Consider the following 56,563-nt stretch of genomic DNA (forward strand, 5'->3'; position numbering starts at 1 on the left):
TGTCGGCGCTCTGTCGGGCCCCTGTCGTATTGTCCCATTGGCGGCTTCTTCATCATGAGCCGTATCAACCTCTGATGGAGCCTAACAATGAACACCAACACTTCTGGCAAACCTCGAATGCTGAACCTTGAGTAGTTCGCCGCTCCCATCCGCAAAATGCGTGAGGTCTTCCAGTGGTCACAAGAAAACAGTGGCCGAGTTCGCAGGCCTGAATTTGCGGACTGTGCAACGCGTTGAAAATGCCAAGCCCGCTAGCTTCGATACCCGCCGCGCGCTGGTAAGGGCGTTCGTGATAGAAGACATCGCCGCGTTCAACAAGCCCTTCACCACCCCCACGGCTATCCAACAGACGATGTGCGACTCATGACAAAAGCCGCAGACGATGCGAGAAATGTGGCCTCTATCGTGAAAGAAATGCTGGGCTAATTGATGAGCCGGGCCTCAAGGCCCGAAGGTGCGATCTCTCCATTGACGTTACTTCATACCCCAGCTTCGCTACTGGCAAGCGATGACTGGAAACCGAAATGAATTGAACACAACCTCCCCTCTCACCGCCCGCGAGGTCTGCCAGGTGCTGATGAACGTCACGCTCGGCAAACGCATCATGATGCGAAGCTCAATCCAGTCATGGAATGAGATCTACCATGGCCTCATGCCTGTGGAGATTGATGGCTGGCAGCTCACGCTTTTCAATAACTGTGACACCCTGGATTACTGCGAGTACGGCAGGTCGCCTGATGGCCGAGTCGGGACACTTGAGCTGTGGCAGCGCGAAGGATCTGATCCTGTCGACCTATTGAGTGCCTGGGAGCTTGAACAGCTCGAGCGTTTGCTCGCCGCGCTCTGAGCCTGTATGCGAAAGCACGTAACCTTTAAGCCCAAAGGGGCGTAGCCATCGACGCCTCAGCTTCCGAGCAGCCAGAGCTCAGGTTTGGGCGTTATAGACATCAGGGCATTAGATGAGCTGATCCTATGTTAGAGAAAATGCAAGCCACTATTAACATAGTCCCATTCAATGAACGTTTTCTCGCATACTATTTTTCAGTATACTCTCTTCCCATATACCTCAACCCTACCCAAAGCAGCCACCATGAAAGTAGGAATCGACTTAAAAGATCCACGGATGAAATTCGCCCGCGCCATACTACAAATGCAAGCGGAGAAGGCACTTTCCACACCCCAGAGGATTGAGTCAGCGGTACTACCTATCTACCACACCAAAAAACTCTCACCTAAATTAGAGCAAATTGGATCTGGAGTGGCCCTTCAAATTAGCGGGGAGTATTTTGTCTTAAGTGCTTCGCATGTGTTTGACGCTATCGGCCATTATGCTTTATGCATTGGTACCGGTAGAGGCGAGCTTCTCACACAATTTTTGGGCGACAGATTCAGCAGCCGAAGAGGCCCATCAGGAACACACGCAGATGATCCTATAGATGCGTCCGTATACCACGTCCAATCAATTGTACCGGACTCTTTCAAAGATGTCGCACTAACTTTAGCTGATTTAGACTTCAGTCATACAGATGAACTTGGTTGCATTCATATGGCTGCCGGCTTTCGCGCAAAAATATCAAACACAATTGGCAATCAAGCGAACTCGAAAAGAGAATGCTTTCTTTCTCGTGAATTAGACGAAGCAGGATATCAAGCTTTAAATCTAAGTCGTGAAACTCATATTGCTATAGCTTATGAGAACCAAATAATCAAAGATGAACGTTGGCAGACCAGCCCCACTCCAAAAGGCATAAGTGGCGGAGCCATGATAAGAGTAACAGAAGTTCCAATGGTTATTGGGCCAGATTATGTACCTAGCAACATTCCTCCAAAGCAAGTTTTGAGAGGGATCACTATCGAGCAGCGGCGAGAGCGCCACCGCAGGCCCGGAGCAATAATCGCAACGCGGGTAGGGGTTCATGTCGGACTTATAAATCGGTTCCTTCCAGGACTAATCACCTCAGCACAGTGAGCGCACCGGGGGCCAGGTCAAGGTCGGGCGGCCTGCATGCTCCACCTCCTGTCCACGCGCACAGCGCGCATTTTCGAAGCGCTTTTAGCTCGCTGGGGGCCTTGATCCTGCTTTGTATCTGTAAGCGTCCGCCTACTCACCTTGCGTAAGTCAGGCCGGCATTCACTGATGCGACAACAGTTGCCCAATCTCGCCCGCCCGCTGTGTCGGCAACCGCATCAGCACATCTTTGAGATAGCCTCTACGCCAGAATAGAAGAAGCACGACCTTCAGCAATTCCTTCAGAACGTAGCTGTGCGGACGTGTCGATGTACCTTGGACAGATCAAAGCTAGGACATCCATGTCATGAGCATTCAAGCAAAGCTTCATCACCTTCAAACCATCCAAAACTTGCTCGCGCCATACCGCCATCTCTATTGCGTAGACCTCGAGGCAACCTGTGATCAAGTTGGCGAGCCGGAATCGCCAAGGCCGCTTGCAGTCGTTCCTGATCAGATGGAAACGATTGAGATCGGCCTGGTGTTAATTGATCTGGAAACGCTTGAGCTCGTCGACGAGTTTCAGCGGTTCATCCGCCCTCGGATCAATCCCATCCTCACCGACTTCTGCAAAGCGCTGACATCCATTCAACAAGTGGACGTGGACAGTGCAGGCACCTATGCGGAGGTTAGCCAGGAGCTGGGAGGATTCATTGCCCGATATCCAGATGCTGCTTGGGCATCGTGGGGTGACTACGATGCACGGCAGCTAGAGCGCGATGCTGCATTAGCTGCGTGCCCTTCCCTGCTCTCTGGTCTGCAGCATTTCAACGTCAGGAAATGGCATAAAGGCCTATACGATGATCAGCCGAAAAGTCTCAAGCTAACGGTTGAGTCGTTAGGCCTAGTTTGGCAAGGCACTTATCATAGGGGTATCGACGATGCGAGGAATGTGGCCTCGATAGTCAAGGAAATACTGGGTTAATGATGAGCCGGGCCTTAGGGCCCGAAAATGCGATTGCCCCACCACACGTGCAACAGACCGAACTGATCGCCGATTGACGATTTGCGCTCTCCGGCGGTAGTGATCTCAAGAGATGATCGACGTTTCAGTTAACCTATCACCCTACTAGCTGCAGGTCGCCAGATCGACAATCTGCAGGTGGAAATCGACGATGCCAAGTTTTTGGGCGTAATGCCAATGCGCTAAGCCTTCGCCAGGTTTTTATGAAATCTACTTAAGAGCAAAATCCTCCTCACTGCTGTATTCGTACCTCAAGAAGAAGTTAATGCAATTTCATCTACAAGTAGCTGCAAATGATGTACATCTTCTAATGATGGTCTCGGCCCGCTGGTTGAATGCACAATGCTGTTACGCATATAAAACAACTTTTCCAACTTGGTGAGATCCTTACGATCAACCAACCCGAGGATGACGGCATCCCTAATCTGCGACATGGGAGACTTGACGACTTTAGCCGCCACTGGCTTGCTTCCCTCAGTCAGCTCTTCAACACTGGCCTCCCTAATAACCCCCTCAAGCGCTGCCCATGCTAAAACGAATGCGGCCTCGCTTAGCTCTGGGAGTTGAAGAGCAGGATGCCGCGATTTACTTAGGAGTTCCTGCCATCGCTCACTAACTGGGGGTACAGGCACAGAGGATTTATTTCTTGGATTAGTAAGAACGAAGAGAAACTGCCATTTAGGCCGGCTATTCACCAATTCCGAAATCCGGGAAATATACTTGTCGTGACGCACCGTCTTAGAAGTCTTTACTTCTATGACGAGATTTTCTTTATCTGAAGTCGCTATAAGGTCGGGCATGTACCCCTCACCTCGCAGAAACAATGGCAGATCATTGTCTGATTGCGGATACACAATTGTGTAACCCTTCTTTGTGTATTCGTTAGCAAGTTCGCGAACACGTTGCAATTCGCGATTAGCCTGTTCAATATTCATGTGTCGAGTACTCCATCATGAGGACATTCCTCAACTCGTATGTGAAGAAATTCCTGTCCATCTGAGAAAGCCTTAAGTAGAACTCCAGATGCTCCTTTGATCTGGTATGAACCATTCAATGGACGCTTACGGGACTTCGTTTCTTGACACTGTGCGTCATCCACATAAACCAGGCCATTCAAAGCATCTTGCAGAGGTTTGATTATGTTATCAACGTCAGGAGTGTCACCCTCATAGTAATACGTGGTGGAAAAACGAACGGGCACATCCACAGCGTCTTCCCCCACCTCCCAGAGTTCGGTAGCTGCTCGCCGCACTTCGGCTTTCCAGTCTTGAAGCCGTTGCCGGTTCTTCGTCTGATGGGAGACAGGTGGCCCCTTGATAGTAAATTCGAAAGGGAGCATGAAGCGGGTTCCTAAGCGTAGGCCTGGATATCTGGCACAGGGTAAACTGATCCACCCGATTTGGCGGATGCGGGTTGGAAATATAGACCATGGCGTCATATCGCGCTTAGGATAGCAATCGACGATCTCGAAGGTCGGCGGTGACCTCAGTTCTGCGCGTCATCCCCAGCCCAATACCTTTTAGCATCACCTTTGCGTCTTCCTCTATCGCCGCTAGCGCATCGATATCGCTCTGCACCCTCATGTCGGCCTTCTGCCATTGTGAGGTCAGAGATACATAACCCGATTTTCCAAAATCACGCCAGCTGGCACATCCGCCGCTTAGTAAAGTGCGATACAGAGCTGCGGCGACACTACTGGCCTACTTGGAGCCATGGCGACAGCGATTAAGGGTGGCGCCAGTGGCTTCACGCGGTGCGAAAGGGCAACCTTTAGCCGAGCGCTAGCGCCCGAAGTGGCGATACCTTCATTAATAGCCATGCATCTGCGAGCATGTGGGTAAACATGCACTCCCCTCTAACAATCACCGCGCGTCATTTTGAATTAGTGATGACGACGGAGGCAGTCACGTTTCGAAGCTCCGTTCCACCGAAAATTCTCCATTGAATCCACTGCAACGGGCAATTCTTGCTCACCTCGCATCCACGCCATTTGTTTACGCATATTGACAGGTAGAATCCCGATTTTTTGGGTTGGAGTATCCGTATGACTGACGCTGATCGCGACAAGGTTGAAGACAAAGAAAAAACTGAACACCTCTACCAAACTGCAGAACAATACTACGCAATGGTAAAGGCTCACCGTAGGCAGCAACGCGCTATCAGGTTTCGTCAGATGAACCCTTTGGCATGGTATTTTGACGAACTCCCTGCTCAGGACATGTACAAAAGCTCACTCGCAAATCAGCGGTCAACTCGACAAGAGGTCAGGTACCATTGGCTGAGACAGCGAACAGGTTGGATATTCTGGTCTCAGCTGAAAACCACCACTGCAGTGAGATTTGCTGCTTTCGGAGGTTTGATGAGCGCCTTCTACCAAGCTGCTCCCGGGTTACACGGTGACGCAGGAGACGCCGCTGCTCCGCTGCGGTGGCTTTTGCTGGCAGGAATGACTTATTTGTTAGCCGTACTCTGGTACGAGATCTGGTGTCCTCTCCTGTTGAAACAGGCGATTTCCTCAAAGCCAGGTCTTCTCGAGCATCAATCGAGCGCCTGGCTTCGTACCTTGGTCGAAGACGAACTACGACGATGGTGGAGCAAGCGCGATTGGTGGCCACATCCTGACCTGCTTGATACACGAAAGTCAGAAGATGAGACGGCCCTCGTCATCATGTCGGGATATGGAGTACCTGCGTTCGCAGGGTTCGACTGTTATGCCTGCGCTCATATTGAGCGTGCACTATTCGAATACCGAAATTTACGGAAGGTCACTATCTGGCGAGCGGGTGATCATCCATCTGAATACGAAGAGTTCACGCCGATGTATGGCCACGAGGGAAGCCGACCTTGGATGAGTCGCTTGACGATTCGCTCTTTAAACGAGTACGACGCTGAACATAATCCCAAGTTGAAAGCGGGTGATCTCGTCGTGGAGTGGCACAGATGCTCACTCAACATTTCTTCCAACCTTCCTAGCCGTAGATCCGTAAATATTCGCTACGAAGCTGAAGGATTGGATGAGCTGTTCTCGGATCATGCAGGGGCTCTAGCGATGGCTCAAACCATCGCATTTTGGCAGAACACGATGCATCCGATTCGTCGACTGATCCTGATCGTGCTGTACCTCATGAGTGGCGTCTTTTTCACATCGTTTGTAGTGCTTCAGCTACAGATCCTTCTTCCCAAAATGTTTTGATTTGCCCTCAGCTGTAGGGAGTGATTTAGCTTGCTTGTTTCCCCACATGCGGCCCCACCCTCGCCAGCTACAGACGACTGGATCCTTTGGAGGGCGCTCATTGTTGTATCCGAGCGCCCTCGTCATTTCCGAAGCGGATCCCCCTACCACGAAGATATTTCCCCAGAAATGATAGCGCTCATCGCCCTCAAGCTTGAGGGAAAATACAGGGAACATTGTCGAGAAACGATCAACGAATGTTTTCGAGACACTTGAAAGTCCCTTATGGCTTATCACCAAATACATGGCATTTTTTGTCCGACTGGCCACAAGGTGATCACCGTGGGGTGTAGTCTTTGATGTCCAGGCTACCGTCCTAGGCCGTGAATGAAACAAGGGAGATCCGCAAAATGCGTTATGCAAATTCAGTGATGACGACTTACTACGATGGCCTCGCAGGGTGTGAAGAGGAGCCTTGCGTGGTGATCATTCGGGATAAAGAAATAGTGGTCGAATACCTACGTAAGGGCCGTCCGTCAACGTATCGGGGTGAGCTAGAGGGTGAACAATACCATCTACATTACTTTCCCCAGGTCGAAGGTTTCGTCGGAGAAGCCTACCTCAGTCGATCCGAGGGGAATTTGCTGGATGGCACATGGAACGAAATTGAAAACGGCTCAGGAGGAGGAGGCACTTGGGACATCGAATTGAACGAGTGAGCTGTAAGAGATCGATAATCACCTCCCTGATGATTGTGGCTATGCAGTGTTCCGGGTTATAGGCGATTCGTTATTGTCAGTGAGCAATTAAATCGACATAGGTGGTGCGGTTAATCTCAACAACCTACGAGCAAGGTCTCATATCCATGAGCATAGAAGCAAAGCTCCTTCACCTTCAGGCCATCCAAAACCTCCTTGCGCCATACCGCTATCTGTATTGCGTAGACCTTGAGGCAACCTGTGATGACGTTGGTGAGTCGGAATCAGCAAGACTGCTCGTACTCGCCGCTCATCAGATGGAAACGATCGAAATTGGCCTAGTGGTAATAGATCTGGAGACGCTTGAGATTGTCGATGAGTTCCAGCGTTTCGTTCGACCGCAGATCGATCCTATCCTGACTGACTTCTGCAAAAAGCTGGCGTCCATACACCAAGCGGATGTGGACGGTGCAGGAACCTAAGTGAAGATTGGCCAGGAGTAAGGAACGGTTATTGCGCGCTATCCAAACGCTGCTTAGGCATCGTGGGGTCACTAATGATGCAAGGCAGCTAGCGCGAGACGCGGGGCTCGCTTCGTGCCCTGACCTACTAGAAGGCTCGCCCCATTTCAATGTCAGGAAATGGCATGCAGCCTTGTATGACAATCGACCGATCACTTAAGCAAACGGTAGAGTCGTTGGGCTTGGTTTGGCAGGGTACCTATCATCGAGGGATCGATGATGCAAGAAATGTTGCCGTCCTCGTAAAGGAAATGCTCGGTTGATTAGGTCAGCCGGGGCTAGTGGCCCCAAGAAACGACTAAAAAGATCCGTTATAGAGATCAATAGCCTCGGCCAGCGTCTTGGTTAAAGAGATTTCTGAATCAATAGTTGAGAAACGCATGCGCGCCCCGCTTCCCCATCACCAACAGGACACCTAAGTTAGGGGAGATCTTTCACCCTGGTGTAGGTCTTCCCACTAATGATGCTCCGGATCTGGTCGACTTTCGCTCCAGTTCTCTCTGCTATTTCTTCCAAAGCATGACTGGTGGCTAAGTCACGTATAGCCGTGATCTGAGAGACCGAGAGGCGGTCTGAGCGGCTACATATCTGGGCGGCAGCCCACGCCTCATCTTGCCACCTTTCGATGAGAGTTATGGGAGGAAGGCTTTCTCCTTGATGATCACTCAACCACGCATCTAGGAAACCGTCTCTTTCATCCGGCGCAGCGACCACTCCCTTACTAAGTATCGAGTGTTCCCTGAGGTATCGAAGGCCCGCCCTACCGCCAGGGATCATGTTGAGGCGTCGCTCATCGTCCCAATGGCCATCAATCAAAAATTTTTCGGTGTTGTAGAGTTTATCGAGGTCGTCAGTGATCGCCATCACCTTGTGATGGATGTAGGTAATTCTGCCCGCCTCTCTCTCTTCTCTGAATTTGCGATGAAAATGCAAATTACTGTCCTTTTCCACTGCTCGAAGATGTTCAGCCCACCTCGTCTGCCATCGCCGCTTTGTGATCCCAACGTAGAAGAAACCATCATCGGGATAAGAGTTACCCATTCCGAAGATATGCTGATAAAGCGCATACGCCTTATCAGGCCATCGCTCCGGCGACAGTAGGTAATGTGCGGGGATGGTAAACACGATGCTTGGAGTCTTGACCCCGAGGATATGTCCCCCGAACTGTAATCTCCTGGCGGCAATGAGGAGCGCCTCATCGGTCACTACATCCAGCCGGATCAATGGCCCTATTGCAACTTCGTTCTCAGCGAGTGGACGCCCCGACGCAAACTCCCTTGCACCTACGAATCTATGCCCAACCCGTACCGGACTCAGGGGGACAATAAAAATCGGCTGATTCCCAAGGGCAACGAGGTGCACCACCGGAATAATTTGGCCGGGAAGAAGCCTTATTGCTTGCCCAGGCTTTCGGGCGACGCTCAACCAGTGCTGCCCATAATCGGTCTCGCACCAGCGCGACAACTCCTGCTCCACTTCTCTTAATCGACGATGCATCGACTTGGGAGCTAGATGCTCCCACCAGAGGCGATTCAATCTGACCATCGAGCTATGATCCTCTGAGTTGTCAACTGGTCGTTCACCCCCAATGCGGCGAGTCCCTAAACTCCGCCGCCTTTGACGCATTGCAAGTAGGTCAGCCCAGCATGTTCTCTTCACCGTCGATCTGACTAGCCTCCGCCTGATTGGCTTCGATGGCTTTGACCGCGGCAGCTCCTCCTCGCTTGCTGAGGTCTATGCCGATGACCTTGATATCTTCAATGTTAAGAAACCTTGAAGCGATGACCAGCCAGTGGTCTTGCAGTGCGATGACTAGATCATTAAACCCGACCCGGCCTTTGGTGGGCGTCATCCACGTTTCCTGACCACCATGGTTTACCAGCAAGAAGATGCCGCAGCTTGAGCTAATATCGCGGAGGTAATCCCCGCAGAGTTGGTTCTCGAGCCGTTCGAAATGCTCGGGGCCGCTCCAGTTCTGTGAAAGCTTAAGCTCGACAGGCACGGGCGCATAGGATTGACTGTTTTGGAATCGATAATCAGGCCTTTTGTCATCGGCAAGCTGCTCTTCCTGCGGAATAACGTACCGACCTGCCGCGCGATCTCTCAACCATTTACCGATGAATTTACGAATGGAAGTCTCCTGATTAGTCAGGAGCAATATTTCTGCATAGCTGGAGTCGCTATCTTCTAAGTCGTGCTTTAAGTCTAACAGGCGATCGGCAGCGAGATTCCAGAGCTCACGATGGGTGGACGGTGTGCTTTCTAGCGACTCATGGAATTCCACGACCTTCGCTGGTTCCCAAGCTGGCGTCTGAGAATCAGCCGTAGCTTTCTGTTGAGCGTAAAAGGCGCTCCAGGGCCGTAACGGCTCTGCAGGGTGGGCCTGCGCGATATCCTGCAATGCTAGAAATGCTTCTTTTCCGGGCGCTTCCCGGATAAATGCTAAAAAACCATCACGGGCACGTTGGGCGTCGTCCCTAAGTCCGGGCGAATAGGCACCTTTTCCTGCACGATCAATATCCTCCGCAATACGTATATAGGTGTGCATCATCAGATACAGCGCCTTCGCATGCTCAACGGTTTTGTAATTCTGCCGACAGCGACTGGCAGTGCGGCTTCCAACAATGGCAAGCGCGCAGAGGCAAATTTGGCTTTTTCTTCATCAGACGACAGAGAGTCGAGAAAAGATGCCAGTGCCGGGATAGCAATCACCGGCTCAACTCCAACCCACGCAGCGTACCATGTCGGTGCGAGTTCTAGATTGACCTCCTCTACGGCTTGCGTGCTGGCGAGTCTGGCCAACGCTTCATCATCGACCGAAGACTCCTGCACAATGCTAAGTAAGGACTGTAGCGACTCCAGGTCGCCGATCGGCTGTAAGAGCCTAGCCATGAGCGGAACAGCTAACTCACTGAACAGCCAACCACCTCCCCAGCGTACCCTCTGTAACATGCGACCACCGCCTGCTTCCGGACGCGACGCGTCCAGCTCGTAATCAATTTCACGCATTACTATCTTTTGGATAAGGCTCGGATATAGCCCCATAAGTGCAGGGAACCACTCAGGAAAACCGTTAAGTTCAAGCAGCCCATAACGAATCGCGTACTCAGCATTCTCGGTGGACATTTTTGCGAAACTGGATGCCTCCTCTTTGGCTTCGATCGCGAGGCCCGTTAATCCAAAAATGACTTGGTAGGGAGTCGAATTGGCAGCTGCGCCCTCGGATGGGAGCGTTGGACGATAGCTCCGCCAGAAATCAATGGCGCCGACACGAAATGCTTGAGCGACAGGCATCCCGAACTCAGTTATGAGCGACTGCCAATTTCCGCTGCTCCACTTGTTTGAAGACGATGAGCCATCCCGCATTTGCTCCATCAAATACGCTTGGCTTCGAGTCATCACGCCTGGCTCACGGCTGTTTATCAGTTCCACTTCAGCGGCGAGCCCTTCACGCCAAGAGCGAAGACGTTCTGCGTCTTCGGCAGTGCGTTGAGCATCCTGCTTCTTCCACTCAGCCTGTTTTATCTCCCATTCATCAATTTCTTGCTCTGGTGGATTCAATAAAACTTCGACTCGCTCGCAAAGCTCGTCACTTCCTATAACAGCTTGCCTAAGTTGGATTGCCCATAAAGACGGTTTGTCATGCTCCATATAGATGTTGGAGGCCATGCTGAGCGCCATCAAACGATCATGCATATTTGTGATGTTCACGACTTGGTCGCAAGCAACGCTGAAATTCTTCTTATTAAGCGACCAGAATGGCCGGAAGCCACGCAACTGCCAGACGTTAGTGACGGGTTCCCCGCGATGGACTCGGCCCACACGAGCCAGTGCAACGTCGTACCAGAACAGGTTGTAATCAAGCTCCGGCCAAGACGGCACCATCTCCCTAAGTTTTTCGCCGAGCTCTCGAACATCACGCTCTTCATAAACCTGCGCTTGGGCGAGCTTGCTCAAGACCGCAAGAGACGATTCATCAAGCGCAAATGGGTGCCGTGCTTGAATCAAACGCAGCACAGCTAAGCCGGCAATTTCCGCAAGCCAGCTGTACCTTTTAGAGACAGTGCTGAAGCCTTGCTCTGTCATCGGAGGCTTGTCTAAAAGCATACCTAGACCAGCTATAAGGGCTGGCAGGTCAGCCAACTGGCAGTCCGCCGTCAAGGATGAAAGCTTCACTGCCAGGGCGTCCCTGCCGCTATAACGCTGCTTCTTAGACGTTCTTTCAATTCCCTGCAGAAGCCAAGGTAGCCACTGGTTACCGAGCACAAATCCGTCAAGCAGTTCAGCTAGCCATTCCCGATTAACTTTGGAAGTTCCTGCTAAGAGTCCTAGGCGCACTTCAGCGACATCCTGAGCCGTCCCTAAGTCGATAATCGCTCGGATTGCTGCAAGGCGTACATGTTTGTGAAGAGAATAGAGGGCAAATTGCTTCGTTTCTGCAAGAGCACCGACCACCTCGCCTTGCCATACCATTCGTAAAAGAAACCATGCGATGTCATCGTTGCTGCGGTAAAGCGTCAGTAGTTCTTTAATGTCTTCGGTAAGATCATGGTGCGCAAACCGCTGCACTGCCGAATAGTCGGTCACCGTCCAGCTGTGAGCCGGTAGTGCTAAGTGCTCGCATGCTTTACGCAGTACTCTTCGGCGCGTACTCAGGGGAAGCTGCCCAGGATCCCCTCCCTCAAAAAACACCTCTGGAGCGATCTCTTCCAGTCGCGTACGGATTGGTTCATCCAAAAGTGCAAGCCAAGGGAGAACCGGACGCATCGAAGGATTGATTACCTCCAGCCCGTATTGTGTGCGGAAGAACAGATTCTCAATCTTCACCCGGGAAGCTGCACCGCGTATCAGCTCGTTTAGCCACTCTGCAGTTAAGTATTCCCGAACGGTACGATGGTGAAAACGAACTGTTCCATAAATGCCCGGTTCGAAAATAGGCCGGCTGAGTAGAGCTCCCGCTTCAGCATCGTTCCAGTCCCTAAGCACACCGCGAATCGGAATTCCCTTTCTATGGGCGTCACCATCAGGGACACAGATCACAGAAATCTGTCCCAACGTCGCAGCGGCAGCTATGAGGCGTGCTCCGTCACGCAGTTTCTCTGGAGCTATAGGCCTGAACTCTGCGCGATTTTGGTCACGCTCCTCAAGACGGCGATCAATGCTGCTTTTCATCAGCTCCAAGCGTGTGCCTATCCTCTTGTGCTGATGCCAAAAGTCGACGAGTTCCAAAAAATCCAAGGGCCGCGTGGTCAATGACCAAGCCTCTCTACGTTCAACCTCGGCAAGAAACGCCTTGAAGTCTTGGACGCCGGTGGCAGCTAGGAAGCGATCAATCTGGTCGCCATGGATATCGTCTAATGTCACTACGAGAAACGACTCATCTGGCTCTGGTTCGGCATCGGCTGTTTGTAATGCGTATTCAAGCCCACCAGTTGGCGTGAGCTTTGTTTGCCTTGCTAGGGATTCGAACTCAAAAGCTCTCTTGCAAATAGCTAGATCCGTGCTCGCTCGCCAAGCCGTGCTACGTCCAGTGATAACTATGTGCGCATGCGCACCAGCTCGTCGAATTACACGACCAAGCTTTTGGATAGCGCGCTCAAAATCTCTTGGATCCTTTAGTCGAGCCTCGTCTACTGAATCCAAAAGTAGCCAGCCTTCGGAGCCTGAATCAAGCCAACTTTCAAATGCATCGAGTAACTCCTCCTCTATCGCCTCTTCCAACCCAAGGCTTACGTTTTCAATCCGTAGAAAAAATGCGTTTTTTCCTTCACTTCGAAGCTGTCGAGTGACATTACGGATTTCAGCCGTTTTGCCGGAGCCCGCCTCGGACAGAAGTATTACTCGATGATGGGCGAGCAAGTCTGGCCAGCGAAGATCCCCGTGACTGCTATGCCTACCGCTCAGATCTGAGTCGTCGGACAAAACGTCGTTGACAGGAATTACGGAAAAAGTGCGGTCAAGGTCAACGAAGGAGGCCGAGTGCTTGGTCATAGAGAGTCTCAACGCAATCAGGAGCAGCCCCGACAGTGGGCTGCACACGCAGCGTCATCGTAACCGAAATACCACCCCCATCGGCGCTGCCTGTGGGGGCGACTCAGGCAACTCTTTACTTCCAGCGTGTTCTCTTCAAATAATCCTCCCTGTGGCTCACCCTTACCATATCGGCTGCAAGGAAATTTGACCTCGCCAGCCTTAAACATCGGCAACGATTTTGCGTATAACGGAACATAATAATGAAAATGTTTACCGCGTCGCTCTATCGCTCCTGAGTACCATCTTCGGAATAGGTTCTAACGTTAATCCATGCGCGCTCTTGACTGTAGTAAAACTCGTCTCCAACTGAAAATACCCATTATGCATGGGATATGACCAGCCCCTACTGGAGGCAGTTTTTACTGCCGTTACAACTGCTCGAAACGGAAAACGCTATTTTTTTTGAGGAAGTAGACCTCGCAATATCATTATGGCATCATTCGACTCATTCGCGATAGATAATCATTTGTATACCTAAGACAACCAAAAAAAACCTCATACCCACCTCCAACAAAAAAACCCATATGGAGAAGAAAATTGGATTCAGAATCAAATGTTCAGCCAATTAAATCGAAGGAGACGACTACTAAAGAGGAGGCTTATCTTCGCGAACAAAAACTTGCGATAGAAAGCATCAAAGTTGGCAAAGAGTGTCCGACCGGCTGCATGGTAAAAAAAATATATGCGCGGGGCGACGAACATGTAATTTACGAAATCGACTCCGAGAACTCAATTGAGTCAATTCGAGTATACATACATACGAAAATAGAAGAGGACATTACTCCCCTTTCTAATTTTCAGAAAGTAAAAGATCGTTTTGATAAAACAAAGTCATCTATCTTCAAATACAGCGCAAACTCCTCATACAAGCAACGCGCCGCCTCCGCACTTGTTACCGCTATCATGGGGGATGTTGAAGAGGCTAACAAGATTTTTGACAATATCGAAAGTGATGCAAAGGCGGATTTTCAACAGAGAGTTTACGGTAGAATATTTTACTTGCTGGGAGCTATGATTCTAGGAGCGCTAATTTGTATAGCCGCCCTGCTAGCGCATGTATGGCGGGGAGAAGTGTTTTTCACCAGCAATAGTATTCTATTGCATTTCTTGTATGCAGCAGCCTATGCATCTGCAGGTGGTTTTTTCTCTGTCTCGCTCAAAGCGAAGGACATTTGGGCACAACAAGCAATCAATAATTGGATGTACGCCATATATGGGGCTGAACGTCTCATTATTTCAGCCATCGCAGGCGTAATAACCTACACCACCATTAAATCAGGCTTGATTTTTTCATTCATTGAAACAAGTGATTCCGCAGCATATCTAATGCTTTCCATTTGTTTTCTGTCCGGATTTAGCGAATCTCTAATACCCAATTACATGGGAAAACTAGAAAAAGAAGCCTGAATTATTCATGCGGGTGACATATCGTACCAGCCACCCTACGTAAAGCAGAATGGCTTGTATCACCCGCAACTTACCACGACCACCTATGATGCTTACCTTAGCTTCGTCGATATCATTGTTTGTCCAATATTGGGCTTTAACGTATCGATCCACAATACATCGATTGTCAGAAGGCGGCCTACCTAAGCACGGGAATAAGGAGTATTATTATTCTCGGTACTTCGAAGAGATCACTAACATTACCCAATCGGCGCTGATCTCCAACGAGCTACTTCATAATATATATTCTTAGGCCGACGTAGCTGTTTTAAACTGCGATACCCTAGCAGCGAGAGCGCGATGCAGGATTCTCTGCGCGCCCTTCCCTGCTCTCTGGTCTGCAGCATTTCAACGTCAGGAAATGGCGTAAAGGCCTATACAATGATCAGCCGAAAATTCTGAAGCTGACGGTCGAGTCGTTGGGCCTCGTTTGGCAAGGCACTTATCATCGGGGTATCGACGATGCGAGGAATGTGGCCTCGATCGTGAAGGAAATGCTGGGCTAGAAACGAGCCGGGCCTTGGGCCCGAAGATGCGACTGCCCTTCTCAGGCGCAGCAGTCAGAACGAATAATTCACTGATGATCTGCGCAGCTAAGCAGTAGCCATCTCACCCAATGATCGGCGTCTCAATGAATCGATCAGCCGACTCCATGTGGGTGGCTAGGTCGACGATCTGTCGAAGAACAATCACCACCTCAAGCTTGTGTGCATCGTCGGGCAGCCCTATCCGTTTTAGCATCGCCTTTGCGTCTTCCTCAATCGCCGCTAGCGCATCGATATCATTCTGTAACCTCATGTCGGCCTCCTGCCAATGTGAGTTCAAAATAGATAGCCCACCTCTTCGCATCACGCCAGCCGAGACATGCGCCGCTTCCGAGCTCCCCTCCCCGCGTCGCCCCGCCCCGCCCGCTCCGCCCGCTCCGCCCGCTCCGCCCGCGAGGTCTGCCAGGCCCAGATCTTCGCGTCGAGAAGTAGTTAGGTAGCCCTCACGATATTTTCACATGCTTCGGCGTACGGTGAAGTCAGCTCCTTACGATTCACAGCCCGCGCTCCCCATCGCGGGCTTTTTTTTGCCCGCAATATTGCGGCGAGTCACCTGAAGCAAACCTGACTTACGCAACGTGAGCTTGGTGGAGGCTCATATTGGTCAGGTAGTACGTAGCTCAGGTGGGAGAGGTCTACGAGAGCGCAAAGACCGATTGGGGCGCTACGCCAACAACAGTCATCTCATCGTTTGTTTCAGGCTCATCCGCGATTATTGTCTGAATGCATAACAGTCTTTCCCAAATTCGCGTCTATTTCCCCATGGCCCGGCGGGAATAAAGTTTGTTCTGTCAGCGCAGCAAACCACTTACAGCCAGCAGTTGCACAACTGGCGAGTACGTCGATTGAATGGTCAGCAAACAATAGTTTTCGCTCAGAGAGATCACTAACTCCGTGCGTCTCTTCGACCAAGTTTCGATTGCCCATACAGAAATTTAACTATTAAAGGAAAGCTCCCATGAAAGCTCCAGTAGCAACGATCGCACTTTTTGGCTTTAGCGCTATGGTTATGGCGCAGGAAGGCCCTGCTTCAGTGCAAGTCCAACAAGTTCCTGTTGAGCAGTACAGCTACTCCACGCATCTCGACGTTGCCAAGGTAATCTCTCAAACTGAAGTCGCCGATGTGTGCGGTGTGGTACCGATGCGCATGACATATGAAGACTCACAAGGCAAACAGCATATTTTGGCATACGAAGTGATGGGCAGTGGCTGCAGCAATGGCTAATTGATTAGAACTTTAAATAACTGCGTCTCAGTTTTTACACTGAGGCGCAAAACAAATTAAATACTTCTAACTTTTGGTTTTCGTCTGCGAGGCGATTCATGCCTAGCATTATGTAACTTTGCCCCACTGCAACAACAATACCTCTTCAAGCCTTAATTGGCTTTCTTCAAGCAATGAGTTCCTGAGCGGTATTCATCAGCTCGGTACCTACCCGATTTTTTAACGTATCGATGAAGCGAGCGATTTTTGCATCAATGAACTGGCGTGATGTGTAGACGGCGTAAACGTTGCGTTCGTAGGTATGATACTCGGGCAAAACACGCACTAGCCTGCCTGAACGCAAATCCTCAATGGCTGAAAAACCGGCCAGTAAACCTATGCCTGCTCCCTCTCGAATGGCGACCGCCATTGCGTCCATATCATTGACCCTGAAACTCGGGCCTTTGGGGGCAAATGTGGCATCCCCGGTCTTGCTCTTCAATTGCCATTCATCCCGCACGTAATCGACGGTGCCCAACAGCAAACAATGATGATCGTTGAGATCCTCTGGCGTCGCAGGGGCAGCGTGTCGCTCCAGATACTCTGGAGACGCAACCAGCACACAATGGCTTACTCCGATTTTTTGGCTGACGTACGCTGAGTCAGGCAGCGTTCGAGCAATTAGTATCGAAACGTCCAGTTGGTCTTCTAGAAGGTTAGGCATTCGCTGAGAAAGCATTAAATCCACGGTAACATCGGTGAATTCTCTGCGGTACTCCAGCACGGCAGAGGTGACCAGTTGCCGCGCAAGCCCCGGCACACAATGCACACGCAATGTTCCCCTAGGTTTCAACGCCGCGTTACTCGCCTCCGCCTCTGCATTTTCAAGGTCTTCCAGAATTTTGGTACAGCGCTCATAGAAGCGCCGGCCAGCGTCTGTCACCGAAAGCCGGCGGGTCGATCGCTGCAACAGGCGAGTGTCGAGCACGTTTTCAAGCGCGGAAACCGCACGCGAGACGTTGCCAACCGTAGAGTCCAGATGGTTTGCCACAGCAGTGAAACTGCCCATCTCAACAACTTTGACGTACACGGACATGTTCGTAAGCTTATCCATCCAACTCTACCTATCGATCTAATTCCAAGCGTTCTTCACTTCAGAAGTACGCAACCCTAGAACCATTGAAACCTTGAGCCTCGAGCCGGACTGCCTTCACCGCGTAACGTGGGCGGTGATTGCAGATGCTACACGCTCCTGGCTGCGCTCGATATTACCTCCAGACACAACAATGATTCCCTCCTTGCCGGCTAAATCAAACGGCTCGTACTCCATAGACTTGGTTGCACAGGGCGCCTGAACAAGCACTGCAGGCTGACAACCCAGGCGCCGAGTTTTGTACGAACTATTGATAGACCAACCGAAGGGCAAACCCATGAACACGTCTTACGACCCGCTTTATCTTTTTATCGGTGGTGAATGGATCAGTGCCGAAGGGCGCGCAACCGCCGCTGTCGTTAACCCGGCAACCGCAGGTGAGATAGGGCGCGTTCCACTCGCCACAGCAAGCGACCTTGATCACGCACTCGAAGTGGCAAAACTGAGCTTTGAACAATGGCGCCATACCGTCCCTGACCAGCGCGCAAAGATTCTCAAACGGGCCGCCGATCTCATCCTGGAACGGGCCCCACATATTGCCGAGCAAATGACACTTGAAGAAGGCAAACCGCTTGGGGAAAGCCTGGATGAAGTAACGCGTGCGGCTGAATACTTCGAGTGGTTTGCCGAAAGCGCCCGCCGTATTGATGGCCGTGTAGTCCCGGCCAACCGTCCCGGTGTGCTGCAAATGGTAAAACGCCAAGCCATCGGCCCCGTTGCTGCATTCACGCCTTGGAATTTTCCGGCTATTACCCCAGCTCGGAAACTCTCGGCGGCACTGGCCGCAGGTTGCAGTGTCATCCTCAAACCCGGTGAAGAAAGCCCGTCCACAGCGCTGGCCCTGGCACGAGCTCTAGATGACGCAGGATTGCCTAAAGGAGTGCTGCAGGTAGTGTTTGGCGTGCCGGATCAAGTGTCCAGCCACCTGATCGCTTCCTCCATCATCCGCAAGGTGACCTTCACAGGTTCTGTACCCATCGGTCGGCTGCTTTCAGCCCGCGCTGCCGAGGGCGTCAAGCCGATCACCCTTGAATTGGGAGGCCATGGGCCGGTGTTGGTATTCGATGACGCAGACATCGAAAAAGCAGCCGTCGAAGGTGTTGCCAATCGGTTTCGCGGGACTGGTCAAGTCTGCATCTCGTCAACGCGGTTTCTTATCCAGCGTGGCGCCTATCAAAGATTTGTAGATCACTTTGTGACGGCCACCCTCGCGTTGAAAATCGGTGATGGCCGGACGCCTGGCACCCAGGTCGGGCCGCTAGCCAATCCAAGGCAGCTCGCCAAGATGGAAGAGCTGGTGGCTGACGCCGTTGCCAAAGGTGCACGCGTATTGGCCGGTGGTAAGCGCCTGGAATGCAGCGGCTACTTTTTTGAGCCCACCGTGTTGGCGGATGTACCTATGAACGCCCGAGTCATGCATGAAGAACCATTCGGGCCAATCGCCGTGATGATGCCATTCGATCACTTGGCTGATGGTTTGAAGGAGGCTAATCGCCTGCCATACGGGCTTTCAGCCTATGCGTTCACTTCTAGCGCTCGGACTGCCATAGATGTCGCTGACGGGTTAGAGGCCGGGATGATCGGTATCAACCAATACCGCATCGTCGCCACAGAACTTCCTTTCGGCGGCATGAAAGAAAGTGGCCATGGATCGGAAGGTGGCATTGAAGGCATCGAGCATTACCTCACCAACAAATTCATCAGCCAGGTTTAAGGAAGCATCATCATGTCCAATATCAATTTCAGCAGCCCTCGTGAAGCAGCCCGGGCGTTTACACCAAAGCTTTCGCAATTCGTTGATTCGACGCTGTACCCGCAGATATGGAGCGATCCGGCATTGTCACCACGCGACCGGAGCTTGATCACAGTGGCCGCATTGATTGCCGGTGGTCACTCTGAAGAGTTGCCTGCGCATCTGCGAAGGGCTTTGAACAATGGGGTCACCCATGACGAAATCGCCGCCGCGATAACTCACCTGGCTTTCTACGTAGGCTTTCCAGGCGCCATTACCGCATCTGCTATCGCCAATGCCACCTTCACCGAACCGGAGAAAAACTGATCATGAAAGCAATCAGCATTAAAGAGTTCGGCGCGGCGGACGTACTTGAGCTAGCAGATGCTCCCAATCCTGAAGTACGCCCGACTGACTTGCTGGTAAGGGTTTATGCCGCTGGTGTGAACCGTGCAGATCTGACTCACCGAACCGGCGGCTATGGTCATCCTAATTTTGGTGATTCACTGATCATCGGGCTGGAGATCGCAGGTGAGGTAATCGCCAAGGGTGATCTGGTCTCGGGCTTCGAAGTCGGTGATAGAGTGATGGGCGTCGTTGGAGGTGGGGCCTATGCCGAGCTTGCACGCATCGACTACCGCATGGCCATGCTGATACCTGCGCAGTTGGACTATGTCCACGCAGCGGCTATTCCCGAGGTCTTCGTCACCGCCCATGAAGCAATGATGCACCTGGCTCGGCTTAAGTCTGGCGACTCGGTATTAATCCATGCCGCTGCGGGTGGGGTGGGGTCTGCCGCTGTCCAACTTGCATACGCCACCGGAGCCACGGTGTATGCGACAACCGAAGGCAGCAAGCTGGCGCGTGTCGAGCATTTAGGCGCGGATGTCGCCATTGACTACAAGACGCAGGACTTTGCAGAAGTAATCGCGGACAGAACCAATGGCCGAGGGGTTGATGTCGTCATTGATTTTGTTGGCGAGCCCTACTTTGCACGCAACATCGCATCACTTGCTCATGGAGGCCGGCTTGTCCAGGTCGGCATCTTGGGCGGAGGCGGCAAGGTCAGCGTCGAGTTGGAGCATATCCTTTACCGCCACTTGCAAATCATCGGTACTGTCATGAAGTCCCGCACACAGCCAGAGAAGCACGACATGATCAAGCGCTTCCGCGAGCATTGGCTTGATCGCTTCGATGGCGCTGGAAGTCTGGAGCCGGTAGTTGATAGCACTTTTCCGCTGTCACGAGCTGCCGATGCCCATCGCCGAATGGAGTCTTCCGAAAATGTTGGAAAAATCATCCTGACTATGCAACCTGCTGACTTAGTTTAAGCGCGGTTTTGGATTGCGCTCTCCACAAAAAGGCCAAGATGCTGCTCAAGCATCTTGGCGTCAATTTTACGCGTCAGCCCCTCAGCTATCTCGGGAAAGGAATGACGCGAATTAGCTGTATTCCGTATTCGGCTCCCAGCTCAGCCGTGAAAGCCACCGCGAATTTCGTCACTTATCTGGATGTTGGCCAGGAGTTACGAGCGCTTATTGCGCCATATCCAAACGCTGCTTGAGCATCCTGGGGTTACTACGATGCAAGGCAGCTAGAGCGCGATGCTGGATTCGCTGCGTGCCTTTCCCTGTTCCCCGGCCTGCAGCACTTCAACGTTAACCGTCCGGCGAAGGCACCTACCACCTTTTCGCCGAATCGTTATCAGGTTCAGAAATATCAGTCATCCCCAATTGGCAATCGTCACGATCCCAAAGTGTCGGTTGAGCTGAGCTGTCACCAACCAAGACGGTTTGATACGCTCTCCTGACAAACCATGCAGATCCGAGCCAATGCTGGAAGAGCTACGAAGAATCGACCTGAATCTATTGCTGACCCTCCACGCATTGCTTTTGGAGCGGCACGTAACCCGAGCATCGGTTCGTCTTCACAAAAGTCAGCCAGCGGTCAGTCATGCCCTCGCTCAGCTTCGAGCGCATTTTGACGATCAGTTGCTTATCCGCCGCGACGGGAAAATGGTGCTCACCGCCAGAGCGCAAGGCTTGCTTGCACCGCTTGAGCAGGCACTCAGACACCTCAACGACTTATTAGGGGCTTCTGACTTCGATCCCGGTAAATCCCAAGCACGTTTCCGGTTATCACTGTCGGACTATGCTACTCGCCGAATACTGCCAAGACTGGTGCGTCACGTTCGCAGCGTCGCACCCGGAGTGGATCTTGCTGTGAGTCAAGCGAGCCGTGAAAGCATGATGGCCCAGCTTGCGGACGGTGAACTGGATGTAGCGCTGGGCATTTTTCCGGAATATCCAGAGGGCATCCATGTGCAGGGACTATTCCCAGAGCACTTCGTTAGTCTTGCCGACGAAAAGGCCCTGCCGGAGTGTGGCCGCCTGACGTTGGAAGAATGGCTGGAACGTCCACATGTGATGCTCGCGTTGCGGCCCGACGCCAATGACGAGATTGAAAGAGTGCTGGCAAGCATGGGACTGCGCCGAAGAATCGCTGTGGCGTTACCTCATTGGAGTGCGGCAATCGAGCTGATTGCCGGTACGGATCTTATTCTCACCGTTGCCAGCTGGGCGGCTAGTGGGCTGGACAATTATCCGACGCTTCGAACATTCGATGCCCCCCTGAATCTACCCCTTCTATCGTATCAGCAAGCTTGGCATACCCGTAAAGACGCGGATCCTGCCAATAGGTGGATCCGCCAAGCGATCTTGGATTGCAGCAAGGAGACGTGATTTTCAATCACATGGTTCCCGCTTGCGCTGGGCCTTTCAGTTCGACTTGATTACCGTCTGGATCGAAGCAGTAGATCGACGGGCCAACGCCTTCTGCTCCATACCGGGTCACTGCCTTGTCAGCGGCGATGCCATGGCTTTGAAGGTGGGCGAGGGTCGCCGTCTCATCGAAAGGTTCGACACGAAGGCAAAAGTGATCGGCATTGCGTCGCTCTTTCCCTGGTGCCCCGCCGCCCATGGCACCTAGAGGGCCATCGATATCCACCAGATCTATCATTGAGCTTCCTGCTGCAAGGTGGATCATCGCGTATTGATCGTTGCGTTTCTTGACCAAACACCCGAGAACCTCAATGTAAAACTCCAGACTTCTTTCCATGTCCTTAACTCGCAGGACAACGTGATCGATGTGCTGAACTTTGAAATAAACATTCGGTTGTCTCCTGAGGCAGAGAACGACCCTTCGCACCGAAAAGCGCGAAGTGTCGCTGGGGAAGACTTAGCTGATTTTTTCAAACAAGGTCGGCATGTCGCCGGAGAAGTCCACCCAAGGGTTGGTGTTCAACAGTTGCGGATTCGGCGCAGTCGGCTCGTCGTAGTGCATGTCGAACTCTTCAGGGCCATGGGCATACGCCACGACCAATCCCTGTTTGGCATCCATGTACCCAGCGTGGATACCCATGCCTGGGTAGCTCAAGCGGATCGCGGTTTCTTCAGTAGCAGGGCCAACAGTCAGTCTTACCACCACAGCGTCTGGGAGAACAAACATCCAGGTGAAGGGGCCACCCGATACGACGGTCATCACTTCATCGATGCCTACACCGTTGCGCGCCATGTTGACGTGGAAGCGGCCAAAGGTTTCCAGAACGGTTGCGCGGTAACCGTCCGGAATCGCCAGCATGTCGTAGACCTTGGGATAAGGGGCTATGCCAGGCTGACGCGTACCAAGTAGGCCTCCACGTGGGGTTTCAGGTACTCGGCCAGCCAGTTCGATCTGTTCCAGAAGTTGGGCGCGGTTCAGGCTGAAGAGCTTGATCAGTTCTTCTTGCTCTGCCTCGGTGATGGCGCGGGACTGCGATGCGTTCAAGATGGGTTTGGCCGCCTCCGAAATGCTCACTGTGCTTGCACGAACACCTACGCTTCGCAGTACGGCGTTCACGTCTTCAAGGCCAACAGCGTTCGGACGGCCATCACTGAATTGCAGTTTAACGATATTCATAAATTCACCTCAATCAGTTAACGAAAAATAGAGTGCTGAACGACCGTTCATATGCACTTCTTGTCACACGAGAACAACTTCTCGGCTTTTCGCACGCAAGCCGCATGCGTTGGTACGACTAAGTGCGTCGACCGGAATAAAAAGGGCTGGTGCTTGGGAGCAAAAACCAGCCAATAAGGGAGGATTTGGTTTACTTCAGGCTCACGTTCGCGGTGGCGGCTTGAACCACGTTGTCGGAGCTAGCAGGAGCTTTGTTTGAGCCGGCTTGAACCACTATCAGGCCGAAGAGGATGATCAGCACCCCTGCAATCCGAACCAAATTGATTGGCTTCGCAGTGAGGCCCAAGAGGCCAAAGTGGTCGATAAGCATTGCGGCTATGACCTGACCCACCATCACGAACAGGATGTAGTTCGAAGCCCCAAGTTTTGGCGGCAGGAAGGTGGCCATCGCCACATAAATGGCACCACTGAACCCGCCGATCCAAAGCCACCAGGGCCCCTGTAAGGCCCCCGCAATGTTGGGCTGCGGTAGACGAAGAACGACGATGGTTGCGATCAATACAGCAGAGCTGACGATCAACGAGGTGAGAGCAGCCCACAGTGGATGTCCAAGCTCACGGCCAAGGGCGCCATTGCTGGAGGCTTGAAGAGGAATCAAGGCGCCGGCTAAAAGAGCCAGTCCCATTGGAACACTTGCGAGAATCGATATTTTCCCAAACATGACAGTAAGCTCTGGTGTTTCGGTGTCGATGGGGAAATATTGAAGCATCCGATATATGAATGGAAATCACATGTAGGCACATGCTGAATTCGCCAGGCGAATAATAACCCGTTTGATCAAAAGTCTGATAACAGACTCTTGTCATGAGTGATGCAGCAAAGCTGCGCGTCAGGTAGGCAACCAGTTATCCATGGGCTCGGTGGCAAGCCAGATGGCGTCGATGCGGATCACTGGGGCAAGCTCACGGATAAAACGAGCGCATCCTTCAGGATCTGAGGATGGCCACTTCACGGTGAGTTCTTGCTGTCCGAAAGGCACCTATCCTGACAGCTGTTTGCTGATCGGCCTGAATTCTGGGCTCTAGTTTCATCGGGACGAAAGCGGGACGCCGGCGGCTGATGATCACGATAAGCAGGTATCCACTTTCGAACTAGGTTGGCGTTGATGCCGTGGCGCAGAGCTACGCTGGCCATCGATACACCGGGTTGCAGGCATTCCTGGACGACTTGGGCTTTAAAGGGTTTGGAATAAGAAGTTCTTTGGCGCATGGTAATCCTGACGATAAGGGTGATGGTGTCCACGTATGTTTAGGTGGAGAACATCGCCCTTATCGCTGGGATCGGATAGGTGACTTCGCTGGACGCTTACCACAGAACCGCGAAAGGCTGTGTTGGTTCGGTCTTAACCGGTTTTAAATACGCAAAAATATCTGAATTTTTTCGACGTTACCTTCCGTATAACCTAGGTACGACGGGGGATACAGGCCTCTATCAAATCCGCAAAACTGGTCGGTAAATCATGCGTGGAAAACCCTCTGTGACGGCGGTGTATCCTTGTCAAGGGGATATGTAAATCTGACGATCGAGGGCAGCAAGTGAAGAAGGCTACTCGAGTATCTTGGCAATGAAGCATGTGAGGCTTATACGCCACGGAGAAAGCTCCGCGAATGCCGGCCAGCCTAGTCAGGATCACGCAAGCATTCCTCTCACGCCAAGGGGTATCGAGCAGGCGAATCATGTAGCTCGATCATTCATTCGGCCTCCAACTCTCATAATCCCATCGCCGTTCTCTAGAGCGCTGGCAACTGCAAAAGCGACAGTAGCTGCTTTCCCATTCACCCCGCTTGACACTTGGCCTATACAAGAATTCACTACCTTGAACCTGCGCGGTGTACTAATACGACCGTCGCTCAAAGACGAGAATGGGTGGAGACATACTGGGTCAAAGCTGATCCCGGTCTCACGGATGGTGAAGGCGCTGAGTCATTTCTAGATTTCATAGCTAGAGCTCAGTCATTCCTCGAGCGTCTTGCTGAACATCCTGCCCAAGACATCGTAGCGTTTTCCCATGGTCAGTTTATCAATGCCGTAGCTTGGCTGATTGAGTGCAAGCCGCTCGGCATTGATGCCCAAGCTATGGCGGACTGGCGTGAGTATGAGATCGCCAATCACGTGCCCAATTGTGATGGTTACCAGCTAGATCCGGTCGGAGCAGGTTGGAGAGTAAGCCGCTTAGGCGAACGGATGCCACCTGGTGCGTACCTGGCAGAGCCTACCAAGCTGTTCGCGATCTCGAGCGTCTGCTCATTGAAGAGCGCGCCGTACCTTTCTCATCTGCAGGCTCCCCGCTGCCATATGACGATCCGGCTATGTGAGTGCCGATCAACACATGCAAGAGGCTAAAGCGGCTGTGTATCTGTCGCCCTTAAACGTTCCCGCTAGAAAACCATTGGAAGCTGAATGACTTGAGAAGGAAAAGCTCTGTTGGTAAATATCAGCGTCACGATTTGAGCCCAATTGCATTCTTCCCGCATCAAGGTCGCCGATCAATTCCTTCGCGTTGGCCAACCGCTCCGTGACAGCCTCTCTCGTCACACCATCCAATCGTTGCGCTGTTTTTCGATATCGGCGAGAAACGCGCGAATATTGTACTTTTGCCCAGGTCTGGATTACGGCTTCGAGTTGTTCGCGGCTTTCCTGTACCTGCGCCGACTAGCTAAGCGCGCCGCGCCACAACAATGGGTCGGGATCTCCCAACTCATGACTGGTTAGCTCTCAGTTGCTGATATAGGTCAGCAAGAAGCTTGGCATCGAGTAGTGCATGGTGCGGAAGCTCCGGGAGATCGACGTCACCGAGGTCATTGCCTTCTAGGTCTCGGAACAGATGAATCAGGTTCGTGGGCTCGTTGATCACATGACTTGGCCATTCATGAGCCGAACCGGCAAGCAGGCAGAAAAAAACCCAGTCCCAATTTGGCGCGTCTGAGCAAACCTCGAGTTGTGTCTCAAAACTGCCGAGGTAAGACTTCATAGCAGCTTGGGCGGAGGCGAGTGACTTGCCATAACGGTTCAAATCTAACTGCGGCAAGACGTTCTGAATCACGAAGTCGCTGCAGTCTTCCACTCGGTAGGTATCCATCAGCTCAACGTAAAACTCCTCTCCAACCTCAGGCACTAACGCCAGCGATATCAGCTTCGTTTCACGGTTGAGCTGAGAGAACTCACAATCCAAAAACAGCTTCATCTCTTCCACCTTGGATGTACCTGCGTCCTGGCTCCCAGTGTACCTTTGAGGAAACGACCAAAACCGGCTGGTTTCTTTTATGGTTTCAAACGACTGCACTGACGAGTCTATGCCTGTGCTCACAGCGAGGGAGGTTTGCCAAGTACTGCGCGATGCAATCTTCGGGCGACGCGTGATGGTTAGGCTAAGCGCTCAGACTTGGGATGAGCTCTATGCCGGTTTGTTCATGGTAAAGATCGAAGGGTGGAGCATTACGATCTTCAACGATTGTGATGAGCTCGACTACTGTGAAGGGTGCATAAGCCCAGATGGCCGGCGTTGGTCGTTCGATTCAGCAGACCGGTTCGGCACAGATCCGATTGCACTGCTGTCTGTATGGGAACGTCAAAAGCTTGAGAACCAGCTGAAGGAGCTCTGAAGACCAGAGCCAATAGCGAGCGAGCATTTACGATGCATTCAAAAACCACGCGAGATACGCTTGATACCTAGGTCGTTCCAAAACGCATATCCTCAGATGATTCCAAGGACAGGAGAAAGAAAATGGCAGGCGAATACTCGTTATCAGACGTGCTGGAAAGGATGTACCAGAATCAGCTCGCCCTAGAGGCGGCGCTGATGGAGTTGACGCTCCATGTAGAAGCCCAAGGGAACGCTGAGGTTGGGGACAACGTTCGAGGGGCTTTGTGGGCTATTGGTGAGAATGCCGGGCACATCAAACAGGGCTTAGCGCGGCTTCAGAAGTCGTCTTGACCCGGCCCCTCCCGAAGTGGCGGTCGCATGGTGATCGCTCTTGAATCTCGATGCCGCACTGCCCTTTCGGCACGCAGCCCTGCAAGGTACTGTTTTGGCTCTAGATACTTGCTCCCACACAGCGCTGGACTATATTGAAATTTCCGCCACCCAAATGGCACCAGCAGCGAGGGAGCAATGCCAGGCTTACGGACGTTTGAAATTAGCTACAGCAAAAACGGCGAACGAAAAACCTTCGTTGAAATGGCTGAAAACTTTTACGAACATGATGAATGGCGCCTCGTTGCACAAAGCTTCTACATCGTGCCGGAGGATCAGCACCCTGAAAATGAGACGCCACAAACATGGAAGTCATTGTGCCTCGACGCGTGTTACACCGATGTGAGCTTCGTAGAAATCCCGTGAGGACACCTACAGCGCGTTGACCGATACCGAGCCATTCCAGGCGCGGGGTGTTTCCAAGAACTTAAGGCGCGCAGCTAATACGACGGTGAAGCCAGCCTCACCCAGAATTAATCGACACTAAATTGCGCCCTTTCACGCGCCAAAGCAGATAACGAATGCTGTCTGCGGGCTACCAGAAGTCGGGTTGGGGACAACGTTCGCGGCGCTTTGTGGACGATTGGTGAGAATGCCGGGCACATCAAACAGGGTTTGGCGCGGCTTAACAAACCTTCCTGCGCCGGGCTCTGCCCGAAGTAGCGACATCAACGCACACCGCCCTTGCATCAAGCTCAGGCGGCGTCATTGCTTGGATGATCTAGCTTTTCCCAGGATGTTCAACGGAGCATTCAGAATGGCCGCGGTCTCCAAACTGCCACGCTTTGCTGTAGTTTCAGGGAAAGCCATGCCGCCAAGCTTCCTATCCCTGAGGCACCGCCAAGTCGCACCCCAGCTTCCAAAGACGGTTCCATGTGAGCAGCGAAAAACGCTGTAAGGCCGAGAAAATAGCTCAGTACGTTGTTCATCACCGGAATCGCGCGAAGCGAAACTACGCCCATTGCGACTACAAATACCACAAGTGGCAATGCCATTTTCCCGATAGAGGGGCTGAGCGCGGCAATTACGGTTGCCGCAGCCATTCCGATGATCAAACCGGCCAACACACTGCCGTAGTTGACTAGGCCATCACGGAAGCTATGACCTCGGGAGAAAAATGCGACCCAGCCAATGAACATCGCCCAGACGGGTAGCTCGAGCGCCAGGCTAGCTGCCGCTGCTGCGGCAGCTGTAACCGCAGCAACTGCCGTGATCGCATTGAATTGCACCTGCTTCATCACCTTGGAAACGGGGGCAACTAAAGCTTTCTGAGAAGTAGCCATTATTTGCGCTCCTGCGACATAGCCATTTGGACGCCCACTTCATCTACACGGGTGTGAAGCAGGTCTTCGAGGCCAATACGACGCAGCATTTCCGCACGTACTCGGTCAGCCATGGCATTGACGATCTCCGCGCCGTCTTGTGACGGATCAACGTGACGCCGGAAAGGGCGGCGCCCAACAGGTATGTCAACAATCTCGACAATCGCGCGTGCCACATCGGCAACGTCAGCGTCTTCCGGCTCCAGTGCGGCCAACCCTTTGAGACTCTGCTCCGGAACACCCGCATACGGGCCAGTGTGATATTCAGCAGCCCTCTCGCTGTCCGCAGGAGTACCAGAATGCACAAAGTGGTTGGTGCCCTTGGTGAATGCGCCCGGAACCACGATGGTAGTATCGATCCCCCAGCGGGTCAGCTCGCTTGCATAGGACACTGCGAGAGAATCCATTGCGGCTTTGGCTGCAAAGTACGGTGCCAGATAAGGCGGCGTACCGCCTCGGGCGCTGCTGGAGGATACCCAGAGAACCAGTCCGCTCACCTGCTGGCGCATATACGGCAGTGCGGCGCGATTGACTCGCTGGGTGCTCAGTACGTTGATGTCATAAAGCTGTGCGAACTGTTCAGGCGTAAATGCTTCGGCTGGGCCGAACGACATGTGGCCTGCGTTGTGAATAACTACGTCGAGACGTCCTGCCTCCTTGATCACCTGCGCAATACCGGCTTCGACGGAATCGCTGGAAGCAACGTCCATTTCGACAGTGCGAAGGTCGACTCGGTGCTCTTCAGCGTAACGAGCCGCGTCCTGTACTTGCGGTGCATTACGGCCCAGGGTTTCGCGCATGCTGGCGTAAACGGTGTGTCCAGCCTGTGCCAGTGCGCGCGCGGTGAGGGCTCCGAAGCCGCTGGAAGCTCCGGTGATAACGATGACTTGTTTCATATGGTTCTCCGAGTACCTGTAGGGTCAGAATCCAAGACGTTGCTTCAGATAATCCCGCCATTGGCGCGCAGGGTTTGCCCGTTGATCCAGGCACCATCGGAGCCCACGAGGAAGGCGACGGTTGCGGCAATATCTTGTGGTTGACCCAGGCGCTCCAGTGGCGCGAGCTTGGATAAACGATCCACGATTTCTTGAGGCTTACCATTCAAAAACAGATCAGTTGCTGTTGGGCCAGGCGCAACAGCATTCACTGTGATGCTGCGCCCGCGTAGCTCTTTCGCAAACACGCTCGTCATCGCTTCGACGGCGGCTTTGGTACCGGCGTAAACGCCATAGGTTGGTTGCAACATGGCAACAACGCTTGAGGAGAAATTAACTACGCGGCCACCGTCACGCATCCGCTTCGCAGCCTCTCTCAACGTGTTGAAAGTACCCTTGAAGTTGATGTCGATCTGGCGGTCAACGCTTTCGTCTTCAGTCTCGGCGATGGTCGCAAGAGCCATGATGCCGGCGTTGTTTACCAAAACGTCGACACCACCGAACGCCTGCTCGGTTTCTTCGAAGAGACGGCGCACGTCGGCGGCGCTGGCGACGTTGGCTTTTACAGCTAACGCATTGCCACCCTGGGCCTGGATCGTAGCGACCAGTGTGTTCGCCTCACCAGCGCTGCTGGAGTAGTTAACGACTACTGCGAAGCCGTCCTGCGCCAAGCGCTTGGCGATCTCGCTACCGATTCCGCGCGAAGCGCCAGTGACGATTGCTACTTTGCCGTTGGAAGTATTCATGTTCATCCCCTGCCTTTATCGTTGGGTTGGTTGTGGTGTGGGAGTAGATTCCCATGGCAGGTTTTTTTGATAAATACTCCTTTTTAGCCTTCACTATTCAAATTTCGCCAACAATAATGGCGGTAGTGCTTTAGCACACGCTAGTGACAGCAGCGCGCTGAGCAGGGAGTCGATGAAATGATCGAGTTCTGAACGAAACCGCCAGCTTGTAGCGCTACTTTTCAACCCTCATCAGCAATGGGAAGCCCGCTCGATGGATCAAGTTCGCGCCATGAAGATTTTCGTACGCATCTATGAGCGCAGTAGCTTCACCGCCGCAGCTGAGGATCTTGAGATTCCTCGCGCGACGCTGACGCATGTAATGAACCAATTCGAACAATGGCTAGGGACGAGGCTGCTTGAGAGAAGCACACGACGTGTGCGCCCTACATTGGATGGCGAAGCTTATTACCGAAGATGCGTTAACCTCTTGGCAGAACTGGAAGAGGCTGAATTGGCGTTTCGGCAAAGCGTTCCCAAGGGCAGATTGCGAGTTGATCTGCATGGCACCTTGGCTCGCTTTTTCGTCATACCGGCGTTGCCGTCTTTCATGCAGCGTTATCCCGGCATTGAGTTGTCGCTAAGCGAAACAGACCGCTTCGTCGACCTCATTGAAGAAGGAGTCGACTGCGTGGTTCGCGCTGGTACGCTCGGAGATTCATCGCTGATAGGCAGGCACTTGGTTGATTTGCAGCAGGTGACTTGCGCCAGCCCCGCCTATGTCGAAACTTATGGCACGCCGCTTAGCGTTGACGACCTTGGCAGGCACCAGGCAATCAACTACATCTCGCGAACCAGCGGAAGACCTTTTCCATTCGAATTCCAGATAAATGGAGTGGTGCAAGAGGTCACCATCCCGACGGCAATCTCGGTGTTCGGTGCGGAGATTTACACTGCATCTGCCATCGCGGGAATCGGGATTATCCAGGTTCCCAGATACAGGGTAGCTAAGGAGTTGCAGCAGAAAATCCTGTGCGAATTGCTACCTGACTATTTGCCGCCTCCCATGCCCGTTTCGGTGCTCTATCCCCACAATCGGCACCTTTCACCTCGGGTTCGCGTATTCGTAGACTGGTTGAAAGAAGTTTTTCAAGCAGGAACGCCAAGCTGACGCAATGGGCGAGTACATAAGAGGGTGAATGCGGCGCATGCGGGGTGGAATGCCCTCACTTGGACGAATAGTCCAAGGGGAACGGCAGGTGCGCATTAGATTACGGCGTGTACGCGTCGATGCGACTGTACCAATCTTCCCCCATCGAAAGATGGCTATCGAAGTGGAAGCCTTTTGCGAGCATGTCCTTCATATCGGCGGCTTTGATGCGCATCACATAACTGCGCTGAGTGGTGACCAACCGGTTACTCGAATGCGTTGCAGCGGGCTGATACCACTTCCCAGGATCATCGTTGCCAGCGGTGAACGAGGAAGTTTTGGTCTCAACCTGCCAACGGCCATCAAGTAAGATCCAGTGGTCAGATGATGGATTCACCCCCTCGGCACGACTATCAATTACCGTTCCCGCAGGTGCATCCCACTCCCGGGAATGTTTGATGACCCATTTCAGTTGTTCATCGTCGAGCTTGGTAAAAAAAGGTGTGTGGCGAAGCAGGTGCAAGTACGTGACTGAGGCTTTCATACGATTATCCTGATACGCAGTTTCAGCGTCGGTGGGCGCCTGAGGAAGGCAACCGATTATTGCCAAGCCCGCTATCCCGAGTACGAGCAAGCGTGTGAACTGAAACAATGTCGGTGAGCGGTTCATGGCAGATTCCTCAAGAGCGAGCGGCAATGGCGTGAGGCGATGATGCGCCGCTTAACCTGAGGCGATAAGCATCTGAATTCGGACAACGCTATTCAGGTTGCGGCAACAATCGACCAGACGCTTCGTTTCACTAAGCAAGAGCGGAAGCGATCTGCGCCTAGCTCGGCTTTTCGAGATCTGGATCGGCAAGGCCCAAACTTTTAGATCCCGACGAGCTGCAAAAAATGGAAGCTTGGCTAAGCTCGCATTAGTCCGAAGGACAAGTCTGAATGGCAGCCGGCGTATACTTCTTAAGCGGGAGCAATGGATATGCGCAAGAAATTTCAATCTTGGTTTGTCCCGCTTTTGATCCTGTTCGCCGTTCTATGGGCAATCGGGGAAAAGGAAACTACTACATCTCAGACTCGGCTCGCTGCCCTCAGCACACCGGGTAAATCGACATCCGCACCGGCTGCATCTACCTCGCCAATAGCTGCACCAGCCGACCAGTACGTGAGCACAGACAAACTTAACATCCGGGATCAACCCGACGGAAAAGTCATTTCGAAGCTTCAGCGCGGAGATAAGGTGCAGGTCTTTGAAAAACGAAACGAGTGGGTACGCATAAGCATTGATGGCCAGCCGGCTAGATGGCTTTCCTCTAAAAGTCTTTGCAGCGGATCGAACTGCTACGTCAAATCCCAGCCGAAACCACTACGCCCCGTGCCACAACCTGCGTATCGGCCTGCCACTGAATACAGTTCCTTTTGTCCATGCTCGTCCGGGAACGTTTGCATAGGCCCAAGAGGTGGTAGATATTGCATCACCTCCGGCGGGAACAAGCGTTACGGCGTATAGAATGTCAGCGAACGGCTATTTCTTATTGAGCAAGCCACTAGGCGGCGTACGGCGTCGCTCAAACTCATCCCAGCGGTTTGCAGGGCGTTGCTCACCACAAATCACGCACGCATAAACGTCGCTTGGTATCCCGAGGTAATACCCCTTGCGGATATACGGGTGGATACACTTATTCGCTGATTCGTTCAGTTCGGTTGCGGGCCTCATCGCGCACCTTGCCTTCCACCAAGTCCGCAAACGAGAACTCACTCGCGCGGAAGAGTTAAAAAGCCCGCACAATATGCGGGCAGAAGGAGAATTTACATGAGCAGCCTGCAATGCCGTGGCAGGCATATATTGGAAAGCATGAAAATGGGAGCCGTTTCATTTATTTCGACTTGGCGGTCGCGCGTCAGACAAACGGTTTCTGAAGCTCTCAGCTACCAGTAAGCCCAGCGTGGTGGGTGCGGTGCGCTAGCCAGGCTTGCTCATGGGCGACAGGTTGAGACGAGAACATCCGTGCAGCAGCATCCCTACGATGATCAATACACCTGCCCGCGTCCACGTTTCCCAACTCTGCTGACTCAGCAGCACGAGACACGACGCGATGGCTAGCACCGGGACAAATGTAGGGACTCGGAAGTGACGCTCCTCGACTAGATCGCGACGCAATACCAACACCGCGACGTTTGTGCTGAGAAAAACGAACAGCAAAAGCAATACGACCGTTTGCGCCAGCGTTGCCAACGTACCAGTTAACGTCAGGGCAATCGCCACCACGGTGGTCGCGATAATCGCCGCCCATGGGGTTTGTCGTTTCGGCAGAACCGCACCCAAAATGCCTGGCAACAGTCCGAGGTTTGCCATGCCATATGTCAAACGACTGGCCATGATCATGGTTAACAGCGCACCGTTGGCGACAGCGATCAGCGCAATGAAGGAGAACAGTGTTGGCGAAATATCGAGGGTCGATGCGCGGACAACTTCCAGTAACGGCGCCGACGTGGCGACCAACTTCTCGGTAGGCAGAATCGACGAGGCTGCCACACCCACCGCCATGTAAACCAGGCCAGCGGTAAGCAAAGCTGCGAACAAAGCGCGTGGGTAGACCTTGCGGACATCCTTAATTTCCTCGGCCAGATTGGCCGAGGTTTCAAAGCCGACAAAGGAATAGAAAGCCAGCAATGCCGCCCCCAGCACGGCAAGCATGGGACTGACGCCAGGTTTGAACGTAAGCGTTCGCCCCAGATCCGCCTCGCCTGTGCGGAAATACCAGATGGCCGCCACGATCACCAAAATTAGCCCGGATAGCTCAATCGCGGTCATCACCAGATTCGCCCCAAGCGACTCCTTGATCCCCTGCGCATTGAGCAGGCCAATAGCCAAGAGAAACACCAGAGCTGCAATTTGCGGCGATACGTCAACGAAGGCGTTGAGGTAATCCCCTGCAAATGCCAGCGATAACCCAGCAGCGCTGGTCATCGCGGCAGCCAGCATGCAAAAACCTACAAGGAAGGAAACAAGCGGTGACTTGAACGCCTTTTCAGCAAAAACCGAAGCCGCGCCGGCGTGGGGATACTTCGATACCAGCTCTGCGTAGGAACCCGCCGTCAACATGGCGAAGAATAGAGCAATCAGCAGCGGCACCCATATTGCGCCGCCCACCTCTCCCGCGATCGTGCCGGCAAGTGCATAAACACCCGCGCCGAGTACATCGCCAAGAATAAACAGAAACAGCATCGGAAACGTGATGGCCCGGCGCAGAGAAGTTTTATGAGTGGTAGCAGTCACGGTCATTCCTTGGTTCAGGTGTGATAGTCAGCTGCGGCGCGCGGAGCTGGATGCTTGTCACGTCAAACAATGGAAAATGGCGCGCACAGCAAAGTTCAATGCACCTCTTGGGATCAACGGGTACGAAGTGAAAGCTAAATTCCATCGCTGGGACTTCGGCACTATTAGCGACTCGTTTTATCGCCAAGAGCGCTCCATTCACTCTAGAACAAGCACACCACGTTCCTTGCTCCGTCTTTTTTTGAACTTGTAACGCGTTGCCGTCCGTCCGGTCAGAAATCGAGAACAGGAAATTTCTGTTTATTCCCCTCCTCACAAATTAAGCATGCGCCAACGCCAGCATTGGTGATCGCGCGAAAGCTAAGCATGAGGAAATCTGAATGTTCATTCATAACAAGCGACTTCAGTACACCGTTCGCGTTGCCGAGCCAAATCCAGGTCTTGCGAATCTGCTACTCGAACAATTCGGTGGCGCCAACGGCGAATTGGCAGCGGCAGCACGTTATTTTACTCAAGCGTTAGCGGAAGAAGATCCAGGGCGAAAAGACCTTCTGCTGGATATTGCCACCGAAGAATTGAGTCACTTGGAGGTTGTCGGCTCCATTATCGTAATGCTCAACAAAGGTGCGAAGGGTCAGCTCGCCGAGGGCGTCCAAGAGGAAGGAGAGCTATACCGAGCCCTAAATGGCGCCGGTAATGACTCGCACATCACAAGTCTGCTTTACGGCGCAGGCGCACCTCTCGTCAATTCGGCAGGTGTGCCTTGGACGGCGGCGTATGTTGACTCGATCACCGAACCTACAGCCGACTTCCGCTCGAACATTGCGGCGGAAGCAAGGGCAAAAATCCTCTACGAACGCTTGATCAACATTACTGATGATCCAGGTGTAAAGGAGGCGCTTGGTTTCTTAATGACGCGGGAAATCGCACACCAAAAGTCGTTCGAGAAAGCTTTGCATGCGATCCAACCGAACTTCCCGCAGGGCAAACTTCCGGGTATGCCAGAGTTCACCAACAAGTATTTCAGTATGTCGGGCCAGCCGAACGTACGAGGCCCGTGGAACGAGGGTGGTGCTTGGGAGTACGTGGAAAATCCCGAACCGGCGGTAGACGGCGGCGATGGCCTGGCGTCGGCCAACCTTCCTGCCGAGGATGTAGAAGTGTTGGAGGCGATGAAGACACGCACGGCCTCAGACCCGCTCAGCGAACCGGTTACCGGTGCTGACCTAGGCTCGGCAGGCCTGTCGAGGTTTAAGGGTGAGCATGGCAGTAAATACGTTCGGTATGGGGAAGCTAATTCCAAACAACCTTGCGAGCGAGGGCGACCCCGAACCCAGTGCACGGAGGGAATTAACGAGACCGTACCTACATTGACAATACAGGTTCTCGGCCTTACGGCGGCAAGAATACCGTATCGGATGGGGCGGATTAGCCCCGCAAAGGAAACTACAATGAGATTTACGAAGAATTTGGGATTTAACATCAGGATCGTAAATGCACATAGACCTACATTTTTATTCGGTAGCGCAATCTTCTTAGCCGGCACGCTGATGATGTTTTCCGATATTGTAAGCAAATCGTTTTAAAATCCATGCAGACAGGCGTGCCCGCCCAAGCCCGATGTGATCAATGCACGCTCAAATCACGAAACTAAGCCTCTACCCGATTCCGCCCTTTAGATTTCGCCGCGTACAGCAAACGGTCAGCTTTGATCAGAAACTCTTTTGGACTCTCCTCTTCTGTTCTAGAGGTCGAGACTACACCTGAGCTTATGGTGACGATTTCGAAGGGGCTCGCTGAATGTTGAAGATTTGCATTCGATAGGGAAAGCCTAATATTTTCTGCAACCATGACCGCACCTGCCAGTTCAGTGTCCGGAAGCAAAACTACGAACTCCTCCCCACCGTAGCGAGCAGCGATATCACCTGGTCTGTTGACGTTGGCTGCAATAAGGTTCGCTACGTGCACAAGACAATCGTCGCCGCTTAGATGGCCGTAACGGTCATTATATTGTTTGAACAAATCTATATCCAAAAGAATTACGGATATGCTTGTCTGATTTCTCGTGGCACGCTTCCATTCTTTATCCATAGCCAAGTCAAAGCTTCTCCTATTGGCTAGAGAAGTAAGACCATCTGTATGGGCTATCACTTCTAACTCTTTTCGGATTATTTTTAGCTCGTACTCTGCAACTAGCAGCTGTTGGATCTGCCGATATAGCAAGCTACCTAAAATTGCCAACGCCAGTATGATGGTACCTACCAGTGCAACCGATTGGTAAACATATGACCACCAAGGGGCAAATACATGCTCGTACGACACGCCAGCTGCTGCGACGATAGGCAGCCCAGCCAGACGACGATAGGCGTAGATCCGCTCGATACCATCCACGATAGATTTTATGACCGCAGTCCCGCTATCGCTCTCAGGTAAATACCGGCTAAAAATTTCGCCTTTGGAAAGATTAGTTGTCATCAATGCTGCGACTGTCGGGCGTCGGGCGAGGAGCTCGCCGTTATCAAGTGCTAGGAAAATTACTCCTTCGTCATCAACGGCCATTCGTTTGAAAAAGCTTTGAAAATATGAAACCGGAACCGTGGCTAACGCAACCCCTGCAAACGCTCCATCGGCTGTTTGGATACGCCGACTTATAGGGATCACCATATCCCCTGTCGTTCGACTTTCCACTATCGAGCCAACGTGGATGGACTGGTCATCGTGCTCACGGTGATATCGAAAGTAAGCTCTGTCGCCGTTGTTTTTGGTTTGCAAACCTTCGGAAAATGAATTGGCCATCCAATTGCCTTGCGCATCGAAGATGAATAGCCCCTGAACGCCTTCAATGTCGTTCACTTGGCGGGCCATCAGCTTCGCCAACCGCTCCTGTTGATCAGGGCCGCTTCCATCGTGCGCTACACGCTCTGCCAGATCTCGCAAGGTATTGTCGGCCTGAAGCATCGTGTCACGGGCCTGCTGTTCAGCGGCAAGTACAATGTTCGAAACAGTTATTTTGGCCGCGTCTACTCGCTCGCCGGACGACTGCACAATCTGCCAAGCAGTAGCAAGGATCAACGATAGACAAACTAGAAGAACGAAACCTATCAGCGAAAGGGACAACGCTCTAGGTGTCAGCCTTGCGTAGATCGGTAAGGAGAGCGTCATATATACGTCTTCAAATTGGCGGTGGGCTCAAGCGAGCAATTTTTATACCGGTGTGGAAATTAAAGCGTTCACCCGCAGCTTCGGAATCCCTGAAATCTGCGCAGACAGACGTTATTTCTTTCACATACCCCCCGCAGATTCCCACTTACACACCTAGATGCTTAATAAACCTATCGATTGAAGATTGCGAATCGCAGCGACTCCCACTTTCTTCATCGTAGGAGGATCACCGTCTTGGGTACCGCAGACCCACGAATGGGCACGATGGCGTGAGTCGTTCCGGGCTTTCAGCACAGGTCACTGCCACCCTAACCTTGAAATGATTTCTCGCCGGTAAGGCGTATCGATCTGCGGCGGCACTTGTTTGATGTAGTCGCGCGCGTTCTCAAGTGGTTCTCCGCTTAGGCCGGCGAGATAGGCAATAGCGTCCTCGGCTGCGGGGACGAGCCCCTCAACGCCTCCGAATCTTGGTGGCAGTCCTGTCCAAACTACCGCGTCCAATCGGCGGGCAATCGCCCATTCAGCGATGATTCCCGCTGCGTTCGTACCGACCACGAAGCTACCGATGCCATCCTCCCGGTCTTGAGGAACCCCCTCCCGAATTCTAAGAGCCTCGCGTGCCTCATCAAGGTTGTCCAGATCCAATACCGCCCAAAGCACTTTGCACCCAGGTGCGTTTGCGCAGATAGCTGTCGTAAGGTCGCCGTTATCACTGACCCGCGCGAACTCAATGGGTAACACGGGGCCGTCCATAAACCACTCGCTCGCGAGCGGTAAGGTGTCCGGCTTCCAAATTAGTGATCCCCATCCGAGACATGCGATTACCATGATCTGCACCTGAGTTAGAAATGAAGTCCTTGAAATGCGGCGAGACCTCCGGTCGGCCGCGTTCACGACGGTGCGGCGCAATGGGCACCGCACCTCCCTGGGCAGGTGGTCTGTTTAACCTTTCGTTTTTCTAGGATCTGCTGAACGAGGAAATGTACGCTCCTCTTGGATCGTGCCGTCCTCTTTGTGGATTTTGAGAGAGGCTGTCTTGCCCTGAAGAAATTCGCTCGCTATCTCGGTGATTTCTGCTTTGGTAGATGCCGTCTTGGAGGCACGTTGCGCGCCCTCTTTAACGAGCTCCCAAAGTTTTTCCGTTTTTTTGATGTGATAGTTATCCATTGGCTCACCTCTGATATGACGATCGATACCTGTCAGGTTGACCATAGGAAAACCGAAGAGTTTGAACGGATTGGCGGCATTCTGGATGCTTACAGAGATCCCCGAAGTTTTCTCGGGACGTGGGGCATTTGCCCGAAGCATGGGGCTGTAGCCGCTATGCAGAGTAAGAGCTTTAGCATGGCAAAGATTAAACAGCCTTGGCTCGCTGCAAGCGTTGCTTACCAGCGCGGTTAGCGATCTCCGGCGCCGGGCCATCACCGTTCTGCTGCCGGCTAAGAAATTCGCGTATCAAACCGGCAGTTCGGCTGGCACTGGTCACTACGAAAAAATGCCCCTCACCTTTGAGCACGCGCAGTTCGGCTTGTGGAATTGAGCGTCGCAGGACATGCGCATTGTATGGCTGCACGAGGGGGTCACGATCGCCGATGAGGATGAGCGTGCGTATACGCAAACGGGATAACCGCAGCAGACTTGTCCAGCCTACTAAAGCGGTTACCTGGTGGTGATAGGTTCGCAGGCGTACGGTTAGCATTCGCTTTACAACACCGAAACGCAGCAGCGCCTGTGTCGAACTGGCTGAACCATCTCGTTCGGGCTGTTTGCCGCCTGCGCTCCCTCTAAAAAATTCCAGGATGTCGGCGGGCTTTACCAGCAGCACCGGGCCCGCAGAGGTCGCCGCCAAGATAAGCCTTCGAACCATGGTGGGATGACGGAGAGCCAACTCTTGCGCCAATGCACCGCCCCAGCTCACGCCGAATACATCAACATGGTCGAAACCCAATTGTGTGAGCATTTCGGCGATCAGATCGGCATGACTAGGCAATCGCATCGGCCAGCGGGGCATTTGTGATTTGCCGACACCAGGCACGTCCAACGTGATCGTCGTGTAGTCGCCTAGTTCGTTGCGCAAAGCATCGAAGGTTTTAATCAAACCTCCCAGACCGTTGAGTAGGAGTAACGGTGGGCCTTGGCCGGCGATTGAGACATTCACCTGCAAGTCTTTAACGGTCATGATCCGGCTGGGCATGGACACCTCTCTGTCACCCGTTCAGCAGTCTAGATGAGCTGTAAAAACTCGATTGTTTTCGGCAATAGACAGCCTGATAGAGGCTTCAAATTAACTTTCGAACATCTTCACCGGAGCCGTACACGTTACTGGGCGCCACAATCAAAGAACCCGAGTCGGCGCGTGTTCAACCGGGACGTAAGGATGAAACCAATTCTCGAAGAGTCGCCTTGTGGTCTTCGAGTCCCTCACTTGCAAGTTCGTATTCTCGTAACGCGCCCAAGCGCCCGCCATCTCTGCTGCTCTGAACGAGCCGACCAAGGAGCAACTGTTTTTCATGCAACGCTCTAATGGCCACCCAGAGTGCTTCCTCAATCGTTTCATCCTGCGCATGAAATAATGCGGCGGCGGTATAGGCATGACCGGTGTGGCAGCGAAACCGGGGCGATGACGCGTCTACCTCCCAAAGAGCGCCTCCGCACTCAGGACAGGAGATGCCTGCGACTCGGCCGATATCATCCAGCGCCGAGGCACCACCTTTACTGAAATCCTCAACCAGATCATTCTCCGTTGCGAATGGCTCGATACGTTTTGGTTCAGAAGCCGCTGTCCCCTCCGCTGTACGCTGATTGATGATCTGTACGAGCCTCTTACTCAACTCAGTGAGCGGCAAGCATCCGTCCACGGTCACATACCGGAGAGCGTTTGTCGGCATTGAGGGCGCTTCGGCAGTCTCAGGATCTTGTACGAAGGCCAGTCCGCCATATGCTTTTATCGCCTGAAGCCCCACCACGCCGTCATCAAGCTCGCCGGTCATCAACACCCCTATGGCATTGCTTCCATAGCTGATGGCAGCCGATCTAAACATCGGATCAATCGCAGGCCGCGAGTGGTTTTCCTTTGCGCTTCGAGTGATCTGAATAGCTCCTTTTTTGACAAGGAGATGCTTATCGGGAGGGGCTATGTATACACGACCCGTCACTACCTGCTCTTGGCTCATAGCGAAACCGACGGGCAATTGGCTCGATTGGGTAAGGAGGTTAGGCAGAGAACTAGGTTGGTCTCCGATGTGCATCGTGACGAAGACAGCCGCATTTAAATCAGACGGAAGCCCCGCCAGAAACGCACGTAATGCACCGAGCCCGCCGATGGACGTGCCGATGACTAAAACTTGGTGGTTGTGGTTTTCTTGCTGCATGGATCGATCCTAGGTTGCTAGCTGTTGCACACCTGAATTTGACTCAGCTGCCTCAACTAATTCACGAATGGAGTGCTTGTCGATGTTTCTCGTGAGGCGCTTACCCTCTTCCTAGTTTCGATAGATAACTCTGAGGGATGGTTCGAAAATTTGAATGATGTTTGATCTAGATCAAGGTATCTCTACGCAGCATTCATAGCCTCAAGCGCACAATTGGACTTTCATTCGGTGCTCTCGCGGGCGATCAGAAAGCGAGGAGCCACACGCTCTTTCAATACGCTGCGAGGGCATCTGTAGGGGACGTGACCTGCGGCGAGTGTCCCGGGAGCTCCCAGCATTGTCACGGCAGACGCGACATTTTCGCTTACACTCATGCACCGTTCCGTTTGTTTAGTCGGTCGGGCTCTCTGTTTAGAGGAGGATTGTTTGAACGTAAATTGGAAAGGATTGCTGCCGATTCGCGGTGAGGTCATCGTCATTGAGGACGACCCAACTCTGCAGTCGCTCATGACCGATATCATGGATGAGATTGGTGCGAAGACTGTCCCGTTCGCTACGGCGGATGATGCGTTGGCTTACCTGCTGGAAGCACATGAGGAATGCGCCCTAGTGATCGCCGATCACGGCGTCCCCGGCCAAGTCCAAGGCATCGAGTTCATAGAGATGGTCAAAGGCAGGTGGCCTCACATCGCCGCGATACTCACCTCGGGTTATCTGATCGAGAGCACTGAAGTTCCAGCTCAAACGATTTACCTGCACAAGCCTTGGTCACTGGATGAGATGGTAGTTGCAGTGGCGGCGCTTCTTCAGCCCGAAAATCCTATCAGCAAGCATTGAACCGTCGCTCAACATGGATCAGATTCGAGGAAGGATGCCTGCCACAAAGTCTCGTAATAGCTTTGTCAATTTCATCAGCAGCGTCGTCCCTATACTGTGGATCTACCCACTGCCAATACCCATCCCACATCAAACCACCAACCGCCATAGCGCAAGCGTCTTCAATGATTCCGCCTCCGTGTCCCAACGCCGCAAGGAGGGCGAGAAGGGCTTGTTCAAGTTGTAGCTCACGTTCTTGGGACACGATCTTAATCAAACTATACGGGGAGACTGAGTTTAACCTAGCGTCACTCTGCCACTAACCATCAAAATGAAATCGATCTTACCGTCAAGAGGAGGACTTCTGCGCTGTCTTCCTAAACGATCCTTGGCAGGCCGCGATCTCACTCCGTAGCTCCGCAATCAGATTCGCCAGCGCATTGCTGGAGGTGAGTTCAGAAACGGAAACACCTGTGACCAAGAGATCCACGCGGCCCGAGGAAGCTTCGTAAACTTTAATGGTCAGCGAGTCATCTGGGCTGGTCGCGCAAGTACAGGATAGCGGAAGGAACCCAGATTCAATTATCTGTCTCAATTCAAGCGTAGAAAGCATACGTTTTCCCGATGCATTTACAATTAACTGGGACAGAGTCTCTCCAAAGCATAAACATAACTTCATGAAGCATTGTTGACTCACTGCAGAACGTAAAGTTGTGAGGTCGATCAGAAAAAATAAATAGGTAGGTAGGGGTTTCAAAGCGCACCGACCATAATACTCTGCACAACGACTCTACGGCAGAAAACATCGTGAATTATAGGTGTCGAGGTAAGGGATAAGCGTATTGAGCTTCAGCTTCACGCTGGCCGTCGGCAGGATACGAAAAGCCCTAGCTATGATGCTAGGGCTCTCCTCCCGCAGATCAGCTATGTGGGCATTGCTAAGTTACGCTTGCTGGAACATGCCGATACCGCTGCCGTAAAACTGCCCATTGATGTCGGCATGATATTGTGCTGGGTGAACCAATACAGCGATCAGGCGGTTCCCTTCTAAGATTGACAGGGAAAGCGCGCCTTGATTGATCGATAACTGGAGCGAAAGCTGAATCCCGATCAGATTCTCGGCGTCAGGAACTGTGCCTTGCAGATAGACGTTGCTAATTTCCAGATTTGTGCCCGTGCCCGTTGCCTGACCGATAAATCGAACAGGAGTGCCTTGCTGCGGAGCATTCGGGCCGATATTGGCCAGCGATGAACTTATCTGAATGGTTTCAGTGTGAGGCCCACAGCCGCAACCGCAGCCTTCGAAATTGAAGTAACCGCAGATGTTCTGCTGGCAACCGCATCCGCATAAAGTTTGAGGGTGTACTTTCTGGTGGAGAACTTCTTGAAGGGCCGGCTTAGCGCTCACAACATCGTCACGACGTTGAATTTCAGCGTCAAAAGCCGCCTGAGATTGCTGCTTCAGCGCATCTATTTCTTCTGGTTTGATGTTTTGCAAAGACAGGGTCATAGCTAATTCCTTTTATTTTCAAGAAGCACCCGGAGACGATCCGCTTCTAAGCCGGCGCCTCCTTGGCGCGGAACCCACGAAATCCTTCGACTCGTGGCCAAGCCTTTAAACCATAATGTTTCTCCTGTTTCAAGCATTTTGATGGCGGTCAAATACTATCGATCGCTCCGCGCCAGCTTGTGCCCTAGTGATCGTCGATCACGGCGTCCCCGGCCAAGTCCAAGACATCGAGTTCATAGAGATGGTCAAAGGCAGGTGGCCTCACATCGCTGCGATACTCCCCTCGGGTTATCTAATCGAGAGCACCGAAGTGCCAGCTCACACCATTTACCTGCACAAGCCTTCGTCGCTGGATGAGATGGTTGTGGCAACAGCGGAGCTTCTGCAGCTCGGAAGCCCTATAAGTAAACGCTGAGCCTGGCTTCAAGATCGTGAGACCATGTAGGACTTGGTTGGCGCTCAGCGGATGAACCTGCATCTCCATTGCCCCAAACCAATACTCGGGGTGAAGTCCCTGAATTTTTTGAATTTTTCCGCGCCCGATGACTCCGTTAGATCAGAGCAGACGGAGTAAGTCATGGAAAACAATCTATTCGTCATCAATTACAAGCTTCACGGTGTGCCCAAGTCCTTCATCATCCGTAGCAAATTGATGCAAAACGCTGACGCCTGGCACTGGGCTAGTTGCGATGCGGGTGTAGCGCCCATTCCCAGACCTGGTCGTCCGCCACTGAAAATGGTGACCAAACCTCAAGCCGAAAAATACGGCATTACCGATGTCACCTGGCGAGCCAGCTCAACGTAGCAGTGCGTGGTATGGCGCGGGCTATCGATGGATCCGCTTCATGTCGTAACCACCCGCAAAGTCCGATTACCCGCTGAGTATTCCGACATCAGCATTTGAAACCAACGCTGATTCGATCCGTCGTCCACTCTGAAAATAAAATCGAGGTCACGATGTCGCCTTTCGATATCCAGCGGATGCTGATAGACGAATTTCCTTTAACGTTTTTGCTGGAGGTAGGTTTCAGGGCCACTTTCGCGTTCCTCGCAGTGTTTCTTTTTTTGAAATCCAGCGGCCGACGAGGGATCAGACAGCTTTCACTTTTTGAGCTGGTCGTGATTCTTACACTGGGCTCAGCGGCAGGAGACGTGTCTTTCTACCATGATGTTCCGCTGCTGCCGGTCGCTGTAGTATTTCTCACGCTTCTGCTTCTGTACCGGCTTACCGTTCTGGTGATGACGAAGAGCAAGAAGTTCGAAGCCTGGATGGATGGGCTTCCGGTAACGGTCATTCGTGAAGGTCTCTACGAGCTCAAGTCTTTAGAAACGTTGAACATCTCATCTAACGAATTGTTGATGGAGTTACGACAGCAAGGGGTTGAACATCTCGGACAAGTAAGGCTTGGTCTCGTTGAGACCGACGGCGACGTCAGCCTTTATTTCTTCGAACAGAAAGATCTGCGCCCTGGGCTGTCCGTCCTACCATTTGAGCATCGTGCCGAGTTTGAAACTGCGCCTGCGGCTGCCCTGTATTGCTGCGTAAATTGCGGTTTCTCTCAGCATATCGCGGCGGCCCAACAGGCTGATTGTTCTCGTTGTAATCATGCCATCTGGTCAATTGCGCTCATAACACCGCGCTGTCGGTGACAACGCCTCGCATGTGACAGCCCCCGGCATCTTCATTCGTCATGCGCGCTAGGTTCGCCGTAAACGGGTAAAGCACCGCAAAACTCATCGTAAACGGGGTGCTTTCGTCAGCAGTCGAGTGCTTAGAGAAATAGCCCCATCGCTGCACCTGTTGCAATTGCAGTGACTGGTACAGAGCCGCAGCTGACGTGGTGATGAATTGGGTGTTAAGTGGTTCCAAACACTGCAACGTCGAGGTTGCTGCTTGGTTCCCCTCTTACGAAACCAGGCAGCGGCTTTTTGAGATTCTTGATTCGGGAAGTCCCAAACTTTTAGCTCCCGACAGCCTGCAAAAAATGGAAACTTGGCTAAGCTCGCAGTAGTCCGAAGGACAGGTCTGCATGGCAGCCGGCGTATTGGGTTTTAAGCGGGAGCAATAAATATGCGCAAAAAGGTCCAGTCCTGGTTTATATACCGCTCTTGATTCTTTTTGCCGTTCTGTCGGCAATGGGGAAAAAAGACACGCCACTAACCCCGGTAGCGCCGAGTACTTCAAGCCCGCTAGTATCAAACACGCCGACGTCTCTATCCGCACCCAAGCCGACCTTCGCAACTGAGCAGTTCGTGAGCGCTGACAACCTCAATGTCCGGGATCAACCAGGCGGAAAGGTCATCTCCAAACTGAGCCGCGGGGAAAAGGTTCAGGTCTTCGAGACGAGGAATGAATGGGCGCGTATCAGCATTGATGGACAGTCTCCGAAATGGCTTTCGTCCAAAAGCCTGTGCAGCGGCTCAGACTGCTATGTCGTTTCAAAGCCAAGACCACCGGCTCAGCCGAAACAGCCTGCTCGCCAACAGACTCCAGCTTACGGTTCATCCTGTCCATGCTCCTCTGGGAATGTCTGTATCGGGCCCGTGGTGGTCGATATTGCATTACCTCTGGCGGTAACAAACGGTACGGTGTCTGATCCGCTGTTCACCGTTGAGACAATTGGCAACGATCACACCCGGGTACAGTCCAAAAGGACACATATGCCAGCGTTCAGAGGATGCACTGATGAAGGTGTTCATAAGCTCCGTAGTAAGAGGTTTCGAGCAGTTCAGAGCCGCCGCCAAAGACGCGGTGGAGACACTGGACATGAAGCCGGTCATGAGCGAGCACTTCGGGGCGCGCGCCTATTCCTCGGAGCACGCCTGCCTAACAGAGGTCGACCAGTGCGACATTTATATCCTGATTCTTGGCGCTAACTACGGCTATGAACTTCAGCCAGGTCTGTCGGTTACGCAGCAAGAATTCCACCAAGCAGTGAGCAAGCGTAAACCGATTCTGGTCTTCATCCAGCAGACCAGTTGTGATGCTCAAAAATCAGCCTAGTAGTGAACGAATCAATTTAAGAATCATGTATCAACGAAGAAACAAATACCGAATCTCCATCTAGCGCATCACATATAAACAATTTGTGGCGGCCTAGAAAACTATTTTTATCCGGCACTTCAAGCTTTACGACACCTAGTATCCTTGTAGATCGAGAAGCCCTCAGAATTTTTGCTATATGGGCCGTTGAGCTTTTGAGGACATCTACTAAAAGCAACGGATCGCCATTAACTACAACATAATCATATTGAGTTAAAAACTTGTCTCCGAGCTTTAAGTATCCCGCCTCACAAAACATAAATGCTTGCTTCTCTTCATAACATAGCTCATGCAAAGCTTCAGCTGCGTCCTCCAAACATTCAAGGCGCTCTGTCCACTTCCCGAAAGCCTCATGACGAACAGACAGCAATTCATTCACTGTAGTATCAGGTCGTGAATATGTTATGCAATCCTCATCAATGCCGCCTGGAAAGATAACTACGCCGCTCTGTAAACCTATGCAGTCCTTGGGTTCAATCAGGCCAATTTTCATGGCTTCTGAGGCTCGTTGTAAAACATGCTCCTTCCAAACCGCAGATAATTGAGACAAAGAAATTTTGCTCATGCTTTCTCACCGTCATTCTTGGGGAACCCAACCATTTCCGTAATTATCCCAACGCTTACCGCTAGGGTCAGTATAAGTAAAATGTTATTTTTTTCCTGCTGGATGAGTTCTGTCTTCATGAAGTTTTTTATCAGTACTCGGGTTGTACTTCATTGCGTGTGCGCAATTTTTTCGTGCACGTGCGACGTACCGTGCAACGCCATGCGACAGCTACACCGGCTGATGTATGGAATCTCCAGCTCTAAGAACTCCTGGCATTCAAAGGATCCTGGCATTATCAAGCGCGGTATTTCCGGAAAATCCCGCGAAGCTGTCCCTGTTCCAAACGCCCACCCGTAGCAGGGGCACGTCACACCTCTCCTACCCTGGTGCCAAACGAACCACCACCCGAACACAATGCCGCGAGGTCACCGGCCAACTGCAAGGATGGCAGGACGCCAAAAAAGGTTTGTGGGCTTGAGGACGTTGTAGTCAACTTGGGGGACGAGGGAATAATGTCAAGCAGCTGAAATGCTTGTTTTGGAACGGTCTTCAGCTGGACGGGAGATATCGATTAAATCAAGCTTCACACCAACCATTGTCCTAACCAAGTAGACAGTTAAACCGTTTTCAACGCCTTTTTCGACGCTGATGTAGTCCCTAATCTGTGCCCATGTTGAGCGACAACATTCAATTACCTCAAAAGGAATTCATCATGAGCACTGCTACCTACAACCGCCTGAACAAAGACGACGCTATCGTGCTGCTGGTGGATCATCAGACCGGTCTGATCTCGCTGGTGCAGGACTTCTCGCCGAACGAGTTCAAGAACAACGTGCTGGCGCTGGCGGATCTGGCCAAGTTCTTCGACCTGCCGACGATCCTCACCACCAGCTTCGAACAAGGCCCGAACGGCCCGCTGGTACCGGAGCTGAAAGAGATGTTTCCGGACGCGCCGTACATCGCTCGCCCTGGCCAGATCAACGCTTGGGACAACGAGGACTTCGTCAAGGCGATCAAGGCCACCGGGCGCAAGCAGATCATCATTGCCGGTGTGGTGACGGATGTCTGCGTAGCGTTCCCGACCTTGTCGGCACTGGCAGAAGGGTTTGACGTGTTTGTGGTGACCGATGCCTCCGGCACGTTCAATACCACCGTGCAGCAAGCCGCGTGGAGCCGCATGACTCAGGCCGGCGCGCAGATGATGAACTGGTTCTCGGTAGCCTGTGAGCTGCACCGCGACTGGCGCAACGACATCGAAGGCCTGGGCAATCTGTTGTCGCAGCGCATTCCAAACTATCGCAACCTGATGAACAGCTACTCGGCGTTGACTGCACATCAATCTTAAATCTGATTTAAAACCTAAAGCCTGCTCATGCGGGCTCTAGGTGTGGGCTTGGCATAGGTAATCGAACTCACTTGGTCAGCCAAGACTCTACGGTCGCAGCGCCGTGCTTTGTTTTCCATTCCTTGAGCGTTTTGTGATTACCGCCCTTGGTCTCTACGACTTCGCCCGTTTCAGGATTTTTATAAACCTTCAATTGGCGAGGCTTGCGGTTGCCAGTTTTGGACTCGACAGCAGGAGCGCGACGACCAGTTTGCGGATCCAGCAGATTGATCACGTCCTTCAAGCTGTAGCCGTATTTTGCGAGCAAATCACGCAGTTTGGTTTCAAATTCAATTTCTTTCTTGAGGCCTGCATCACCCTTGAGGGCTTCCAGAGCCTGAAGCTGTTCGGCGAGGTGTTTTTCAAGCTGGCGAAATTCAGCGAGTTTGGACATGAACGTTCTCTTTGGTCGGTGGCAGGGACTTACATAAATCATATCTCAGATTTACACATAGATAATCTAGCGATGACCATCACCGCGAGCTGAATCAACCTTAATCTGGCCTGATTCACCTAACGTGCGGTATTGCTCACGAAGTTTCCTGAGTTCACTTGACCCCATTTGTTCCAAACCTAGCGTGGCGTTCTGCGCTTCGTGAGTAGCTCGTATAAGCTCATCAATCTTCAAATGCAGGATGTCGTTGTCACGGTTCTGGGTGTTTTGAATCAGGAACACCATCAGGAAAGTAATGATTGTGGTCGACGTATTGATGATGAGCTGCCATGTATCGTTGTAGTGGAAGTATGGGCCGGTCGCCGCCCAAGCGATGATCAACACAATCGCGCTCAAAAACGTCTTCGGGCTGCCGGCCCAGTTGGATAGTGATTGGCAAAAAAGGGGAAATCTCATAACAGGCACTCTGGATGAACACAGTCTGTTGACCGTACAACAATCCCAAATACTTTATTACACTTTAACCGTCCGTCGGGTTTGAGAAGGTCGACACGCTGGATTTTCAATTCGAGGGAAAATTAATCGTAAACGTTGTGCCCTCGTCGGCAGTCGAGTGCACAGCGATATCGCCCCCATGGGCCAAAGCGATTTCCCGGACTATGAAGAGGCCAAGCCCCACGCTACGGTTCTGACTATCCTGGTCTGAACCACGGGTCATCGGTTCGAACAGCTTGGATCGAGCGGACTCAGGAATCGCCGCACCGAAGTTGTGAACCGAAATGCTTGCACGGTTAACATCAAGGCTGGAGATGACAGTAATCGGTTTTTCCTGGTCGCCGTACGCCGCACTGTTGGCGACTAGGTTACCGATGATCTGTTGTATACGGTCAGCGTCGAGTTCGACATTTCCCCGCCCAACCGTTTGATGCTGAAGATCGACATCTGGAAAGGCAACTCGTAGCTCTGCGACGCTCTTAGCTACTACCGAATGTAGGTAAATGGCTGAACGCGAGACAGATATACCTCGTCCGACTCTAGCTAAAGCAAAATCCAAAAGGTCAGTGATCATTCGATGCGCCCGATCCGTGGAGTTGCTGATGTGGTTCAGCATGAGCTTTTCCTTCCCGTCAGGCATTTTCCGACCGAGAATCTCCGCCGCCATTTTGATTGCCGTCAATGGGTTCTTCAGGTCATGGCTGACGATCGCAACCATTTGCTCCGCGAATAACGCGCGACGCTGAGCTTTTTCATAAGCTATGTTTAGCTTCGTCTGCGCCTGCGACAACGCTGCATCAGCGGCCACTTTATTCGCGAGAAGCTCTTCAGCGAGTCGCTTGGCTTTCAATAGCTCACGTTCGTAGTGATCCCGGTCGGTGGTGCAGAACAATGCCAGTTGATAGACAACGCCGGAATCATGCTGCTGACGAATACCATTGAGCAGCATTGAAATTAAGGTTTTGTCGCGGTGAACCACATCCAGCTTTACCTCGGCCACCGAGCCCTGCATCTGTATCAGTGGCGCCCAATGTGTTTGGTGGAAAATTCGTCCGCCCATCGTAAGCAGATCTTGAAAGCGCCGGCGCTCCAGGTCGGTTTTCTCCCAACCGATCCAGGTACAGAAAGTTTTATTGGCGCTCAGGATGCTGCCGTCTTCCCGAGTAACGACCAAGCCGCAAGGCGCGTTGTCGAAAAGCGACTGCGAATCGGGAATTAGGGACGGTTCACCGGCCATCGCCGCCTTCCGTCCAGGGCGAAAGGAACCTGTCCATCGCTTCAGAGCACGCACTGGGCACACTCATGTGCGGACAATGACCAACATTGGAAACTAGACAGAGAGTGCTATTGGGCAGGATCTGATGCAGGTACTCACCTACGGCGACCGGGGCGATGATGTCATCCGTGGATTGCAATATCAGCGTCGGAGTTTCTAAACCGACTACGTCATCCCGGTTATCCGACATGAACGTCACTCGGGCAAATTGCTTCGCGATCTCCGGATCAGTACGGCAAAAGCTATTCGTCAGCGTCTCACCAAGAGCCGGTTGACCGGGAGCCCCCATGATGACGGGGGCCATGGTGCTCGACCAGCCGAGATAATTGCTATCGAGGGTATCGAGCAATGACTGGATGTCCTCGAGCTTGAATCCCCCGACGTAATCCCCGGAGTCGACATAGCAAGGTGAAGGGCCAATCATCACGTGAGCAGCGATGCGGTCGCTGTGAGCCCTATCTGCCAATACGCCGATCATGGCACTGACGGAGTGACCGACCACTATGACTGGGCCACTGGCGAACTGATTGATGACTTCAGCCAGATCTCGCGCATAAGCGTCTAACGAACTGTACTTTTCCGAATCATAAGCCGTGAGATCAGACTGTCCCGCGCCGACAAGATCATAAAGAACGACCCTGAATCGATTCGTAAAATGGTCGACGAGGTAACACCACATGGTTTGGTCGCAGCCGAACCCGTGGGAAAAAACGAGAGTTGCCGGGCCATCACCGAGCACGTTCACGTTGTTGCGATGTTGGACGGACATGCATGACGCTCCGGATGGCCCAAAAGAATTCAGGCGCAGCACGCAGTGTAGCTAGCTAAGCATTGCAGGTCACGAATAGGATCGATTCCACGAGAATCCTCTTACGCTTACCAGCTGCATCTATGAGACTGCGAGCGTTGATGCAAGCGAAACCAGTTTTGATTTTTGTTCACGCGCATCGGCATGTAGGAAACTACAGGTAGTCTTTTGCAGACCATCCTGGCATCGAGGTTGTGGGTGCAATCGCCCCGTTCCTAGCTCGGCACTGGTCGTCGATGTCGTCCATAAAAGCTCGCCATTGATATCTGTCGATTACGCCGATAATCAATAGTGCTTCACAATAGCCGAGGAGATAAGCATGGCGTTTGTCAAAATTGCTTCGGCTTGAAGCCCTTCGCAAGCCAGCGAGACTTTGTCTGAAATGTGTGATCGCCGCGTCGGTAGTCATAGGCACGGGAGCGCCTCCTGTTCTTTGCAAGTCCAGCGCTGCACATAGGCGTTGCACTCTATAAATACCATTAACAGCTTTGAACTTTCACAATACATTCGTTCATTGGACAACCGAGTTGCGGTCATGTCACGGGCTAATCAGTCGTCGACGTCTGACGCCAGTGAAAGAGGCTGAATCAAATGTGAGCCCTGATTACGAAAGTTGCCCACCTCCCTGCCAACCTTGTACCAATGAAAATCTGCAGCGGGCCTGCATTGCTCCATCGCTAGTTCGCGAGCTCGCTCAGGTGAGGTGTCGGGATCGATCCATTCGCGAGCGTGCTCAGGAGACAAGACCAGTGGTTTGCGATCGTGGACATCGACCATGCCTTCATCACTCGCGGCGGTGATGACGACAAAGCCGTCGCGTTCATTTGGCTCCAGGCCCTCGTGCACCTCGGCCAAACCAGCGAAGAACATCGGAATTTGCTCTTTCAGAGTAATGAAATACGGCTGCTTTTTCTTTGGATCTTCTTCGTCCTTTACCCATTCGAACCAGCCATTCGCTGGCGCGAGTACGCGTCCGTTTGGCCAGAGCTGATTGAAGAACTTGCCGGTGATGACGGTCTCGACTCTCGCGTTGATCGGGTCAGGACGCTTTCCCTTCGCCCAGAATGGCGCCCAGCCCCATCTGACCTTATCAATGCTCAAGCCATCCCGAACCGGCCGGATGATTTCCACCCGCGTCGACGGGGCGACGTTGTATCGCTCGACTGGCCAGAGGTCATAGCCATTGATCACCAACTGCCTTGGCGCAAGCTCCTTGATGTAGTGATCCATGGATTCGTAGATCCAGTAACGTCCGCACATGCTGTCACCCGTCGAATTGTCGTGCCTATGAGATTGACCGCAAGCGAACCAAATCGTTAACTGTATGCATGTACAGTTAACCTCCTAAGGCTTGCATCATGAGCATCACCCTCCTCGGCCCACTTGCTACTGGCGGTAAGAAGCTGCCCCTTTATTCATCCAAGGTACCGGCGGGCTTCCCTTCCCCTGCGGCTGACCACATCGAAAAGCACATTTCCCTGGATGAGCTGTTCGATATCAGGGCGCCGCACGTCTATCTGGTGAGGATTGATGGGGATAGCATGCAGGGCACGGGCATCTATTCCGGGGATGTGGTGATCGTCGATCGAAGCATCGAAGCGGTCAGTGGCGATATCGTTATCGCCGCGTTGAATTCGGAGCCCTTCTGCAAGCGCCTGCTTCTGCGCGAGAACGCCGTGTTGCTTGTGTCAGAGAACCCAAAATACCCGGCGAGACATGTCATGGAAGGCGATGAGCTTGTGATCTGGGGCGTTGTGAAATACAGCGTGCGCGATCATGACAACACGTGAGCCTGTCTTCGCCCTGATCGACTGCAACTCGTTTTACGCGAGCTGCGAGCGCGTCTTTAGACCCGACCTCGCCAAGACACCTATCGTGGTGCTGTCCAACAATGACGGCTGTGTGATCGCGCGTAGCTACGACGCCAAGCCATTCGTAAAAATGGGCCAGCCGTACTTCCAGATTAAAGACCATCTACGCCGGCATGGGATCGTGGCCTTCAGCAGTAACTACGCTCTGTACGGAGACATGAGCGAACGCGTCATGACGATCATCGAATCGATGGTGCCGGCACTTGAGGTCTACAGCATTGATGAAGCATTTGCTGATTTGACTGGCATGCCTGGAGATCTATCCGCGTTTGGCAGGCACATGCGCTCCACCCTTCTCAAGCGCACAGGAATTCCAGTCGGGGTGGGGATCGCGCGCACGAAGACACTGGCCAAGCTCGCCAACCACACAGCCAAACGGCTGCTCGATATCACGGGAGGCGTGGTGGATCTGTGCGATCCGTTCAAACGCGACTGGACGCTGCGCAACACCGACGTCGGCGAAGTCTGGGGCATTGGCAAGCGCATGAAGGCTCACCTGGGAACGATGGGCATCAAGACCGCCATGGACTTAGCGAAAGCTGATCCATGGATGCTTCGCCAGAAATTCAGCGTGGTGATCGAGAAGACTGCTCGCGAGCTGGCCGGTACACCATGTCTAGAACTAGGGGAAGCTGACCCACCCAAGCAAGAGATTTGCTGCAGCAGGATGTTCGGCACGCGGCTCACGCAGATTGAGCCGATCAAGGAAGCGGTCGCTACGTACACACAACGCGCGTCGGAAAAGCTCCGAACGCAAAACTCACTCTGCAAGAAAATCCGAGTCAGCATTCGCACCGGCATGTTCAACCCTGAAGAAGCGAAGTATGCGAATGGAGCGCTGGTCGAGTTACCGTACCCAACCAACGACGTGCGGCTGATGACGAAGGCTGCGACCGAAGCGGTCAATCGTCTCTTTCGTCCCGGCTACAAGTACAGCAAGGCGGAAGTCTTGCTGATGGATCTGCGACAGCCCGGCGAATTCACGGATGACCTGTTTGCGCATTCGCAGCCCGTGATGGCGGACAAAGTGATGGGTGTGCTGGATGAGATTAATGGTCGCTGGGGAAAGGGAGTTCTTCGATTGGCCAGCGTTCCGGCGGCACCTGGTTGGGCGATGCGTCGGGAGTTGATGAGCCAGAGCTACACAACAAAACTAGATCAGTTGTGGACGGTGAGAGCCAAGTAGCGACCACGAGACGGGCACTTACCGCTGCAGAAATGAGCAGCCTTGAACGGCTGCTTACGGCCAAAAGCGGCCATTCCCGCTCCCAAAACCATCCCCATTCACCGGGGACTTTGCCCCGGATTTGGTTGAACCACTCCGAGTTAAAGCTCCTACGAATGCAACTGCATTCAGCCGAAGACTAACGGCCTAAGCCCCAAGTCTGGCCATCATTTTTGGCATGGAGAATGCTGGCATTGAACTAGGCTCAACATGGAAGTCCAGCCTGCTACGCAGCGACATGAACACCTCACAGGACATTCCCATGCCTGCCATATCAGCTTTGTTCAAGCGCCTGCATCGGGGAGCGTCTAACTCCATTGCTCCCACCCAAGAATACAATCTCCTGCGCTGGTTTTCGCTGGTCAGCTTTTTTCTCATCAGCCTTATCGCATTAGGGTTGGGTACTGTTTCGACGCAATTTCTGGTTATCGAGAGTCTGGAGCGTGACGCGCTGCTGTCGGCGCAATTTATCCAGACCATCGCCAAAGGGGAAATACGTCACCACGGCCTGGCAGGGATGCGGATGGGCGATGTGCTGGCTGACACCCAATATGGAATGCTATCGGAAGAAATGTCGCTGAACCGGCAACGGGCTCGCTCCGAGTTTCTCGACCACCTTTCGCACCTCCCGGACTCACTGCTGATCAGCATCTACTCCCCACTACGGACAGTAATGTGGTCAACCAATCCAAATCTGATTGGGCAAAAATTCCTGAGCGACGAGGCACTTGAGGCGGCGTTCAGCTCCAAAGACAGGGTCTCCACCAAGTACAACGATGCCCATGAACTTCGCCCTGAACAGCAATTATTGCGTCCTGCAAAAATGTTCTTCATCGAGAGCTACATCCCGTTAGTCGATGATATGGGGAATACCCTGGCGGTGGTGGAGATTTACAAGGAACCGGTCGATCTGATCGAGCGCCTCGAAAGAGGCCACTGGATTATCTGGCTGTCTACAGCGCTGGGGGGATTGCTGCTGTATTTCGGGTTGTACTGGATTGTGCGACGGGCATCACTCCAGCTCGCATCCCAAGAGGAACAACTCGTCGCCAACAAGACTTATGTGGGTTTGGTCGAGATGTCCACGGCTGTCGCGCATAGCTTGCGTAATCCTCTGGCCTGCATTCGCTCCAGCGCAGAATTGGCCAATGAAATGGACGGCCAGCCCGCTAAGAAGAACATCGACGATATTGTCAGCCAGGTGGATCGGATGTCGCAGTGGGTGCATGAATTGCTTATGTGCTTGCGACCCATCCGTGGAGAAGCGGAACTGGTGCAGCCGATGATCGTGGTGCAGGCCACGCTGGCCGGTTTCAGCGCACAACTGACTCAATCAAGAATACAGGTCGACTTCAATAATGAGCCCACCCCCCAGATAATCAGCAATCCACTTTTACTTTCTCAAATCCTGAATAGCGTGATCGCCAACGCCATTGAGGCGATGCCGGGCGGCGGGAAGCTAACCATCCAGGCGAATGTCGATGACACCCATCAATGGCTGCATCTCATCATTGGTGACACTGGGGATGGAACGACACGACAACAAGAAATGACGGCTCACAAAACCTTCTACACCACTAAGCAAGGAAAGCTGGGCATAGGGCTGATCATGGTGAAGCAGATCATGGAAAGTTTTGGTGGTGAAGCCAGCCTGACACATCACGAAGACCACGGAACATCGGTGCAGTTGAGTTTCAGAGTTGTAGAAAGAAGATCTAGTGGGTTGCGCTAGTCTTCGCGCAGCAGTTCCTCTAAATCGGCGGAAAGCGGCATGACAGAAATGGCA

Annotated in this window: 54 protein-coding genes and 4 pseudogenes (1 of these 58 cut by a window edge); 28 read left to right on the top strand and 30 right to left on the bottom strand. The window is 52.6% G+C overall.

Going from position 1 to position 56,563, the window contains the following annotated elements:
• Window positions 1-529: 529 nt before the first annotated feature.
• From J3P93_RS13880 to J3P93_RS13890, 3 genes are all read left to right on the top strand, one after another.
• Complete coding sequence (locus tag J3P93_RS13880; protein ID WP_434588769.1) at window positions 530-847, top strand: DUF7693 family protein; 318 nt, start codon at window positions 530-532, stop codon at window positions 845-847.
• Window positions 848-1,090: 243 nt separating this feature from the next.
• The gene (locus tag J3P93_RS13885) at window positions 1,091-1,969 is read left to right on the top strand and encodes a hypothetical protein (protein WP_434588771.1); all 879 of its coding nucleotides are present in this window, start codon (window positions 1,091-1,093) and stop codon (window positions 1,967-1,969) included.
• A gap of 346 nt (window positions 1,970-2,315) precedes the next feature.
• Complete coding sequence (locus tag J3P93_RS13890; protein WP_434588773.1) at window positions 2,316-2,933, top strand: exonuclease domain-containing protein; 618 nt, start codon at window positions 2,316-2,318, stop codon at window positions 2,931-2,933.
• Window positions 2,934-3,223: 290 nt separating this feature from the next.
• Here the strand turns inward: J3P93_RS13890 and J3P93_RS13895 are convergent, their stop codons facing one another.
• Window positions 3,224-3,907 carry a hypothetical protein gene (locus tag J3P93_RS13895; RefSeq protein ID WP_434588775.1) on the bottom strand — a complete coding sequence of 228 codons (684 nt, stop codon included), beginning with the start codon at window positions 3,905-3,907 and terminating at the stop codon, window positions 3,224-3,226.
• Window positions 3,904-4,311 (bottom strand): RusA family crossover junction endodeoxyribonuclease, encoded by a 408-nt coding sequence (locus J3P93_RS13900; protein ID WP_434588777.1) that lies wholly within the window; start codon window positions 4,309-4,311, stop codon window positions 3,904-3,906. The genes J3P93_RS13895 and J3P93_RS13900 overlap by 4 nt, the downstream gene beginning before the upstream one ends.
• Before the next feature lie 705 nt (window positions 4,312-5,016).
• On the opposite strand from J3P93_RS13900, the gene J3P93_RS13905 reads away from it, so the two are divergent.
• The 3 genes from J3P93_RS13905 to J3P93_RS13915 all read left to right on the top strand — a co-directional run bounded on the left by J3P93_RS13905 (window position 5,017) and on the right by J3P93_RS13915 (window position 7,324).
• On the top strand, window positions 5,017-6,165 hold the full coding sequence (locus J3P93_RS13905; protein ID WP_434588779.1) for a hypothetical protein: 1,149 nt from the start codon (window positions 5,017-5,019) through the stop codon (window positions 6,163-6,165).
• A gap of 389 nt (window positions 6,166-6,554) precedes the next feature.
• On the top strand, window positions 6,555-6,863 hold the full coding sequence (locus tag J3P93_RS13910) for a hypothetical protein (protein ID WP_434588781.1): 309 nt from the start codon (window positions 6,555-6,557) through the stop codon (window positions 6,861-6,863).
• A 146-nt stretch (window positions 6,864-7,009) separates the two neighbouring features.
• The gene (locus J3P93_RS13915) at window positions 7,010-7,324 is read left to right on the top strand and encodes a 3'-5' exonuclease (protein WP_434588783.1); all 315 of its coding nucleotides are present in this window, start codon (window positions 7,010-7,012) and stop codon (window positions 7,322-7,324) included.
• A gap of 459 nt (window positions 7,325-7,783) precedes the next feature.
• Here the strand turns inward: J3P93_RS13915 and J3P93_RS13920 are convergent, their stop codons facing one another.
• Both J3P93_RS13920 and J3P93_RS13925 read right to left on the bottom strand, forming a co-directional pair.
• Window positions 7,784-8,908, bottom strand: a complete 1,125-nt coding sequence (locus J3P93_RS13920) for a hypothetical protein (protein WP_434588785.1) — start codon at window positions 8,906-8,908, stop codon at window positions 7,784-7,786.
• A 91-nt stretch (window positions 8,909-8,999) separates the two neighbouring features.
• A pseudogene (locus tag J3P93_RS13925) lies at window positions 9,000-13,354 on the bottom strand (NACHT domain-containing protein).
• A 579-nt stretch (window positions 13,355-13,933) separates the two neighbouring features.
• Here J3P93_RS13925 and J3P93_RS13930 point away from each other — a divergent pair.
• On the top strand, window positions 13,934-14,803 hold the full coding sequence (locus tag J3P93_RS13930) for a hypothetical protein (protein ID WP_434588787.1): 870 nt from the start codon (window positions 13,934-13,936) through the stop codon (window positions 14,801-14,803).
• A gap of 648 nt (window positions 14,804-15,451) precedes the next feature.
• On the opposite strand, the gene J3P93_RS13935 is transcribed toward J3P93_RS13930, so the two are convergent.
• Window positions 15,452-15,640 (bottom strand): hypothetical protein, encoded by a 189-nt coding sequence (locus J3P93_RS13935; protein ID WP_434588789.1) that lies wholly within the window; start codon window positions 15,638-15,640, stop codon window positions 15,452-15,454.
• A gap of 705 nt (window positions 15,641-16,345) precedes the next feature.
• Between J3P93_RS13935 and J3P93_RS13940 the strand changes: the two genes are divergently transcribed.
• On the top strand, window positions 16,346-16,612 hold the full coding sequence (locus tag J3P93_RS13940) for a DUF2790 domain-containing protein (RefSeq protein WP_434588791.1): 267 nt from the start codon (window positions 16,346-16,348) through the stop codon (window positions 16,610-16,612).
• Window positions 16,613-16,778: 166 nt separating this feature from the next.
• Here the strand turns inward: J3P93_RS13940 and J3P93_RS13945 are convergent, their stop codons facing one another.
• On the bottom strand, window positions 16,779-17,705 hold the full coding sequence (locus tag J3P93_RS13945; RefSeq protein WP_434588793.1) for a LysR family transcriptional regulator: 927 nt from the start codon (window positions 17,703-17,705) through the stop codon (window positions 16,779-16,781).
• A gap of 316 nt (window positions 17,706-18,021) precedes the next feature.
• Here J3P93_RS13945 and J3P93_RS13950 point away from each other — a divergent pair, with 316 nt between their 5' ends.
• From J3P93_RS13950 to J3P93_RS13965, 4 genes are all read left to right on the top strand, one after another.
• Window positions 18,022-19,458 carry an NAD-dependent succinate-semialdehyde dehydrogenase gene (locus J3P93_RS13950; protein ID WP_434588795.1) on the top strand — a complete coding sequence of 479 codons (1,437 nt, stop codon included), beginning with the start codon at window positions 18,022-18,024 and terminating at the stop codon, window positions 19,456-19,458.
• 12 nt (window positions 19,459-19,470) lie between these two features.
• Window positions 19,471-19,803 carry a carboxymuconolactone decarboxylase family protein gene (locus J3P93_RS13955; RefSeq protein ID WP_434588797.1) on the top strand — a complete coding sequence of 111 codons (333 nt, stop codon included), beginning with the start codon at window positions 19,471-19,473 and terminating at the stop codon, window positions 19,801-19,803.
• 2 nt (window positions 19,804-19,805) lie between these two features.
• Window positions 19,806-20,807: an NAD(P)H-quinone oxidoreductase gene (locus J3P93_RS13960; protein WP_434588799.1), complete on the top strand. Its 1,002-nt coding sequence runs from the start codon at window positions 19,806-19,808 to the stop codon at window positions 20,805-20,807.
• Between the two features lie 504 nt (window positions 20,808-21,311).
• Window positions 21,312-22,217, top strand: a complete 906-nt coding sequence (locus J3P93_RS13965; RefSeq protein WP_434598374.1) for a LysR family transcriptional regulator — start codon at window positions 21,312-21,314, stop codon at window positions 22,215-22,217.
• A 7-nt stretch (window positions 22,218-22,224) separates the two neighbouring features.
• Here J3P93_RS13965 and J3P93_RS13970 read toward each other — a convergent pair whose 3' ends face one another.
• The 4 genes from J3P93_RS13970 to J3P93_RS13985 all read right to left on the bottom strand — a co-directional run bounded on the left by J3P93_RS13970 (window position 22,225) and on the right by J3P93_RS13985 (window position 24,702).
• Window positions 22,225-22,593: a VOC family protein gene (locus J3P93_RS13970; protein ID WP_434588801.1), complete on the bottom strand. Its 369-nt coding sequence runs from the start codon at window positions 22,591-22,593 to the stop codon at window positions 22,225-22,227.
• Between the two features lie 120 nt (window positions 22,594-22,713).
• Entirely contained in the window at window positions 22,714-23,433 is a 720-nt protein-coding gene (locus tag J3P93_RS13975; protein ID WP_434588803.1) for a hypothetical protein, read from the bottom strand.
• 190 nt (window positions 23,434-23,623) lie between these two features.
• Entirely contained in the window at window positions 23,624-24,154 is a 531-nt protein-coding gene (locus tag J3P93_RS13980; RefSeq protein WP_046810135.1) for a DMT family transporter, read from the bottom strand.
• 287 nt (window positions 24,155-24,441) lie between these two features.
• Entirely contained in the window at window positions 24,442-24,702 is a 261-nt protein-coding gene (locus J3P93_RS13985) for a transposase (protein WP_434588805.1), read from the bottom strand.
• A 355-nt stretch (window positions 24,703-25,057) separates the two neighbouring features.
• Between J3P93_RS13985 and J3P93_RS13990 the strand changes: the two are divergent.
• Window positions 25,058-25,659, top strand: a pseudogene (locus J3P93_RS13990) (histidine phosphatase family protein); the annotation flags it as partial.
• 532 nt (window positions 25,660-26,191) lie between these two features.
• On the opposite strand, the gene J3P93_RS13995 reads toward J3P93_RS13990, so the two are convergent.
• A complete protein-coding gene (locus J3P93_RS13995; protein WP_434588807.1) occupies window positions 26,192-26,677 on the bottom strand; it encodes a hypothetical protein in 486 nt (161 codons plus the stop codon).
• A 175-nt stretch (window positions 26,678-26,852) separates the two neighbouring features.
• Between J3P93_RS13995 and J3P93_RS14000 the strand changes: the two genes are divergently transcribed.
• From J3P93_RS14000 to J3P93_RS14010, 3 genes are all read left to right on the top strand, one after another.
• Complete coding sequence (locus J3P93_RS14000; protein WP_434598376.1) at window positions 26,853-27,095, top strand: DUF7693 family protein; 243 nt, start codon at window positions 26,853-26,855, stop codon at window positions 27,093-27,095.
• 122 nt (window positions 27,096-27,217) lie between these two features.
• Window positions 27,218-27,427 carry a hypothetical protein gene (locus tag J3P93_RS14005; protein WP_434588809.1) on the top strand — a complete coding sequence of 70 codons (210 nt, stop codon included), beginning with the start codon at window positions 27,218-27,220 and terminating at the stop codon, window positions 27,425-27,427.
• Between the two features lie 177 nt (window positions 27,428-27,604).
• Window positions 27,605-27,832, top strand: coding sequence for a hypothetical protein (locus J3P93_RS14010; RefSeq protein ID WP_434588811.1), 228 nt, complete (start codon window positions 27,605-27,607; stop codon window positions 27,830-27,832).
• Between the two features lie 386 nt (window positions 27,833-28,218).
• Here J3P93_RS14010 and J3P93_RS14015 read toward each other — a convergent pair whose 3' ends face one another.
• Genes J3P93_RS14015 through J3P93_RS14025 form a run of 3 tightly spaced genes read right to left on the bottom strand, consistent with a single transcriptional unit; the run spans window position 28,219 to window position 30,469 of the window.
• Window positions 28,219-28,749 carry a DUF1097 domain-containing protein gene (locus tag J3P93_RS14015; protein WP_434588813.1) on the bottom strand — a complete coding sequence of 177 codons (531 nt, stop codon included), beginning with the start codon at window positions 28,747-28,749 and terminating at the stop codon, window positions 28,219-28,221.
• Window positions 28,749-29,684 (bottom strand): SDR family oxidoreductase, encoded by a 936-nt coding sequence (locus J3P93_RS14020; protein ID WP_434588815.1) that lies wholly within the window; start codon window positions 29,682-29,684, stop codon window positions 28,749-28,751. The genes J3P93_RS14015 and J3P93_RS14020 overlap by 1 nt, the downstream gene beginning before the upstream one ends.
• Before the next feature lie 44 nt (window positions 29,685-29,728).
• Window positions 29,729-30,469: an SDR family oxidoreductase gene (locus J3P93_RS14025; protein ID WP_434588817.1), complete on the bottom strand. Its 741-nt coding sequence runs from the start codon at window positions 30,467-30,469 to the stop codon at window positions 29,729-29,731.
• Between the two features lie 253 nt (window positions 30,470-30,722).
• Between J3P93_RS14025 and J3P93_RS14030 the strand changes: the two genes are divergently transcribed.
• Complete coding sequence (locus J3P93_RS14030) at window positions 30,723-31,619, top strand: LysR family transcriptional regulator (protein ID WP_434588819.1); 897 nt, start codon at window positions 30,723-30,725, stop codon at window positions 31,617-31,619.
• A gap of 100 nt (window positions 31,620-31,719) precedes the next feature.
• Here J3P93_RS14030 and J3P93_RS14035 read toward each other — a convergent pair whose 3' ends face one another.
• The gene (locus J3P93_RS14035) at window positions 31,720-32,268 is read right to left on the bottom strand and encodes a hypothetical protein (protein WP_434588821.1); all 549 of its coding nucleotides are present in this window, start codon (window positions 32,266-32,268) and stop codon (window positions 31,720-31,722) included.
• Window positions 32,269-32,577: 309 nt separating this feature from the next.
• Here J3P93_RS14035 and J3P93_RS14040 point away from each other — a divergent pair, with 309 nt between their 5' ends.
• Window positions 32,578-33,105 carry an SH3 domain-containing protein gene (locus J3P93_RS14040; protein ID WP_434588823.1) on the top strand — a complete coding sequence of 176 codons (528 nt, stop codon included), beginning with the start codon at window positions 32,578-32,580 and terminating at the stop codon, window positions 33,103-33,105.
• A gap of 453 nt (window positions 33,106-33,558) precedes the next feature.
• Here J3P93_RS14040 and J3P93_RS14045 read toward each other — a convergent pair whose 3' ends face one another.
• On the bottom strand, window positions 33,559-34,881 hold the full coding sequence (locus J3P93_RS14045; protein ID WP_434588825.1) for an APC family permease: 1,323 nt from the start codon (window positions 34,879-34,881) through the stop codon (window positions 33,559-33,561).
• A gap of 374 nt (window positions 34,882-35,255) precedes the next feature.
• On the opposite strand from J3P93_RS14045, the pseudogene J3P93_RS14050 reads away from it, so the two are divergent.
• Window positions 35,256-36,110, top strand: a pseudogene (locus J3P93_RS14050) (manganese catalase family protein); the annotation flags it as partial.
• Between the two features lie 415 nt (window positions 36,111-36,525).
• Here the strand turns inward: J3P93_RS14050 and J3P93_RS14055 are convergent.
• The 5 genes from J3P93_RS14055 to J3P93_RS14075 form a co-directional block, all read right to left on the bottom strand.
• Complete coding sequence (locus tag J3P93_RS14055; protein WP_434588827.1) at window positions 36,526-38,037, bottom strand: sensor domain-containing diguanylate cyclase; 1,512 nt, start codon at window positions 38,035-38,037, stop codon at window positions 36,526-36,528.
• A gap of 297 nt (window positions 38,038-38,334) precedes the next feature.
• Complete coding sequence (locus J3P93_RS14060) at window positions 38,335-38,790, bottom strand: hypothetical protein (protein ID WP_434588829.1); 456 nt, start codon at window positions 38,788-38,790, stop codon at window positions 38,335-38,337.
• Between the two features lie 189 nt (window positions 38,791-38,979).
• A complete protein-coding gene (locus J3P93_RS14065) occupies window positions 38,980-39,204 on the bottom strand; it encodes a DUF2188 domain-containing protein (RefSeq protein WP_041478933.1) in 225 nt (74 codons plus the stop codon).
• Between the two features lie 187 nt (window positions 39,205-39,391).
• Entirely contained in the window at window positions 39,392-40,231 is an 840-nt protein-coding gene (locus J3P93_RS14070; protein ID WP_434588831.1) for an alpha/beta fold hydrolase, read from the bottom strand.
• A 166-nt stretch (window positions 40,232-40,397) separates the two neighbouring features.
• A complete protein-coding gene (locus J3P93_RS14075; protein ID WP_434588833.1) occupies window positions 40,398-41,408 on the bottom strand; it encodes a chemotaxis protein CheB in 1,011 nt (336 codons plus the stop codon).
• A 426-nt stretch (window positions 41,409-41,834) separates the two neighbouring features.
• Between J3P93_RS14075 and J3P93_RS14080 the strand changes: the two genes are divergently transcribed.
• Window positions 41,835-42,245 (top strand): response regulator, encoded by a 411-nt coding sequence (locus J3P93_RS14080; protein WP_434588835.1) that lies wholly within the window; start codon window positions 41,835-41,837, stop codon window positions 42,243-42,245.
• Window positions 42,246-42,573: 328 nt separating this feature from the next.
• Here J3P93_RS14080 and J3P93_RS14085 read toward each other — a convergent pair whose 3' ends face one another.
• Together J3P93_RS14085 and J3P93_RS14090 are read right to left on the bottom strand one after the other, a co-directional pair.
• Entirely contained in the window at window positions 42,574-42,837 is a 264-nt protein-coding gene (locus J3P93_RS14085; protein WP_434588837.1) for a DUF1652 domain-containing protein, read from the bottom strand.
• Between the two features lie 330 nt (window positions 42,838-43,167).
• A complete protein-coding gene (locus J3P93_RS14090; protein ID WP_130928759.1) occupies window positions 43,168-43,734 on the bottom strand; it encodes a hypothetical protein in 567 nt (188 codons plus the stop codon).
• Between the two features lie 577 nt (window positions 43,735-44,311).
• Between J3P93_RS14090 and J3P93_RS14095 the strand changes: the two genes are divergently transcribed.
• From J3P93_RS14095 to J3P93_RS14110, 4 genes and pseudogenes are all read left to right on the top strand, one after another.
• Complete coding sequence (locus J3P93_RS14095) at window positions 44,312-44,539, top strand: DUF6555 family protein (RefSeq protein WP_434588839.1); 228 nt, start codon at window positions 44,312-44,314, stop codon at window positions 44,537-44,539.
• A gap of 152 nt (window positions 44,540-44,691) precedes the next feature.
• Window positions 44,692-45,384 carry a DUF421 domain-containing protein gene (locus J3P93_RS14100; RefSeq protein ID WP_434588841.1) on the top strand — a complete coding sequence of 231 codons (693 nt, stop codon included), beginning with the start codon at window positions 44,692-44,694 and terminating at the stop codon, window positions 45,382-45,384.
• Window positions 45,385-45,870: 486 nt separating this feature from the next.
• Window positions 45,871-46,080 (top strand): annotated as a pseudogene (locus tag J3P93_RS14105) (SH3 domain-containing protein); the annotation flags it as partial.
• A gap of 340 nt (window positions 46,081-46,420) precedes the next feature.
• A complete protein-coding gene (locus tag J3P93_RS14110; RefSeq protein ID WP_434588843.1) occupies window positions 46,421-46,738 on the top strand; it encodes a DUF4062 domain-containing protein in 318 nt (105 codons plus the stop codon).
• A 16-nt stretch (window positions 46,739-46,754) separates the two neighbouring features.
• Here the strand turns inward: J3P93_RS14110 and J3P93_RS14115 are convergent, their stop codons facing one another.
• A complete protein-coding gene (locus tag J3P93_RS14115) occupies window positions 46,755-47,342 on the bottom strand; it encodes a hypothetical protein (protein WP_434588845.1) in 588 nt (195 codons plus the stop codon).
• Between the two features lie 694 nt (window positions 47,343-48,036).
• On the opposite strand from J3P93_RS14115, the gene ycaC reads away from it, so the two are divergent.
• A complete protein-coding gene (gene ycaC / locus J3P93_RS14120; protein ID WP_258711164.1) occupies window positions 48,037-48,669 on the top strand; it encodes an isochorismate family cysteine hydrolase YcaC in 633 nt (210 codons plus the stop codon).
• A 67-nt stretch (window positions 48,670-48,736) separates the two neighbouring features.
• Here ycaC and J3P93_RS14125 read toward each other — a convergent pair whose 3' ends face one another.
• The 5 genes from J3P93_RS14125 to J3P93_RS14145 form a co-directional block, all read right to left on the bottom strand.
• Window positions 48,737-49,102: a histone-like nucleoid-structuring protein, MvaT/MvaU family gene (locus J3P93_RS14125; protein ID WP_434588847.1), complete on the bottom strand. Its 366-nt coding sequence runs from the start codon at window positions 49,100-49,102 to the stop codon at window positions 48,737-48,739.
• 66 nt (window positions 49,103-49,168) lie between these two features.
• The gene (locus tag J3P93_RS14130; RefSeq protein ID WP_434588849.1) at window positions 49,169-49,558 is read right to left on the bottom strand and encodes a low affinity iron permease family protein; all 390 of its coding nucleotides are present in this window, start codon (window positions 49,556-49,558) and stop codon (window positions 49,169-49,171) included.
• Between the two features lie 106 nt (window positions 49,559-49,664).
• Window positions 49,665-50,834 (bottom strand): ATP-binding protein, encoded by a 1,170-nt coding sequence (locus J3P93_RS14135; protein WP_434588851.1) that lies wholly within the window; start codon window positions 50,832-50,834, stop codon window positions 49,665-49,667.
• The gene (locus J3P93_RS14140) at window positions 50,824-51,642 is read right to left on the bottom strand and encodes an alpha/beta fold hydrolase (RefSeq protein WP_434588853.1); all 819 of its coding nucleotides are present in this window, start codon (window positions 51,640-51,642) and stop codon (window positions 50,824-50,826) included. Before J3P93_RS14140 ends, J3P93_RS14135 begins: the two co-directional genes overlap by 11 nt.
• 588 nt (window positions 51,643-52,230) lie before the next feature.
• Window positions 52,231-52,941 (bottom strand): SOS response-associated peptidase, encoded by a 711-nt coding sequence (locus J3P93_RS14145; RefSeq protein WP_434588855.1) that lies wholly within the window; start codon window positions 52,939-52,941, stop codon window positions 52,231-52,233.
• 98 nt (window positions 52,942-53,039) lie between these two features.
• Between J3P93_RS14145 and J3P93_RS14150 the strand changes: the two genes are divergently transcribed.
• The 3 genes from J3P93_RS14150 (at window position 53,040) to J3P93_RS14160 (ending at window position 56,509) form a co-directional block, all read left to right on the top strand.
• Window positions 53,040-53,471: a LexA family protein gene (locus J3P93_RS14150; RefSeq protein ID WP_434588857.1), complete on the top strand. Its 432-nt coding sequence runs from the start codon at window positions 53,040-53,042 to the stop codon at window positions 53,469-53,471.
• Window positions 53,458-54,738 (top strand): translesion error-prone DNA polymerase V subunit UmuC, encoded by a 1,281-nt coding sequence (umuC, locus tag J3P93_RS14155; RefSeq protein ID WP_434588859.1) that lies wholly within the window; start codon window positions 53,458-53,460, stop codon window positions 54,736-54,738. Before J3P93_RS14150 ends, umuC begins: the two co-directional genes overlap by 14 nt.
• A 301-nt stretch (window positions 54,739-55,039) precedes the next feature.
• On the top strand, window positions 55,040-56,509 hold the full coding sequence (locus J3P93_RS14160; RefSeq protein WP_434588861.1) for a sensor histidine kinase: 1,470 nt from the start codon (window positions 55,040-55,042) through the stop codon (window positions 56,507-56,509).
• Here the strand turns inward: J3P93_RS14160 and J3P93_RS14165 are convergent.
• Window positions 56,506-56,563, bottom strand: the end of a protein-coding gene (locus J3P93_RS14165; protein ID WP_434588863.1) for a DUF3703 domain-containing protein. It continues 284 nt past the right edge of the window; only the last 58 of its 342 coding nucleotides appear in the window; its start codon lies off the right edge, out of view — the gene reads right to left on this strand; it ends in the stop codon at window positions 56,506-56,508. The two genes, J3P93_RS14160 and J3P93_RS14165, sit on opposite strands and share 4 nt — an antisense overlap.

The organism is Pseudomonas sp. R3-57 (assembly GCF_051132065.1).
In the GTDB taxonomy this organism is placed as follows: Bacteria; Pseudomonadota; Gammaproteobacteria; order Pseudomonadales; family Pseudomonadaceae; genus Aquipseudomonas.

Coding starts and splice junctions, on each gene's coding strand:
- J3P93_RS14095 (WP_434588839.1), top strand. CDS start 44,312: ATGGAAAACAATCTATTCGTCATCAATTACAAGCTTCACGGTGTGCCC.
- J3P93_RS13945 (WP_434588793.1), bottom strand. CDS start 17,705: ATGGATAAGCTTACGAACATGTCCGTGTACGTCAAAGTTGTTGAGATG.
- J3P93_RS14060 (WP_434588829.1), bottom strand. CDS start 38,790: ATGGACGGCCCCGTGTTACCCATTGAGTTCGCGCGGGTCAGTGATAAC.
- J3P93_RS14030 (WP_434588819.1), top strand. CDS start 30,723: ATGGATCAAGTTCGCGCCATGAAGATTTTCGTACGCATCTATGAGCGC.
- J3P93_RS14035 (WP_434588821.1), bottom strand. CDS start 32,268: ATGAACCGCTCACCGACATTGTTTCAGTTCACACGCTTGCTCGTACTC.
- J3P93_RS13955 (WP_434588797.1), top strand. CDS start 19,471: ATGTCCAATATCAATTTCAGCAGCCCTCGTGAAGCAGCCCGGGCGTTT.
- J3P93_RS13915 (WP_434588783.1), top strand. CDS start 7,010: ATGAGCATAGAAGCAAAGCTCCTTCACCTTCAGGCCATCCAAAACCTC.
- J3P93_RS14140 (WP_434588853.1), bottom strand. CDS start 51,642: ATGTCCGTCCAACATCGCAACAACGTGAACGTGCTCGGTGATGGCCCG.
- J3P93_RS14005 (WP_434588809.1), top strand. CDS start 27,218: ATGGCAGGCGAATACTCGTTATCAGACGTGCTGGAAAGGATGTACCAG.
- J3P93_RS14075 (WP_434588833.1), bottom strand. CDS start 41,408: ATGCAGCAAGAAAACCACAACCACCAAGTTTTAGTCATCGGCACGTCC.
- J3P93_RS14040 (WP_434588823.1), top strand. CDS start 32,578: ATGCGCAAGAAATTTCAATCTTGGTTTGTCCCGCTTTTGATCCTGTTC.
- J3P93_RS13960 (WP_434588799.1), top strand. CDS start 19,806: ATGAAAGCAATCAGCATTAAAGAGTTCGGCGCGGCGGACGTACTTGAG.
- J3P93_RS13935 (WP_434588789.1), bottom strand. CDS start 15,640: ATGAGGTTACAGAATGATATCGATGCGCTAGCGGCGATTGAGGAAGAC.
- J3P93_RS14150 (WP_434588857.1), top strand. CDS start 53,040: ATGAGCATCACCCTCCTCGGCCCACTTGCTACTGGCGGTAAGAAGCTG.
- J3P93_RS14055 (WP_434588827.1), bottom strand. CDS start 38,037: ATGACGCTCTCCTTACCGATCTACGCAAGGCTGACACCTAGAGCGTTG.
- J3P93_RS14070 (WP_434588831.1), bottom strand. CDS start 40,231: ATGCCCAGCCGGATCATGACCGTTAAAGACTTGCAGGTGAATGTCTCA.
- J3P93_RS14020 (WP_434588815.1), bottom strand. CDS start 29,684: ATGAAACAAGTCATCGTTATCACCGGAGCTTCCAGCGGCTTCGGAGCC.
- J3P93_RS14145 (WP_434588855.1), bottom strand. CDS start 52,941: ATGTGCGGACGTTACTGGATCTACGAATCCATGGATCACTACATCAAG.
- ycaC (WP_258711164.1), top strand. CDS start 48,037: ATGAGCACTGCTACCTACAACCGCCTGAACAAAGACGACGCTATCGTG.
- J3P93_RS13900 (WP_434588777.1), bottom strand. CDS start 4,311: ATGCTCCCTTTCGAATTTACTATCAAGGGGCCACCTGTCTCCCATCAG.
- J3P93_RS14085 (WP_434588837.1), bottom strand. CDS start 42,837: ATGCTTTCTACGCTTGAATTGAGACAGATAATTGAATCTGGGTTCCTT.
- J3P93_RS14000 (WP_434598376.1), top strand. CDS start 26,853: ATGGTTAGGCTAAGCGCTCAGACTTGGGATGAGCTCTATGCCGGTTTG.
- J3P93_RS13895 (WP_434588775.1), bottom strand. CDS start 3,907: ATGAATATTGAACAGGCTAATCGCGAATTGCAACGTGTTCGCGAACTT.
- J3P93_RS14045 (WP_434588825.1), bottom strand. CDS start 34,881: ATGACCGTGACTGCTACCACTCATAAAACTTCTCTGCGCCGGGCCATC.
- J3P93_RS13970 (WP_434588801.1), bottom strand. CDS start 22,593: ATGGAAAGAAGTCTGGAGTTTTACATTGAGGTTCTCGGGTGTTTGGTC.
- J3P93_RS14130 (WP_434588849.1), bottom strand. CDS start 49,558: ATGAGATTTCCCCTTTTTTGCCAATCACTATCCAACTGGGCCGGCAGC.
- J3P93_RS13920 (WP_434588785.1), bottom strand. CDS start 8,908: ATGGTCAGATTGAATCGCCTCTGGTGGGAGCATCTAGCTCCCAAGTCG.
- J3P93_RS13985 (WP_434588805.1), bottom strand. CDS start 24,702: ATGCGCCAAAGAACTTCTTATTCCAAACCCTTTAAAGCCCAAGTCGTC.
- J3P93_RS13905 (WP_434588779.1), top strand. CDS start 5,017: ATGACTGACGCTGATCGCGACAAGGTTGAAGACAAAGAAAAAACTGAA.
- J3P93_RS14015 (WP_434588813.1), bottom strand. CDS start 28,749: ATGGCTACTTCTCAGAAAGCTTTAGTTGCCCCCGTTTCCAAGGTGATG.
- J3P93_RS14115 (WP_434588845.1), bottom strand. CDS start 47,342: ATGAGCAAAATTTCTTTGTCTCAATTATCTGCGGTTTGGAAGGAGCAT.
- J3P93_RS13980 (WP_046810135.1), bottom strand. CDS start 24,154: ATGTTTGGGAAAATATCGATTCTCGCAAGTGTTCCAATGGGACTGGCT.
- umuC (WP_434588859.1), top strand. CDS start 53,458: ATGACAACACGTGAGCCTGTCTTCGCCCTGATCGACTGCAACTCGTTT.
- J3P93_RS14025 (WP_434588817.1), bottom strand. CDS start 30,469: ATGAATACTTCCAACGGCAAAGTAGCAATCGTCACTGGCGCTTCGCGC.
- J3P93_RS13885 (WP_434588771.1), top strand. CDS start 1,091: ATGAAAGTAGGAATCGACTTAAAAGATCCACGGATGAAATTCGCCCGC.
- J3P93_RS13950 (WP_434588795.1), top strand. CDS start 18,022: ATGAACACGTCTTACGACCCGCTTTATCTTTTTATCGGTGGTGAATGG.
- J3P93_RS14065 (WP_041478933.1), bottom strand. CDS start 39,204: ATGGATAACTATCACATCAAAAAAACGGAAAAACTTTGGGAGCTCGTT.
- J3P93_RS13940 (WP_434588791.1), top strand. CDS start 16,346: ATGAAAGCTCCAGTAGCAACGATCGCACTTTTTGGCTTTAGCGCTATG.
- J3P93_RS14090 (WP_130928759.1), bottom strand. CDS start 43,734: ATGACCCTGTCTTTGCAAAACATCAAACCAGAAGAAATAGATGCGCTG.
- J3P93_RS14125 (WP_434588847.1), bottom strand. CDS start 49,102: ATGTCCAAACTCGCTGAATTTCGCCAGCTTGAAAAACACCTCGCCGAA.
- J3P93_RS13910 (WP_434588781.1), top strand. CDS start 6,555: ATGCGTTATGCAAATTCAGTGATGACGACTTACTACGATGGCCTCGCA.
- J3P93_RS14135 (WP_434588851.1), bottom strand. CDS start 50,834: ATGGCCGGTGAACCGTCCCTAATTCCCGATTCGCAGTCGCTTTTCGAC.
- J3P93_RS14160 (WP_434588861.1), top strand. CDS start 55,040: ATGCCTGCCATATCAGCTTTGTTCAAGCGCCTGCATCGGGGAGCGTCT.
- J3P93_RS13975 (WP_434588803.1), bottom strand. CDS start 23,433: ATGAATATCGTTAAACTGCAATTCAGTGATGGCCGTCCGAACGCTGTT.
- J3P93_RS14100 (WP_434588841.1), top strand. CDS start 44,692: ATGTCGCCTTTCGATATCCAGCGGATGCTGATAGACGAATTTCCTTTA.
- J3P93_RS14110 (WP_434588843.1), top strand. CDS start 46,421: ATGAAGGTGTTCATAAGCTCCGTAGTAAGAGGTTTCGAGCAGTTCAGA.
- J3P93_RS13890 (WP_434588773.1), top strand. CDS start 2,316: ATGAGCATTCAAGCAAAGCTTCATCACCTTCAAACCATCCAAAACTTG.
- J3P93_RS13995 (WP_434588807.1), bottom strand. CDS start 26,677: ATGAAGCTGTTTTTGGATTGTGAGTTCTCTCAGCTCAACCGTGAAACG.
- J3P93_RS14010 (WP_434588811.1), top strand. CDS start 27,605: ATGCCAGGCTTACGGACGTTTGAAATTAGCTACAGCAAAAACGGCGAA.